The sequence below is a fragment of the Nocardia miyunensis NBRC 108239 genome, assembly GCF_001613065.1.
Lineage (GTDB): Bacteria > Actinomycetota > Actinomycetes > Mycobacteriales > Mycobacteriaceae > Nocardia > Nocardia miyunensis.
The window spans coordinates 1-57446 of record NZ_BDBQ01000084.1 but is presented as its reverse complement, the minus strand read 5'-3'; the positions used below and the strand labels follow the sequence as shown (position 1 = coordinate 57446).

Below are 57446 nucleotides of genomic sequence, written 5' to 3'. Positions count from 1 at the left end.
CGGATCCTGTCGCCGACCTCGGGCGGGCCTTCGACGCGGTGGGCGAGTTGATCGCGCAAATCGAACCGGAGCAGTGGGACGCGCCGACGCCCTGTACCGAGTGGACGGTGCGTGATGTGGTGCGGCATCTGGTTGGGCTGAATCTCTTGTTCGCGGCGTTGGTCGACGGCGGTCCGATGCCGGATCAGCGGGAAGATCATCTGGGGACCGATCCGCTCGGGGCCTACCGGGCCTCCGCCGCGGCGGTGACGGCCGCCTTCGGCGCTCCCGGGGTGCTGGACAAGACGTTCTCGGGGCCGCTGGGCGATGCCACCGGTTTGGGGCGGTTGCGGATCAGGATGGCCGATCTGCTCACCCACGGCTGGGACCTGGCCCGCGCCACGGGAATCCGTGCCGATCTGCCGGAGGATCTGGTCGAGGAGTCGCTCGCGTACATCAGGGTGCAGATGGCCGAGCATTCCCGCGCCGGACGTTTCGACGACGAGCAACCCATCGCCCAGGACACTCCCGTTCTCGACAAACTCGCCGCATTCACCGGCCGCGTCGTCTGACGTTCTGCGGCGCGCCGGGCGCGTCTTCCCGCATGCCGAGTGAAGAACCTGTACCTCTAGATGAGGTTTGCCCAGGGGTGCTTTCTGCGAGGAGTGCTGGTGCCGATGCCGACACGGTGGTTTCGCTGGCTCGTTTCGATGATGGGGATCGTGCTCGTGGCCGGACTCGTCGCGGGTCCGGCCCAGGCGCAGGATCCGCTGGACCGGTTCTACCGGCAGCGGCTCGACTGGCAGCCCTGTCACGACGCCGCACTCGACGCGGCGGGTGCGCGGTGTGCGGGAGTTGTCGTCCCGCTGGATTACACCCACCCCGACGGCCGGACGCTCACCATCGCGATCTCGCGGATCGCCGCGACCGATCCGGCGCGGCGGCGTGGGGTGCTGCTGTCCAATCCGGGCGGGCCCGGCGGGCCGGGATTGCGCACGATGACCGGTGTGCAGAAGTCGATGACCGCGGACGTGCGTGCGCAATACGACCTGATCGGCATGGACCCGCGCGGTGTCGGCCGCTCGGATCCGGTGGCTTGCGCGATACCGCTGCCGACGATGCTGTTCTCGGCCGGATTCGACCTGTTCGGTTATGCCCGCGACACCGGCCTGGCCGCCGTGCTGGCCGCGTCCTGTCTGGCCGGGGACGTCGGCAAACTCCGCAACATCACCACCCGGAACACCGCCCGCGACATGGACGTCGTGCGGGGGACGCTCGGTGTCGACAAGATCAACTATTACGGCGCTTCGTACGGCACCTACCTGGGTGCGGTGTACACGCAGATGTTCCCGTCGAAAACCGACCGGATGGTTCTGGACAGTCCCGTGGATCCCGATCGCTACTGGGTCGGGATGTACCAGGACATGGGCCCGATCAACGAGTACGCCCTGGACGACTGGGCGGCGTGGGCCGCCCGGCACGACGATAGGTACCACTTCGGCACGACCGCGCCGCAGGTGCGCGCCTTCGTGGAGGACCTGATCCGCCGTGCGGCAGCGCATCCGGTGATCAGTCTCGGCTCCGGATATCTGGTCGACGAACACACCGTGCCGATAATGCTGCTCGCCCTGCTGTCGAACCCCAAGATGAACGCCAATCTGGCCGACGTCGTGCGCTTGTTGTCCGACGGCGTCGACGGGAAACCGCTGGACGTGTCGAAACTCAAATCCAAGGTCAGCGCCTCGGCCCCGCCGGAGACGTCCGGGATGGCCGCGGTGATGTGCGGGGATGTGGCCGCACCTCGGAATCCGGCCTGGTACTACCGCAATATCGAGGCCGCCCGGCCGACTCAGCCGGTATTCGGCGCGTTCGCCAACAACATCACCGCCTGCGCCTATTGGCCCGATCCGATCGAACCCCCGACCAAGGTGCGCAACGCGACGTCCGCACTGATTCTGGCCGTGACCCACGACACCCGCACCGCCTATTCGGAAGGTCTCGCGCTACACCGCGATCTGTCGGGCTCCCGCCTGGTGACATTGGCCCACACCAGAATTCACGGCTCCTTCCGTCCCGGCCTGAGCCCGTGCCTGAACGACTACGTCAACACCTACCTCGGCACCGGCGCCCTCCCCGCCGCCGACGTCACCTGCGAACCCGACCCGGAGTTCTTCCCCGAATAACCACCGAGGGGCGACTCGCACGGGATGTCGGCTCGGCCGTCTCGGAGCGCGGGAGATCCCGAGCCGACGAGTACCACTGCCTGTCTCCCCGCTGATCTGTGATCGCCGACGTCGGGCAGGCCGATTGCGGGCCGGAGGTCTCCGTTTCGGCCATCAGGGGGTTGCGGCTGATCGGAGTTACAGACCCAGCCCCTGGGCCAGGGTGGGCCAGGACTGTTTCAGCGCGTCCTGCCAGTAGCCCCAGGAGTGTGTGCCGGTGGCGGTGTAGTCGACGGTGACCGGGATGCCGAGCTGGTTCAGGCGATTCTGCAAGTTGTGCGTGCAGGCATTGGTTCCCGCCTCGAGCAGACCACCCACCAAGAGCTGATTCGCCAGCGACACCGGACCGGGATGCAGCAGGAAACGGCTGTTCAACGTGTCGTACCGGCCCGGCAGGCCACTGCCCGAGGACAGGAACAGGTTGATACCGCGCAATCGATCGGCGTGTACGAACGGATCGTTCGCCGCCCAGAGCGGGCTCGAATCCGAGCCCCACATATTGACGGGATTGCCGTCGCCCCAAACCGATATCGCGGTCTTGACCACCTGGCGCCCGAGCGGATCGCTGGTCTGGGCGCACCCGCTGTAGGAGGCGACGCTGCGGTAGAGACCCGGTTCGGCGATGGCCAGGGCCAGCACCGAGGTGCCCGCCATCGACAGACCGGCGATGGCGTGGACGCCGTTGGTACCCAGTGCCGCATCGATCAGCGGGGGCAGCTCCCGGGTGAAGAAGGTTCTCCACTTGTTGCGGCCCAGCACCGGATCGTCCTTCAGCCAATCCGTGTAATAACTCCACGCGCCGCCGATCGGCTCGATGACGTTGGCGTTCTTGTCGGCGAGATACGGCAGCGCATCGGTATTGCGCTGCCAGGTCGCCGCATCCTCCCCGCCGCCCGCACCGTTGAGCAGATACAGCACGGGCCGGGGGGCCGAGGCGTCCGGTGGACGCTGCACCTCGACGGTGATGTCCTGATTCATCGCGGCCGAATGCACGCGCAGCGTGAGGTGGCGAGCGTCGCGGATGTAGTACGCGCCGATCTTCGACCCGTCGGGTGCGGTGGGGGAGGCCAGCAGATGTTCGGTGGTGATGATCGGATCGGCCGAGCCGGCTCCCGCACCCGTGCCGACCGACATCGCGGCCAGGGCGACGGTGGCCGCGGCCGCAACGACGGTGCGAATCCTCGATCGGCGACGCAACGTGAAACTCCCAGGTGTTCTACGTGATTCGGGTGATGCCGTAGAACATATCGCTCGGTGCGGTGTGCGGCTACTTACCGGATCGTCGCCGGACATCCGGATGCGGAACGTCGGCGGTGCGGGTGCGTCGTTGCGAAAACGACTGAGCCCCGGCGATATTCGCCGGGGCTCAGCTGCGAGAACTCGGATCAGAACAGGCCCGCGAGCGAGGAGTCGCGAGACTGCAGGTCGGAGTTGCCGGTGTGCACGAGCTGAGCCGCACCCTGCAGGGTGGTGTTCAGCTGCATGATGTTCTGGTTCCACTGCGACTGCAGTTGCGAGAACGCCTCGTTCGCGTCACCCTGCCAGTGGTTGGTGACGAAGTCGGTGACCTGCTTGTGGAAATCCTCCAGGTCGGACATCAGGTTGCGGGCGCGGCTGATGAACGCGTCGGCACCTGCGGCGACATCGCCGAAGTTGGCGGAAATCCGCGAGGGATCGTTGGCGGCCATGAAATGCTCCTTTGAACGTGGTGATCTTCGAAGCCCGAACGTGTGTGAGCCGGGCAGGATCAGATGGCGGGCAGATCCAGGCTGGAGTTCTGCTTGGCGATCTGCTGCTGGAATTCCTCGTCCTGCTTGGAGTAGCTGTCGGCGGTCTTCATCAGGCTGTCGACCGTGTTGGACAGCTTGTTGTTCATCGCCTGCGCCTGCTCGTAGTAGCGCTCCATGAACTGGTCGAAGGCGGAACGCGCCTGACCGCTCCAGCTGGCGGTGGTCTGCTCCTGATCCGCCTTGGTGGACTGGATGTGCGTGATCAGCTTCTGGTGCTGGTCCTCCATGTTCTTGGAGAACGTGTTCATCTGATCGACATTGGCTTCGAGCTTGCCAGCCACAGTGTGCTCCTCTCGGGTCAACGATCCACGACGGTCGTCTGTCGTGTCGGTATGTCTGGTTGGACGCGTACGACGTCCGTTCGGTTCCATCTACTTCTGCCCAAGTATGAAGGGCACCCCCCAGGCGATGAAGCCGATCTGGTGTGCTCACGTGACGCGAGATGTCATGAAGTGGACGTCATCCCGCCCGTGCTGTCGGAGCAACCGGCTCTGGTACCAGGGGCAGTCGAGACCGCCGCGGCCTCGAATCCGGACCCTCCTTCCCCTACACCTCAATGGCTAAATGTAGCCCGGTCCGGAGACCGGAAGTGCGAACCCCGCCGTGTCGACGGGACTCGAACGCCTACAGGTATTTGGACGCAGCATGCCTCGATTCGGTTCCCTGCCTACCTGCAATGGAGTCCGGCCGGAACGGCCCGAAGCGCGGCTCCGCGCGAAGGATTCGGCCGCTCGATCACCCCTGCGGCGAGCATCGCGCGTTGTGACAGCGTATGTTCTCCTTCCCCCGAGGTGCCGCTGTACCCACATGACGGGCATGACTGCCGCTTTACCCTACCAATCGCGCGGCGCGGGAGCCACAGGAGTTTGTCCGCCGCACCCACTTCGCCGTTCGTGGGACGGATGAGCGGGCCGCCGTAGGGTAGCGTTCGGCACGTCGTCACGGGAGAGTTGGTCGGGTAGCTGAAGTGTCCACGATGCGTTTCCACGTCGTCAATCTGCCGCATACGCAGACCACTCGGTCGTATTCGCCATGTGCTTATACCCAGAAAGTGCGCCGGTTCTGCGACATGATGTCCGGACTGGGCCACGAGGTGTTCCTGTACGCCTCGCAGGAGAACGAGGCGGCCTGCACCGAACTGATCACCATCGTGACCAAGGACGAACAGCGGGAATGGTTCGACAACAACGATTTCTTCGAAGGCCCGATCAACATCACCTGGGGTAAGAACGACAAACACTGGGTCATCACGAACGGCCGGGCCGTCGCGGCGATCGCCGAACGGGCGAAGCCGCGGGATTTCCTGTGCATCATCGGCGGTACCTGCCAGGAGGCGATCGGCGCCGCGCTGCCGGAGATGATGACGGTGGAATTCGGCATCGGTTACAGCGGCGTGTTCGCGAAATACCGTGTGTTCGAAAGTTATGCGTGGATGCACGCGGTGCACGGCGCGCACACCACACTGCCCGGAATCATGAGCGATCGCGGCCGATTCTTCGACGCGGTGATCCCCAATTACTTCGACGTGCCGGACTTTCCGTTCTCCGCGGAGAAGGACGACTACTACTTGTTCATCGGCCGGCTGATCGAGGCCAAGGGCTATCAGATCGCCGTGGACACCTGTCGCGCCCTCGGCCGCGAACTCGTGATCGCCGGTGCCGGAACGCCGCCGGAGTTCGGTGAGTACGTCGGCGTCGTGGACACGCGCGGCGCGGTGAGCTGATGAGCCGGGCCCGAGCGGTTTTCGTGCCCTCGCTGTATCTGGAACCTTTCGGCGGGGTGCACGTGGAGGCGATGCTGTGCGGAACGCCGGTCATCACCACCGACTGGGGTGCGTTCAGCGAGACTGTGCAACAGGGCGTCACCGGATTCCGATGCCGTTCGCTGCGTCAATTCTGCGATGCCGCGGACGCGGTCGACGAGCTGGATTATCAGGCGATCCGCGATTACGCCGTCGGGCGTTTCTCCACGGATGTCGTCGCGGCGCAATACGAGGACTACTTCCGTCGCCTGGAAACCCTGTGGGGCGAGGGGTTCTACGCGCTGTGATCCGGGCGTGTCACTGAATGTGGTTGTGCAACACCGGAACCAGCTTGCTCAACTCGGTCTTCTCCGAATCGGCTCCCCAGTTCCGCATGGCCGACACCGCGGTCGGATCGTCCAGCGGGATCACGGTCGCCTTGGACGTGCTGATCTCGTACGGCAGCCCGAGCAGACCGCCGCCGCCGGCGGCCTTGTCGCTGCGCACGGCGAGGATGTAGCTGCCGTCGGCGGCATTGAGGCTGTCGTAGTCGCTCATCGGCTTCGGGGAGGTCTGGTTGCCCTGCTTCGGGTAGCTGAGGTTGTAGACGAAGCCGAGCCCCTGCAGGAATTCGGTCTGCGGGGTGCCGCCGAGATAGATCGCGACCTTGTCGTCGTCGGTGACATCCACCATGGTGATCGTCTTCCCGGCGAAGGCCGGGTTCTGCTGTTCGGCCTCGGCCACCGAATTCGGCGCTGCCACTGCGCTGGTCGTGGGCGCGGGGGTGACCGGTTGGTCGCCTCTGTTCGCCCAGATCCCGATCCCCGCGGCGACGGCCACCACGACCACGCCGACGACCGTCGGGATCAGCCATCGGCGGCGACCGGGCGGCTTGGCCAGCAGCGCGGACAGATCCCGTTCTCCCGGATCGGAATTCGTCATCCTGGGAGCGGAATTGCCCTGTGCGGTATAGGAACCCGAGATATTCGCGCGCGGGTCGGTGAAGGGCTGACCGGGCACCTGGATCGGATACGTCGGCGAGGTGGAGGTGCGCACCGGGCGGTAGCCGGGCACCAGGGCGCCGGTGGCCGCGTCGGTGAATTCGCGGCAGGTGTTGAACCGATCGGCCGGATTCTTCGCCAGCACCCGGGCGAAGACGTGATCGACGGCCTCGGGAAGGCCGGGGTTCAGGGCGGTCGCCCGCGGCGGCGGCTCGTACAGATGGCCCATCATGACCATCGCCGGTTGCATTGCCGGATAAGGGTTCTGGCCGGTCAGCAGCTTGTAGAAGGCGCAGCCGAGACTGTAGATGTCGGCGCGGTGATCCACCGGATCGCCCTGCAACTGCTCCGGCGGGGCATACGCGATGGTGGCCACGAAACTGCCGGTCTCGGTCAGCTCACCCGGGTCCTCGGTGGATTTGGCGACACCGAAATCGGTGAGCAGCACCCGTTCCTCGTCGTCGCCGTCAGTGGCGGACAGCAGGAAATTGGCCGGTTTGACGTCGCGGTGCAGCAGGCCGCGCCGGTGCGCGTAGTCCAGGCCCCGGCCGACCTCGGTGACGATGCGCAGCGCCCGCAGCGGCGTCATGGCGTGCCGGTCCCGGGACAACTCGGCCGAGGCGTCGGTGCCCTGGACGTACTGCATCGCGATCCAGAGCCGCCCGTCCTCCTCGCCGCGGTTGTAGACCGACACGATGTTCGGATGATCCAGTCCCGCAGCCAGATTGGCCTCGCGCTCGAATCGTCCGCGGAATTCGGCATTGGCCGACAGCTCGGTGCCGAGCACCTTGATCGCGTCCATGCGCGGCAGGCTCGGATGTTTGCCCAGATATACCGTGCCCATACCGCCCGCGCCGAGCACTCGCTCGATCCGATACCCGCCGACGATGGTGCCGGGACTCATCGCCATCTGTCACAAACTCCTGGTCGATCGTGGTCGGGAGGGTGCCGGTACCGGTCGGATCGTGCTTTCGCGGAGCATACCGGCCCCGCGTGAGCACGGTCGAGCTACGGCTCCCATTGGCTGTTGGCCAGCAGCGCGTATTGCGCGGCCGCACGCTGATGCGCATCGATCAATTGATCGGAGTCGACATAGGCGAGGTAATTGCGGTACGCGACGATGCAGGTGTAGCGCTTGGGCGTGATGTACGAGTCGGTGTCCGTATTGTTTTCCACGCACGCCGAACCGGGTAGTTTCGGCACCGCGGCGGCGGCCTTCTCGAATGGCTGCGGGGTGAGCCGATCTCGCACGACTTCATGTGCGGCGGCCGCATCGGCGGTGCGGACCAGAAGGGCGTCATCGGTTTTGGCGAACTTCACGCCTTCGATCGCGGTGAAGGTCTTCTTCGCCTGCGCCCGATCGGGCATGTAGTGCATGATGCCGCGCGGGCCGAAGGCCGCATTCGTATCTCCGTAACCGATATTGCCGATCTTGTCCGAATTCAACGTGCGGCTGATCAGATATTCGGGATCCCAGTCCAGTCGGACGGTGTCCTCGTCCGAGATCGGCCGAAGCTGGTCCAGCAGGGGGAATTCCGCGTCGTAGGACTTCTGAACCAGGGTGGTGAGATTCGCCGGATCGGCGCTGGGTGCGAGCGCGAGCACCGCCACGACATAGGAACCGTGCGCGATGAACGATCGGACGGTGGCGGTCCCGGGACGCCAATGAGCGTGCGCGGCAGGGTATTTGCTCACCGTCAGCGGTTGATTCTTGTTGAGTCCGATATCGGCGTTGTAGAAATCACCGGCAGCGCGTGTGGCGGTGTCGGCATCGGGAAACTGCATCACCATCAGATCGATGCTGGTGGTATTCGATCGCACCACGGCCGGCCAGTCGGCGGTGCTGAGGTAGGTGGGCCGATCCGATCCCACCGATTCGAAGCCGAAATACATGTTGTCGCGCTTGGCGACCGCGGTCATGGCGGTGTCGTTACCGATCCCGCGGGCGATGACGCCGCTGGTGAACGACCCGGAGCGCAGACCGACGGTCATATGCGGATCGATGTCGTAGGCGTCCACCACGTAATCGCTCAGCCGCAGGCCGCCGACCTGCAGACCGTAGATCAGGCCCGGCGGATCGTCCTCGTGGATGTCGATCGGATCGACCGGATACGGGCCGACATCGAGAGTGCGCACGTCGAGTTCGGCCGGAGCGGCGATCCCGGAAACCGATGTGCCGCAGGAGGTCAGCATGACGGCGGCGGTGATCCCGCCGACGGCCGCGGCGATCCCGCGGGCGAGCGAGGGGCGCGTCATTTCGCCCTCACCAGGATCGCGTATTGCGCCGAGATGCGTTGCTGCGCATCGAGAAGCTGTTCACCCCAGGACTGCGACGCATATCGCCCGTAGGCGACCGAGCAGTAGAAATGCACCGCGATCGTCACCGGACCGTGGTACTGACGGCATTTGGCGACCGGGAGATTCCGCGGGGGCGCGGCGGATTTGAAATGTTTCGACGGATCGCCCAGCTGATCGCGGATGTCCTGCGCGCCGGCCGCGTCCCGGGCCCGGTACAGGGTGTTGCCGTATTCGGCGTACAGATCCACGCCGTCCTTCCGGAAGTTCCGCTGATCCGCGATCGGGTCGGTGGTCCAGCCCAAGGCCGCGTGCGCGTGGAAGACGACGGGCGGATTCAGCCATTCTCCCGTCGCCGCCTGCGGCCGGATCATCGTGCGGCCGAGCATGCCATCGATATCCATCGGTTTGTCGGAGAGCTGGTTCGCCGGGGTGGGGGTGAATTTCGCGACCGCCGGGACGATCGTGTCCAGGCTCTTGGTCACCATGGTGACCAGGGCCGGTAGATCGGTGTGATGGAACCAGATCTTCGTGTGGTCGTAGTCGGAGGTGAACACGAGAATTTTCCCGGTGGCGTACCAGCTGTCGATCGACTGGTTGCCGGGCTCCCAATGTGCGTGTGCGGCGGGATATTTGGGGATCGGTACCGGTTGATTATCCGGTTTGGCCGTGAAATCGCGGTGTTCGAGCGCGGCGGCGGCGTCGGCGGCCTGCTTCTCGTCGGGGAACAGCATGACCGCGTTGAGCAGTTCGATACCGTCGTTCTTCCGGCTGTCCATCCCATAACTGATGTAGCCGCCGATGAAATTCGGGGCATCCTGCGCGAAATTGTCGAAGTCGCCGAAATTGTGCAACATCGTGTTCTTGGGATCCTCGAAGACGAGCGATCCGGAATTACCGCCGAAGGTCAGGCTCGGGTCGATATCCATGGCCAGCGGAACGGTGTCGCCGAGACGTTCGGCCTCGAAAACGCGGGCCTGATAGCTGTTCTTGGGCTTGCCCATATCGTGCGGGGCGGCCTGGTAGGGGCCGAAGTCCAGGGCGGCGAGATCGATGACCGGGGCCGGGGGCGATCCGCCGTGACCGCAACCCGCGGCGCAGGCCGTGACCAGCAGTATCGCCGCCACGAACACCTTGGACCTGCGCATGACTTCCCCTCCCGTGGGACCGGCCGCAACACAACCCGCTCGGCCGCGGCCCGTCGGTAGTCTACACACGGGGTCGGGCGCTGATGCCAGTGATTTGCCGCCGCGCGGGCCTTGCTCACATACTGTTCGCCAGGAGGGCGTATGCCGCCGATGCCTTCTTCTTCATATCGGATTGATCATTGCTGATGACCACCTCGACATATCGGCCGTGCGGAATGTAGCAGCGGAATTTCGCCGCATTCGAGTGCACGCTTGAACTGCCGAGTTGCAGGCATTTCGCACCCGGGATTCCGTCCGGCGCGTCGGTCGGGCTGTAGCCGGATCCCGACGCCGAGACCAGGCCATTGACGAGCCGCCCGCCGGCCGCCGCATCGCGCACCCGCAGCACCGTGCTCGTATCGGCGATGCCGACCGCGTCCAGGCCCGTATCGTCGACGAGTCGCTGCCGGGTGGTCTCGTCCTCGGCGATGTTCACGAAATCGTTGGGGCCGTAGCTGGCGAAGCGGTCCCGGTCGGGGGTGTGCACGTCCCGGTCGCGCACCACCGCGCGGGCGAGCAGTCCGTCGGGATCGATTGGGAGGCTGGAGAACTGGTCCTTCGGGGTGGCCTGGAATCTGTCCAGTGCCGGGACCTGCGCGTCGAGTGATTTCTGCACCCACGCCTCCAGATCGTCCTGATCGGGCTCGGGACGCTGGATGAACAGCGAGATCACGAAGTTCTTGTGCGCCAGGAAGGCGCCGACATTGGAGATGCCGGGACGCCAGTGCACCAGCGCGTCAGGGTATTTCGACAGCGTGAGCTTCTTGTTCAGATCCGGCGCGACGCCGAAGTCGGCGTCCTCGAGTTCCTGGGCGGTTCGCTTAGCGGTATCCGCGTCCGCGAAACGCATCACGAAATCGGTGACCGAGGTGGTGTCGGAGGTGGAGATGGAAGTGCCCGGCTCGTCGGGCTTGTCGGCCCCGGCGGCGGTGTAGCCGGTGAGCAGGCCCTCCCGGTCCAGGATGGGCTTGGACACCGCGGCGAGCAGGCGGGTGGTGGCCTCGGTGTTGTCCAGGACGATGTGGCCACCCTGACCGACCTTCAGCGACGGATCGATCCGCACCGCGGGCACCACCGCCCGGGACATCCGCATACCCTCCACGACCGCGCCCGCGTCGTCGGCGGTCTGGTGGTAGGCGTGCTGATCGACCGCGTAATTGCCGACATCGAGTGTGCGCACGTCGATCTCGCCCGCGACCGGGGTGCCCTGCACCCCGCACCCGGCCAGCACCGCGACCGCGGTTGCCGTAGCGAATACGATCCCTGCGCGACGTGTCGTGCGAACCATCGGCCAGCCCCCGTATCTCCAGCAATCAGCACACAAATTACCGGACCGGGGCCTTGCGCGGGAACAGTCCGCGCGGCGCGATGTGGCGCGTGGCGAGACGAGGCGGGCCGGTCCGGGGGCCCATGCGGATCCGTTGCTCTAATCTGGTGCGTGTGGTGACGACCGCCGATATGGCCCGCGAAGGCCGATTCCATTGAGGGATCGGCAGGTCGAGGTTGTCCCGGGCAATCATGTCGTGGTCCGAGTGGCGGGTGCGCTCGTGCTGGTCGCCCATCGCGGTCCCGGGCCGGTACGGGAGTCCTCGGTCGCCATGCGCGTGGCAGAAGCGCTCTCGCAGTTGGTTTTCGAGGCGACCGAGCAGGCTCCCGCCGGGCCCGGCCGGTTGGTCGCACGGGAGGCGACGAACTGGTTGATGCGCGACGCCGAGCAGATCAGCCCCGGCGAGCCGGTCGATCTGGGCATCCTGACGCAGGCCGAGACCGGCGGGGTGGCGATCTTCCTGCACGGCGCGGTCACCGCGATGCTGGTCGGCGAGGACGGCGTCGAGTACCACCGTGGCGTGGAGGCCGGATTCACCGTGGATCGGGTGGCGCACACGCCGGCGCGGGCGGCCGCGATCTTCGCCGACGAGGAATCGGCGGGCGATCCGGAGCTGCCCGAGCGCGGTATCGGCGCGCTGGGCGAGGGTGTGGCGCAGGCGTCCGGGGCGGTCGTCTGGTTCGAGGGGCGACGTTCGCGGGCACGTGATCGGGACGAGGACTCGGGTGCGCGGCACCGCCCGGCGACAACGGGATCGGTGCCGTTCGCCGATGAGCCGCAAGCGTTTTCGAATCCTTCGGGCGATCTGTACCGCGCGCAGATGTCCTCGGATTCGACTCCGCCGCCGAGTGATGACTCCGTTCCGCAACCTCCGCCCCTGCCGGGTGGCGACCTCGCGCCGCGGGTGCCGGGCACGGGGGTACGGAATGATGCCGTCCCGCCGCCGCTGCCGAGCGCGGGGCCGGGCGGCGACGCCGTCTCGCCGCCGCTGCCGTCGACTCCGACTCCACCGCCCCTGCCCACGGTTCCGCCGCCGCTGCCCACGGTTCCGCCGCCGCTGCCGAATACCGGGCCGGATATGGCTGCGCGACTTGCGCAGACGGAACTCGGGCGGCCGAGTTCGGTTCCGTCGCTGCACGGTCCGGAGCCGACTCCCGAGCGCGGTGCGCCCGGCGTCCGGGTGTTGGGATTCAAGTGCGCGCGAGCACATCCCAGCGATCCGCGATCGGCGTTCTGCACCGTCTGCGGTATGCCGGTGGATCAGACCCAGCCGCCGTCCGAGGTGCCGCGCCCGCCCCTGGGCGTGCTGGTTCTCGACGACGGCACCGCGTTCACGCTGGCCGCCGACGCGGTCCTGGGCCGCGATCCGCAGAACTCCGATGCCGCCCAGCGGGGTATGACCCCGTTCAAGATCGAGGACAACTCCGGCGGCATGTCCCGCGCCCACGCCGAGATCCGCCTGGTCAACTGGGATGCCACCATCGTGGATCGAGGTTCCACCAACGGCACCCGCGCCCGCCTCCCCGGCTACCAGGACTGGATCAACCTGGTTCCCAACCAGCCCATGGCCCTGATTCACGGCACCGAACTGATGCTCGGCAACCGCGTCCTCCGCTTCGACCCGGCCGCCGCCCCGCCCTTCTGAGCTGTATCTTCGGCCTCCGCTGCTGTATTTTCTGCCTCCGCTTCGCTCCGGCGGGTTTGCGGCGCACTGAGGCTCACCGCCCGGCCCCGTGTCGGACACTCGTTCCTCGCACCCGCCACGCGTCCGGGCGGCGAGCCGCGCCGCAAACCACATCGCGGTCACCAGCGCACCGGCCGCGCCCTTGCCCTCCTCCGACAGCGGGTACAAGGTGTCTTTCGAGGTCACGAACGCCGCGGCGTCGAACGCCAGGTGGGCGTTGTCCCGGGGTTGATGGAACGAGGTGCGAGAGGTCGTGTCTCGGTGGGAACCGGAAAGATGTTGTCTCGGGCTGGATCTCGTTGGTTCCCGGCTTACGCGTAACGGGATTCGCAGGTGTGCCGGCTGCCCAGGACTCCGGCGCGGAAGGCGTCCACGCGCGAAAAACCGCTGGGGACAGTATTTCCCGCGATATCACTGGCGGCGAGGCCGTCGTTCAGCAGGCCGGAGACGGCCTTGTCCAGATCGCCGGGGGACAGGGCCAGATCGCCGTTGGCTACGGTGCGGGTGGGGCTGGCGAGTTTCGCGGTGATCACGCCCGACAGGCAGGACGCGCGCAGGCCCGTCTGCGCGCCCGAGAGCCGCTGGTGCAGATTGTTCTGCACCGCAAGGGTGTACCGGGAGATGAAGACGATGTAGGCGTTGTAATCGCCGCCGATATGGGTCGGGAAGTTGTCCTGATCGCCGGTGTTCGCAGCCGCGCGGGCGGCGAGGGCTGGTACGTCGGTGCCGATCGTGTTGGTGGCCGGGCAGTAGGTGACCGGTTCGGTGTCCGTGGCGTCGGGGCAGCCCAGTTTCGCGCCGCGATAGTCGTAGGCGGGTTCGGTGGGCACCGGCATGATCGAGCTCATCGCCTTGCCCAATTCGACGAGATTGTGCTGGGTGACGGGCAATTCGCCGTGATCGGCATCGTTGCCGTAGGACTGCGGGAGGTTCTTGCGGCGGCGGGTGACGTCGTTCATATCGATGGCCGCGCAGCTCTTCGGGCCGTCGGTGAAGCCGATCTGCACGGCGGTCACCCGTTCGAAGGCCGAACCGTGCACCGAATCGGGATCGCTCGGATCCGCGTCCCGGATCGCCACCGTCGCGGCCAGCACCTTGTTCAGGCCGTCGGCGGTGTTGATCGTGAAATGCTTTGCGCGGCCCTCGGCGACGTGCCGCATGAACGCCCCGGCGAAGCAGTCGGCCTGCTGCTCCTTGACTATCACCGGGGTCCGGCCGGTGACGAGTTCGGCCTCGGTCTGCACCGCGTGGCCGTACTCGTGCGCCAGCACCATCACCACCGACATCTTGCCGAACGCGTTCGTCATCGTCGGCAGCAGAACGCCTCGGTCCCAGCCGATGGAATTGTCCAGGCGGCAGTACGCCGCATTCACCAGATGCAGTGTGGTCTGCTGGCAGAACCGACTGTCCTGGGTCTGCTTGGCATCCCAGGAGTAGAACTTCGGGACCGGGGCGAAGGTCCCGGAGAAGTCCTTGGAAAACTCACTGCGCCAATAACTTTGGATGTCGTCGATGGCGTTGAGCGCCAGCTTGTCGTACTCGCCCCCGGTCGCGCCGTCAGCGGTCAGGGCGCTGTCCGCGACGCCCGCGCGGGGTCCGCTGGGGCCGCTGGTGGTGGGCAGTCCGGCCACCTGGAACGGGTCCTCGTAGACCGAGACGGCCCGGCCGCCGACGGTCGAGGTGCAGCCCGTCAGCGTGAGGACTGTCAGAATCAATGCGGAGACCGCGGTTGTCACCTGGTGTTTCGCCACACGTGCTCCCTCCCCTGGGGGTCGCGGTTCAGTTACGGGCCCGCACACCCCGGGCTCGCACACCCTATGCCCGTGGGAAATTGTGGTGCCCTGATACCCGGCCTTTCGCATAGTATCCGGCACATGTCATCACCGGGGGCGCAGAAGATCACCGTGCGTCATGAGGGAATCGATCGGGGCTTCGAGGCGGGGCAGCAGATCACCATCGGCCGCGCGCCCGAGGTGACGTTGTTCGTCGACAGCCCTTTGGTTTCCCGTGTGCACGCGATACTCAGCTGGCAGGGCGGTACCTGGGTGCTGTCCGACAACGGCAGTACCAATGGCGTATTCGTGGACGCGCAACGGGTCACGGGTCCACTGCCGATCGGCCGGCCGATGCAGGTGCGGCTGGGCGACGCGGTCACCGGGCCGCTGCTGCAACTGACGCCGCAGGTGGGGCAGCGTCCGCAGCAGCGGCCGGGACCCGGGCCGCAGGATCGGCAGTCCGGGGCGCGTCCCATTGCGCCGATGCCGCCGCAGGGGGTGCCGCCGGTGCCGGGGCAGATGGCGTCGCCGCAGGTGGGGCAGGCGATTCCGCCGCAACGTCCGCCGATGCCGCCGCAGCCGCCCGCGCAGCAGCGTCAGCCGGTGCCGCCGCAACGTCCACCGGCTCCGCCGCCGCAGGGACAGGCGGTTGCGCCGCAGCGTCCGCCCACCCCGCCGCAGGCTCCCGCCGTTCCGCCACAGGCTCGAGGGGTTTCGCCGCAGGGCCGGTCCGGTCCGTTGCAGCAGCAACCGGCCCCGCCACAACGTCCGATGACGCCGCCGCAGCAGAATCCGCAGCCACCCCAGGGTGCGCCGCAGCGTCCGTTGGTCGACCGGTCGAATCTGCCTCCACAGCAACAGATTTCGCCGAAGCAGCCGGTCTCTCCGCAGCAGCCGGTTTCACCGCAGCAGCCGGTTGCGCCGCCGCAGCAGAATCCGCAGCCACCCCCGGCTGCGCCGCAGCGTCCGCCGGTCGATCGGTCGAATCTGCCTCCGCAGCAACAGGTTTCGCCGCAGCAGCAGGTCTCTCCGCAGCGTTCGGTTCCCCCGCAGCAGCCGGTTCCTCCGCAGCAGCAGGTTCCATCGCAGCAAGCGGTTCCGTCGCAACAACAATCGGTCTCGCCGCAGCAGCCGGTTCCGTTGCAGCAATCGGCTCCGCCACAGCAATCGGCTCCCGCGCGGCAAGCCGCGGCGGCCAATACCAGTATGACCGCGAAGGCCGACGCGTCGATGCGGCCGCCGCCGGTGCGCACCTCGGTATCCAGCGCGCCCTTCGCCCGCGCGGACCGAATTCCCGCGGGCGGCTTGAACATCGGCCGCACCAGCGACAACGAGATCGTGGTGAACGATCCGCTGGCCTCGCGCCGGCACGCGCGCCTGGTGCAGGGGCCCGAGGGGCTGGTCATCGAGGACGTCGGCTCGGCCAACGGCACCTTCGTCAACGGCCGCCGCGAACAGCGGGTCGCCCTGCGCGAGCGGGACATCGTCACGATCGGCAACATCGACTTCCTGGTGCAGGAGGGCACGCTCGTCGTGCGCCAGAAGCCGGTCACCGAGCAGGGCCTGGACGTGCACGGGGTCGGCTTCACCGTCGAGGGCAACAAGCAGTTGCTGGTCGATGTGAACATGCAGGCCGGGCGCGGCACCCTGACCGCGCTGATCGGCCCCTCCGGTGCGGGCAAGTCCACGCTGTCCAAACTCATTGCCGGAGCGACGCATCCGTCCGCGGGCGTGGTCACCTTCGAGGGCCGCGACCTGCACGCGGAATACGAGGCCATGCGCAGTCGTATCGGCATGGTCCCGCAGGACGACGTGCTGCACCGTCAGCTCACCGTGCGGCAGGCCCTCGGCTACGCCGCCGAGCTGCGACTGCCGCCGGACACCTCCAAGGCGGACCGTCGCGAGGTCATCGACGGTGTGCTGCAAGAACTTTCGCTCACCGAACACGCCGACACGCGCGTCGACAAACTCTCCGGCGGTCAGCGCAAACGCGCCTCGGTGGCGCTGGAACTGCTCACCGGCCCGGCCCTGCTGCTGCTCGACGAGCCGACCTCGGGCCTGGATCCGGCGCTGGACCGCCAGGTCATGACCATGCTGCGGGAACTGGCCGACGCCGGTCGCACCGTCATCGTGGTCACCCACTCGGTGGCCTGCCTGGACATGTGCGATCAGGTGCTGCTGCTCGCGCCCGGCGGTAAGACCGCGTACTTCGGTCATCCGGGCGGGGTAGGCGCGTTCCTGGGCACCAGCGACTGGGCGGAGATCTTCGCGCAGGTCGCCGCGGATCCCGATCGCGCCTTCGCGAACTACCGCGCCAAACAGGCCGCGGTACCGCCCCCGCCGCCGCCCGCACCGCGCGGCGATCAGGGCAAGCCGCCGAAATCCAGTGCGCGCAAACAGTTCTCGACGTTGTCGCGGCGGCAGTTCCGGCTGATCCTGGCCGACCGCGGGTATCTGATATTCCTGGTGCTGCTGCCGTTCGTACTGGGTGGGCTCTCACTGGTGGTGCCCGGCACCAACGGCCTGGCCATCGGCCCGCTGTCCCAGGTGAGCGATGGGAAGGGCAGCATCATGTTCGTCCCCGACGGCGGCCGGGAGAGCGAACAGCTGCTGGTGGTCCTGATCCTGGGCGCGTGCTTCATGGGATCCACGCTCACCGTGCGCGACCTGGTCGCCGAACGGGCGATCTTCCATCGGGAACGCGCGGTCGGGCTGCGGCCGTGGTCGTATCTGATGGCCAAGGTCGCCATCTTCGGTTTCGCGGCGCTGCTGCAATCCGCGGTGATGGTGGGGATCGTGCTGATCGGCAAGAAGCAGCCCGGCCACGGCACGCTGATCCCATCGGGCAACGTGGAGCTGTACGTGGACATCGCGGCCACCGCGATCGCCTGTGTGCTGATCGGTCTGGCGCTCTCGTCCGTCGCGAGATCGAACGAGCAGGTGATGCCGCTGCTGGTGGTGGTGATCATGGTCCAGCTGGTGATGGCCGGCGGCGTGATCCCGGTGACCAATCGCGTCGTACTTCAGCAGGTCGCCTGGCTGTTCCCCGCGCGATGGGGATTCGCCGCGGGATCCTCGACGGTGAACATGCCCGCGTTGAATCCGCTCGACAGTAGTGCGGCCACCGATACGCTGTGGAAGCACACCTCGCACGTCTGGTGGCTCGACATCGGCATGCTGGCCGCGCTCACCCTGGTCCTCACGATCCTCACGTGGTGGCGGCTGCGGCTGAAGAAGTCCTCGGCGTGAACGGTATGAACGTCAGTTGTTGTTGTCCGCATCCCGCGAAACTGCGGCGACCAGGCAATAAACCCGCCCGGTCGCGCGTGTCGCCGAAGAAGAAGGCACACTTGTGCGTGTGACGGCTCGAGTTGGGGCGGTACATCTCGGATGGGATGTGGTGTCCGTGGCCGGCGGCGGCGGTGGTACGCCGATCCGCCCGGTCCAGGTGGAAGGCACATACACGCCGCCCGCGTATCTGCTGGCGGACGCGTCCGGTCGCCTGCATACCGCGGGCGCCGACCGGGGGCGTTCGGATCTGGGTATCGCCGTGGCCGACGTGCGGGACATCATCGGCCACAAGCAGATCCGCATCGCGGGCGCGACCTGGCCCTCGGAACTGGTGTTCCGGGCACGGCTGTACAACCCGCTGGCCGCCATCGGTAAATACGTGCGCGGCAAGCCGGACGTCATCGCGCTGCCGTATCCGGACGACTGGCCCGACGAGAAGATCGACGAATACGCCCGGCTGGTCGAGGAATTGGACGTGACGAGCGAGCCGCTGCCCGAATCGGTGGCGTTATCGGGCTACGTGCGCGCCATCGGCCTGGTCCGCCCGCCCGATGCCGGCGGCCGGGCCACCAGCGCGACCGGCGTCTACTCCGACGGCCGGATGTGCCTGGTCGTCTCGGTGAACGGCGACGACGAGCGGCCCACCGAGTCGGTCGGCGTGCCGATCGCACCCGATGCCATGCGCGACGCGCATCACGCCGACAACGTGGTGATCGAGGTGATGGCCGCGGCCCGTTCGATCGGCGCGGACACCTCGAGGGTGCTGCTGTCCGGCAACGTCTGCTTCAACGACGCGTTACGGCTGGCGTTCCAGAATCATCTCGGTCATCGCTTACACGTGGCCGACCATCCGATGCACGCGCTGGTGCTGGGCGCGGCGCACCTGCTGGTCACCGACAGCGAATACGCCGACGAGGAGCCCGATCAGGGCTATGGGCCCGAACCCGCACGCCCCGGGGGTCCGGGCCCGGTACCGCAGGGGCCCGGACAGGCGGCGACCCCGCCGCGTCCGGACCAGGGTCGTGCGGTCAATCCCGGTCAGCAGGGTGGCGGACCCGCCCCGGGCAATCCGGCGGGCGGATATTCCGGCTCGACGGGCGGGCACGGCGTGGTGAATTCGGCCCAGGCCGAGGAGGAGTCCGCCGCATCCGAGGGCGGGCGGCACGGCTGGCGTGGTCCGGAGCGGGCGGGGCAACTCACGAGTGCGCGTCCGGGTCAGCAGGGCCCGCGGCACGCGGCGCCCGAGGAGGGCGAGCAGACCACCGTCGTCGTGCGCGATCAGGTGTCGAACGTGCATCCGGGCGTTCCCGCGATGGGCGGCCGGATGACGAGGCCGCCGGGTTCCCCGGCCGACACGATGCAGACGACGAAAATGAGTTCCGACGGCGAACCGGCCGGTCCGCGGGCGCGTCATCCCGAGCCGTCGGCCGAGCCGCAGGGTACGGCCGAGCAGTCCGGCCGGGTGTGGAACAAGGTGAAGGACAACCTGTTCGGCGCTCCGACGATCGTGGGCGCGGTGGCGCTGGCGGCGCTGGCGGTACACGTCGGCGTGGATCCGGGCGGTGCGAGCCGGTCGGGCGGCGCGAGCGCGGCCGGGGGGCGGTCGGCGACGGATCTGGTGATCGCGTCCGTCGAACCGGCCGGGGCGCCGCAGGACTGTCCGGGGATTCCGAATGCCAGCACGGAACCGGGCCCGGGTGTTGAGCAGGTCGAGGGCTGCGCCCGGTTCGGCATCGACAACCTGCACTATCTCGTGCCGACCGTGCCGGATGATCTCGATCAGGGTCCGCCACTGCACGTCTGAGCCCGGGCCTTTTCGTGCGGGTGGGCGTTCGCGCAGGTGGACGCCACAGGTCCGATTTCGGGCGCACGATGTCCGACTGGTATCGTTGCCCGCTGGCGTGCGATACGTCGCGATTTGTTCGCGTCGTGCCACGAGTCCCGGGTCTCCGCTGGCCGCCGGGGTCACTCGATCGTTCGCCGGGCCGGTAGAACACCACGACAGACAGGGAAGAACTGTGCCTACGTACAGCCCGAAGGCGGGTGACGTCACCCGCCAGTGGTACGTCATCGACGCCACTGACGTAGTGCTCGGACGCCTTGCCGTGCAGGCAGCGAATCTGCTGCGCGGCAAGAACAAGCCGACCTACGCCCCCAACGTGGATGGTGGCGATTTCGTCATCATCATCAACGCCGACAAGGTTGCCGTCTCCGGTAACAAGCGGCAGGACAAGAACCTGTACACCCACTCCGGGTTCCCGGGCGGCCTGAAGTCCCGGTCTGTCGGGCAGCTGCTCGACACTCGTCCCGAGCGGGTCGTGGAGCGCGCCGTGAAGGGCATGATCCCGAAGAACAAGCTCGGCAACAAGATCGCCGGCAAGCTCAAGGTCTACGGCGGCCCGTCGCATCCGCACGCGGCCCAGCAGCCCATTCCGTTCGAGATCAAGCAGGTGGCCCAGTGACCGCTCCTGAGGAATTCAACGAGGACTACGTGGCCGAGGACGCCGCGGTCGAGGAGACCCCGGCCGAGGACGCCGCGGTCGAGATCGTCGACGAGGGCGCGGGCTACGAGGAGTCCTACGAGGAGTCCGTCTCGGTCGCCCCGATCGTGATCGACCGTCCCGTGCAGACCGTCGGCCGCCGCAAGGAGGCCGTGGTCCGGGTGCGTCTGCTGCCCGGTACCGGCCAGTTCGTGCTCAACGGCCGTCCCATCGAGGACTACTTCCCGAACAAGGTGCACCAGCAGCTGGTCAAGTCCCCGCTGGTCACCGTCGAGCGGACCGAGGCGTTCGACGTGCACGCACGCCTGGTCGGCGGCGGCCCGTCGGGTCAGGCCGGTGCGCTGCGCCTGGCGATCGCCCGGGCACTGATCGAGGTCACCCCCGAGGATCGTCCCGCCCTGAAGCGGGCCGGATTCCTCACGCGTGACCCGCGTGCGACCGAGCGTAAGAAGTACGGTCTCAAGAAGGCCCGCAAGGCTCCGCAGTACTCGAAGCGCTGAGGCTCTATTTTTGGCCTCCGCTCCGCTCCGGCGTGTTCGCGGCCCCCTGAGTCTCGCCGTTCGGCCCCGTGTCGGGCACTCGTTCCTCGCACCCGCCACGCGTCCGAACGGCGAGACGGGCCGCGAACCTTCGGGTTGGCGTTTATCCGGGTGGGCGGGCCTGGGTGAGCGTTCGGGGTGCTTGTCGGCCTTCGTAGCCACGCGTCCGAACGGCGAGACGGGCCGCGAACTGGCTTGTTGCCGTGATGGTTCGTGGCCACGGCAAGACGGGCCGTGAGTTCGCGGTGTGCGCGGAGGCCCGGGTCCGGCTCCCCGGGTGGGGAGAATCGGGAGTACGGTCGACTCGGCACCCGCACGAGAGCAGGCACCCGATCCGATTGTCCGCGATCGGATCGGGTGCCTGCTCTCGTGCTGTATCGACAACGGTTCCGCTGAATCCCCACGCGGGTGCACCGGATGCCGTAATCAGACATTGAGGGGCATTGGAAATGGGACGTTTGTTCGGCACCGACGGAGTTCGGGGGCTGGCCAACGGTTCGCTGGGTCCGGAACTGGCACTGCATGTTTCGGCCGCGGCGGCCCAGGTGCTCAGCCGCGGCAAGTCGCGTCCGACGGCGGTGGTGGGCCGTGACCCGCGGGCCAGCGGCGAGATGCTCGAGGCCGCGGTGATCGCGGGCCTGACCTCCGCCGGGGTGGACGTGGTGTCGGTCGGCGTGCTGCCCACGCCCGCGGTGGCCTATCTGACCGCGACCTACGACGCGTGCCTGGGCGTGATGATCTCCGCCTCGCACAATCCCATGCCCGACAACGGAATCAAGATCTTCGCCGCGGGCGGCCACAAACTCGACGACGCGATCGAGGACCGCATCGCGGAGTTGGTGGCCGAGCGTGATTTCCTGCGGCCCACCGGCGCCGGGATCGGCCGGGTGCTGAGCCTGTCCGGGATCGACGGCCGGGTCGAGGAGCACTACAGCCAGGCCGGGATGCACGAACGCTATGTCGAGCATCTGGTGGAGGCGACCGGCCGCGACCTGAACGGCCTGACCGTCGTGGTGGACTGCGCGCACGGCGCCGCCTCCGACGTCGGCCCGGCGGCCTATCGGGAGGCGGGCGCGCGGGTGATCGCCATCAACGCCGAGCCCAACGGCCTGAACATCAACGACCGTTGCGGCTCCACCCATCTGGACGCGATCCGCGACGCGGTGCGCGAACACGGCGCGGATCTCGGCCTGGCGCACGACGGCGACGCGGACCGCTGCCTGGCCGTGGACGCCGCGGGCGCGGTGGTCGACGGCGACGCGATCATGGCGGTGCTGGCGATGGGTATGCGCGAGGCGGGCGAACTCGCGCGCGACACGCTCGTCACCACGGTGATGAGCAATCTGGGCCTGCACATCGCGATGCGGGAGGCGGGAATCACGATGCGCACCACCGCGGTCGGCGACCGCTACGTCCTCGAGGAGCTGCGTCGCGGCGGGTACACGCTGGGCGGCGAGCAGTCCGGGCACGTGGTCTTCCCGAAGTTCGGCACCACCGGCGACGGCCTGCTGACCGGTTTGCGCCTGCTGGCGCGCATGGCCGAAACCGGCCGGAGCATGGCCGATCTCGCGTCCGTGGTCGAGACGGTGCCGCAGGTTCTGGTGAACGTCCCGGTCGCGGACAAGGTCGCGGTCGCCGAGTCCGGCGAGGTTCGCGACGCGGTGCTCGAGGCCGAGCGTGTCCTCGGCGAGTCGGGCCGGGTGCTGCTGCGCCCCAGCGGAACCGAGCAACTGGTGCGAGTGATGGTCGAGGCGACCGATCCCGATCGGGCCCGTCAGTTGGCCGATGACCTGGCCAAACGCGTCGCCGCGGTGTGATCGCGTACCGAATCGACCAGGTTGTCCGGTGCGTGATCGGGTGATCGGAGAGCGTTTCGGGTCGGGGCCAAGTATGGTGGACTCGACTCATGATGCGACAGCGAGAGCTTGATTTCCGTGAGGGGGAACAGTGGACGCGCTGAAGCTGGATCCGGCGGCGATGGCCGCCTACAAGACCGTTGCCGACAACGTCTCGCAGCAGTTGGCCTCCGCGGCCGTCGCCGCGGGCGGCGCGGTGAATCCTGACCGGCTCTCGGCCGATCTGGGTTTGGTGGGAGCGGAGTTCGCGGCGCAGTTCACGGCCGCGGTCTCGCAGCATGTGCAGGCGCTGTCCACGGCGGGCCAGCTGGTCCACGCCTACGGGCAGGTACTGCGCGATTACACCTCCGATATGCAGGATTCCGATGCCGGCACCGCGTCCGCCATCGCCAAGACCGGGGAGACACTGGTATGAGGCGAGCTCCGGGGCTGAAGCGGCGGCCGATCCCCTCCCGCGTGACGAATCCGGCGACGACGACCAGCTCCGACGGCGTGGATCCGCCGATCATCGCGCGTCTGGTGCAGCCGATGCTTGCGTTGCGCAAGTCGCTGGGCACCGGGGTGAGCGTCCCCGACGCGAGTATCGTGCGGGCGCTGACGAGTTCGTCCACCCAGGCCGCCGACACCGAGGCTCCGCATCGCGACGGTATGCATGTGCTGGAGTCGACCTGGTCGGGTCCCGGCGCGGATGCGGCCGTTCCGGCGTTGCGCACCACCCAGACCCAGATCGGTGACATCTCCGATCGCGGCCCGCAGTATCTGGCGGTGCTGGGCGATGCGCAGTCCACCAGTTACCGGGCCGCGCAGAAGGTGGACGCGATCATCGCCGATTTCCGTCGCGACGCGCGCACCATCCTGAACAACGCCAAGGCCGCGCCCGACACCGATGCGGTGATCAACCGGGCCAGCCAGGCATTGCGCGCGGCCATCACCGCGGTCGACACCGCGAAGACCGAAATGGCCTCGCACACATCGAAATTGAGGGCGATGGGCCCGCTGACGGTCACCACGCCGGTCGATCTGGTCACGGACCAGTTCTCCGGGGACAGCACCCCGAGCTATTCGAACGACCACTCGACCTCTTCGAGCGACTACACGCCGAACAATTTCTCGAACGACTCCAACCTGCTCGGTAACTCGTACAACGGCACCTCGTTCAACGGCGGTTCGTTCAACGGCACCACGCCCGCGTTCTCCATGAACGGCACCGGCACCGGTCCCCAGCTCGATCCCGCCGCGGCCGCGCAGTTGCAGTTGCAGGAGCAGCTCATCGCGGCGGGTGTGGATCTGGGGTCCTCGGCCATCAGCGCCGGGGTCAATATCGGCACCGAGCTGATCGATAAGATCGCCGAGGTCGGCACGCACACCGTGGATACCGCGGCGCAGGTGGCCGAGCAGGCCATTCCGCAGCTGATCAATCCGAAGGCGAAAACCGACGGGACCAATGGCACCGGCGGCACGGACGGGACCGGCGGCACCGATTCGAGCCTGTTCGATTTCGGCGGGTCGCAGTCCACCACGGCCCAGCCGGCGCAGAACTCGCATTCGATCATCCCGCCGGACCAGGGCGGTTCGGACTCGAGTGCGTCCGATCCCGGCACCGCCGCGCCGAGCGGCGACACCGCGTCACCCGGCACGAGCGTACCGGCGCCCACGGCGAAACCGGTTCCGCAACCGGCGACCCCCGCCCCGGCCACCTCGGAGCCCGCACCCAGTCAGTCCGGTCCCGCCGCGGGGCTGGCGCTGCCGCCGTCGGCGGGTACGGGCGGCGGTGATTCGAAACCGCGGGACGGTCAGCTCGGTGTGACGGCTCCGGCCGCGGCGCAGATGGTCCCGACCGCCGTCATCGGCGATCTGGGCGATGACGAGATCTGATTCCGAAGAGCCGGATCAGCCGGATCCCGGGCAGGACAATCCGTTCGACCTGGGTCTGCCGATGCTGCGGCCGCCCGCGCGGCAGGCTCAACGGCGTCGGCCCGGCCGTCGTGGCACGACACGTCGTCGGCGGCCGCCGTCGCGTCCCGCGCCGATGCCGATTCCGGGGACCGCCGATCGGTCCGGCGACTGGGAGGAATGGCTGAATCAGGGTGCGCGGCAACCCGATCCGCCTCCCGTGACGCCGACCAGCCGGATGCCGGTCAGGGAATACGACTACAGCGACGAGAGCCCCGCGCGGGCGCCGCAGATCGTCGATCGCTCCGGTGGGAGTGCGGGTTCCCGGCTGCGCCGGTCCCGTTCGCGCCGCCCCGACGACCGGGTTCGCCGCGACAAGGTGTTGAGCCTGCTGATCCTGGTCGGCGTCGGCATCGTGATCATCTCGGTGGTGCTGACGGTGCTGCACACCGGCAAACGCACGCGCAACACCACCACGGCGGCGAGTGTGCCCGCGGTGGTGGAGGATTCGGCCCCCGCCGTGACGCCGCCGGTCACCGCCGCGGCATCCCCGGCGCCGATCGCGACCGCCGACTGTGAGCACCGCCGCGACGCGGACGAGGTCTCCGGCACCGATCCGGGCGGCACGAGTTCGGGCCCCGACGCGATCCTGGCCTTCGAACGCGCCTACTACGTGCAGCGTTCCGGTTCTGCGGCGCGTGCGGTCGTCACCGACGACGCGACGGTGACTTCGTCCTTGGGGTCCTCGGCCTTTCCCCCCGCCGAGAATATTCAACGCGGGATCAATCAGATCCCGGTCGGCACTCGCTACTGCGTGCAGGTCACCCGCGGCAGCACCGACGGCAGCCAGTGGGAGGTCCGCCTCACCCAGCAGAAGCCCGGCGAGCAACCGCACACCTTCACCCAGATCGTCACCACCCGAACCATTTCCGACCGCACCCTGATCGCCGCGATCAAGGAGGGCTGAGCGCGCGGTCAATCCTGGGCGAGTTGCCCGTCGGTCATCCGCCAGCGTCGCGTCGCGCGGACGGTGTTCAGCATGCGGCGGTCGTGAGTGATGAGAATCAGTGTGCCGGTGAAGGATTCGATGGCCTGCTCGAGTTGTTCGATGGCGGGCAGGTCCAAGTGGTTGGTGGGCTCGTCGAGGATCAGCAGGTTCACCCCTCGGGCCTGGAGTAGCGCCAGGGCGGCACGGGTGCGTTCGCCAGGGGACAGGGTGTCGTTGGCGCGCAGCACATGTGGCCCGCGCAGCCCGAATTTGGCAAGCAGCGTGCGGACCTCGGCCTCGGGCCAGTCGGGCACCTCCGCGCCGAACGTATCGGCGAGCGAGGCGTTTCCGCGGAACAGTCCGCGCGCCTGATCGACCTCGCCCACGGCCACCGCGGAACCGAGCGTCGCGGTTCCGGTGTCGGGCGCGATCTTGCCGAGCAACACCGCCAGCAGGGTGGATTTGCCGGATCCGTTGGCGCCGGTCAGCACGATGCGATCGCCCCAATCCACCTGGGCGGTAACCGGTCCCAGCGTGAAATCGCCGCGCGTGAGGCTCGCGCCGGTGACGGTGGCGACCACCGAACCGCTACGCGGGGCCGCGGCGATCTCCATGCGCAGCTCCCACTCCTTGCGCGGCTCCTCCACGACGTCGAGGCGTTCGATGCGACGCTGGGTCTGGCGCATCTTCGAGGCCTGTTTCTCGGTGGATTCCGCGCGCATCTTGCGGCCCGCCTTGTCCGAATCGTTCTTGGCCTTGCGGCGGGCGTTGCGGACGCCGTGTTCGAGCCAGTTGCGCTGCATCGTCGCGCGTGCCTGCAGACCGGCCTTGGTGTCCGCGTAATCCTCGTAGGACTCGCGGGCGTGGCGTCGGGCGATCTCGCGCTCGGCCAGATAGGACTCGTAGCCACCGTCGTACACCCCGACCTGCTGCTGTGCCAGATCCAGCTCGACGATGCGATTCACGGTGCGCGCCAAGAACTCCCGATCATGGCTGATCACCATCAACGGCACCCGCACCCTGGCCACGAAGTGCTCGAGCCGGGCCAGCCCGTCCAGATCCAGATCGTTGGTCGGCTCGTCCAGCAGCAGAATGTCGAAGCGGGACAACAACACCGAGGCAAGTCCCGCCCGCGCGGCCTGCCCACCGGAAAGGCCTGTCATCGGGGTGTCCAGGCCCTGCGGCAGGTTCTCGATCAGGCCCAGTTCCGCGGCGACCTCCTGCGCCCGCTGGTCCAGATCGGCCCCGCCCAGGGCCAGCCAGCGTTCCAGGGCCGCGGAGTAGTCGTCCGCGTCGTCGGGAGCTTCGGCCAGGCGTTCGGCGGCGATATCCATGATGCGTTGTGCCGCAGCGACTCCCGTGCGCCGGGACAGGAATTCAAGCACGCTCTCCCCAGGCACGCGCTCGGGTTCCTGGGCGAGATAGCCGACCGTCGCGTCGGGCGGGCTCAACGCGATCTGCCCCTCGGACGCGTCGCCGTCGGACAGCATCCGCAACAGCGTCGACTTCCCGGCCCCGTTCACCCCGACCAGCCCGATCACATCGCCGGGCGCCAGAATCAGATCCAGATCGCTGAACAGGACGCGTTCACCGTGTCCGGCGGACAGGCCGCGGGCATGCAGCGTCGCGCTCACGAGTGCGGTCCTCGACCGAGAAGCTTGCTCACGTCCATGAGTCTGCCGTGTTCGGGGTTGTACCCCGAGATCGGGCCCGTGGAAATCAGGGTGCGCATCGGTCCTGGTCCCGATGTGCGTTCGGGTGCGAGGGTTGCACAGTGGAGATATGACATCCAGTGATATGCGCCGCCTGACCCGTTCCCGCACCGACCGGTGGATCGCAGGCGTCTGCGGCGGCCTGGCCGAATACTTCGGCTGGAACGCCACCCTCATCCGCCTGCTGTTCATCCTGTCGTGCCTGCTGCCCGGACCGCAGTTCCTGATCTACCTGGTGCTGTGGGTGGTCATTCCGAAGGAGTGAGACCCGCGTATTTCGCGAGTTATCCACAGGACTTGGGAAGGAGGATGCGCGTCGGGCGGGTCGGATGACAGGATGGAACCACTTCCCTGCCGGACCCCATCCGAGGAGCTGTACATGGTCAATTCGGGCGACCTGCCGGGCCTGGACATGCCGGACGTCGACGCGCATTCCGATCTCGGCGGCCTCGGCGCCATCGAGCTCCACCACCCCACCCAGGATCTCAACGCCGACCACATCCCCGATGCGGAGACCGTTCAGGGCCCGCACTCCGTGGACGTGTGGAGCGATCTGGACCACGACGGCTTCGCCGACCACGTGACCGCCGTCGACAACGACGGGGACTATTCGGCGTGGGAGTTCCATCACAATGCCGACGGCACGACCGAATGGGTGCGCACGGATCAGGGGCATCTGGGCGATCACAAGCACTGAGCCCGGCGAGCAGCTTCGTGTGACGGGGTGGGACATGCTGTGGTGCGGTGACATTCGGTTGGCGTGGACGGATTGCCGGACCTGTTCGTATCGCCGACTCCTATGATCGGACGGGAACCGTTCGTACGCCGTGTACGTCCAACTGGATAGGGCGCTCGCGGGCCGAAGGATCGGCGGGCCTTTTTGCCAGGACCGGTCGGGGAGTGGAGGGATACAGCGATGGCGAACGCGCCGTTGGACGTCAGTACGGACGATCTGGCCAAACTTGCTGGACACATGAAGGATTCGGCGACGACCGTCGCCAATCAATCCAAGGCGGTGAGCAGTCCGGACCATCTGTTCGGCACGGGACGCAACGGCGCGGAGTGTGAGGCGGGGCGCGCCTATGTTGCGCAGGGCACCGCGATCCACGATGGGCTCCAGCACATCGCCGATTGGCTGAAGCACTGGAGTGACGCCACTACCGCAACCGCCAATTCGCTCGGAGCATCGGCGATCGCATACGGCTGGACCGATGGCTATAACGCTGATCAGATATCCGATGTCGATAAATAATAGGGTCTACGGACGGGGAGTGTAGGCGGGATAATGGGAGCGAGCGACGCCGAGCGTACGGCCAATGCGGGGAAGTCCGTAGACGATATTCTGAACTGGGGTGCCGATGGGGGAATCGAGTACTTCGTGCAGTTCTATCCGTTGTATGCGCAGATGTACACCGGGCCTTATAAATCCAAGGGAGAGCTCGAGGCTCGTTACGACGAACAGCGTGGCATGAATCTGGTAAAACTCGAGGGGACTCGCGATGCGTTGTCGACCGCTCTGAAAGAGGCGCAGACTCAGTTGCAGACGCAGCAGAACTGCACGACTCGTCTTCAGCAGGTGTGGAGCGGTGGTTCGACATCGTCGACCGCGCACGCGATGGTCGCTGATCAGGTCAAATACGCGGGGAACGATATCGAGGCGGCACAGAAGGCCGTCGAGGCTATCAGTGCCATGATCACCCAGGTACATGATGCCGTTGTCGACAAGGCGTCCGTCGTCTACCACATTCCGGAGCTGGACGGCGGGAAGCCGAAGTTCGAGATCGATAAGAGAAGCCCCAGCGATATTCAGATGCTGATCGATATCTGTAAAGCCAGAGAATGGGTCAGCAAGGAGCAGGTCGAGGCTCTGGACGGCTGGTTTGCTGATCGCGCAATTCTTCCGTATGAACATCGTGGTGGCGACAATTTCGCGAAGAAACAGGCTGACGACGAGAATGATATTTCTGAGGACCCCGGCAAAATAACTCAGATATCGGCGCAGTACTGGATGGACAAGATATTCAAGCCCGAGCTGGATGCCAAGCTGGGAATTTTCGATGGTGCGTGCACCGCTGCCGATAATACGATCAATCAAAGTTACAAACTCGTCACCGATGCGATGAACGCGGTGCACGACACCAGGTATCCGCGCCCGGCGACCACGTCGGCGCCCGCACCATCCCCCTCGCCGTCACCGTCACCGTCGCCTTCCCCCTCTCCTTCCAAGTCGACGACCACCGCATCGACGACGGATTCGGGCGACAAGACGACAACCACGTCGCCCACGAATACCAACACCAACAACTCGAACAGCAACAACTCCAACCTCAGCACCACGCTCTCGAGCCTGGCGAGTCAGGCGAGTTCGCTGACCAGCACCGCCTCCTCGGCATTGAACGGCCTGGGGAGCACGATGAATTCGGTTGTGACACAGGGCGAGAGTGCGATCAGCGCGCTGTCCGGTCAGATCGAGAAGGGGATCGATGGCGTCCTGAAGTCGGCGAGCGGAGCGTCGGGCGCCTCGGGGAAGTCGCTTGCCGAATTCGATGTAGCCGGAAAGCATCTGAAGGTCGGGCTGGGCTTGCAGGGTGGTCTGGCGTTGAACCTGTCCGACTCCGCCGGAGACGACAAGACCTACACGCTCGAACTCGACGAGCACGGAATGCCGGTCATCTCCACGCAGGAGCATGGGGCGTCGGGCCCCCACAGCGCGTCGGATGCCCAGGGGGCGTCGGGGTCGCACAGCACGTCGGATTCCCACAGCACGTCGGATTCCCACAGCTCGTCGAGTTCCCACAGCTCGTCGAGCTCGGACAGCACGTCGGAATCCCCAGGCGCATCCGGCGGTTCGTCGTCGACGTCCCCGGACTCCGGCAACCAGACGAGCAATCAGCCGTCGAGCGACCAGCACTCCACCACCGAGCAAACCGAACACAAGACACCGAGCGCCGACACCGGAACAACCGTCAACCCCGGAATCGCCACGCAGAAGAACCAGTCCGAGGACGATCGAGCCAAGCCTCAGACCACCCCCTCGCCCGCGAAGCCATTCGACAGCGGCGCAGAGCTTTCCGAGGCGGGCCCGCTGTGATCTACGCCGGCACCGACTGAACACGGAGCGTTGAAATCGTGGACTACGCCGCTGAAATCGAGCGCATCGGAGCGGAGAACCGACGCCGCATGTCGATGCTGATGGATGAGCTGAACGAGGCCAAACTCCAGACCGAGCGCAATGCCCAGGCGTGCGCCGAGTGGTTCGCCGCGGAGGCGAGCCGCGAGCGAAGCGAGCGCGAGCAGGCCGCCCGGTCGGCGGCCGACGAGGAACGCGAACGCCGAGCAGCCGAGGCCCGCGAACAGCAGGAGGCAGCGGCGGCCCGTCGCGAAGCGCAAGCGCGGCAACAGCACGCGGCCCCGCGAACGACCCCCGTGCGAAGGGCCAACGACCCGGCGATCCAACAGCACTACGAGCAGCCTCGCGAAAGCCCGGAGCCGACCGGACCACTCACCGAAGCCGAACGCCGCGAGGCCGAACTTCGCGAACAACGCGCCGCCATCGCCCGCGCCGCCGCCTTCCGCAAGGCCAACGACGTGGTCCGCCCGGTGGACGACGAAGACGAGGACGACGAGTACTACCGCCGCAAGAGCTGGCTGGTCTGAAGAATCCGGACAAATGCCCGGAGTATTACGCCATTCTTCCGCGAAACATGTTCGGTACCAGGTGAACTGGCCCTTCGAAGGTGGTGTGCGGTGGGGTAACGTGAGTGAGTTCGAGCGATAATTGAAGGGGGTCGCGTGGCCACTGATGTGAAAGTGCCACCCAGCGAGGACTTCTCGGGATTCTGCGGCTTGGTTGCCAAGCAGGGGGAGCATTTCGGGCCGATGGTGGCCTGGACCGGGAAGCAGTGTTCGGACGTGGACGGGCTGGATGGGCTGTTGACGTTGCTGAAGCCGACCGTCAAGGGGGTGGCCGAGCAAACCGGCGATCTGCTGAAGCAGTGTCAGACCGGTATGGGGACCATCAAGGACAAGGTCAGCACCGTCGACCGGGAATTGCGGACCGAGGACGAGAAGAATGCCGCCGCGCTGAAGCAGGCGTTTCCGGACATGGTCTCCGGTGTTCCTGATATCTCGACTTTGGGCACGCCTGCGGGTGAGCAGTTGAACTTCAATGATGAAGCGGTGGAGCTGAAGGAGCCGTCGGAGACCAGCAGTACGAAGTCGTCGCTGCTCACGGGCGTTGCTGCGGGGTTTATCCCCGGTGCCAAGGACAAGAGTAAGCCTTCAGTTCTCGATAATTTGAAGGATAATCTCAAGGAAAAAGGCCTGGATAATAAGTGGGAAGGTGTCAAAGGCACTGGTATTACTCAGGCGAGAGAGGTTCTGAAAAAGCAGGTAACAGGTGAAGGTAATTCCATATGGATTGCTGACAAGGTGTTCAAATTCGTCACTGGACACAGCTTTATCGATTTGATTTTCAAACCGTTGCTCGGTGATTGGGATCGCCTGATCTATCTGCATGATGCATATGACACACTCGGTGACGCATGTTATACGGTGGCCGGAACTCTCCGCAAGGGATCCTGGAAACTCGGCAGCGAATGGCAGGGTGATACGGCTAGTGCATTCGATTCGTACATGTTCCGCTGGACGAACGGAATCGGTGGAATCGGAGACCGAGCCAAGGTCATCGCGGGCGAATACAAAAAAGGACACACGATCATTCTCTCCATCGTGCAGTTGGTCGTCTCTTATGCAAGTCAGGCGCTGGACAAGGAAATAAAACAATTGGCCTTGGATGCCGAGAAGACTGCTGCGGTCGACGGAGCTATAGAGGTAATCGGTGGCGGTCCGGAAGATCCGCTTGCGGATATCGTCGCCGGTGTCTTCACTGCCGCGCGGGCAGTGCAGCTCTATAAGGATGTCAGAATGGTGGTAAACGTTATCGAGCAGATCGATAACTACTACAACACGATCAAAGAGACGGTGGAAGAGATGAAGTCGGTGATCGAGAAGATGCAGCATCCGGATTTCTCGGGGAACCAGAGCGTCGGTAGCCTGATTCAGGATGTCGAGCAGCACGGTTTCGACTTCGAGAAGCAGAGCGGCTGGGCAGCCAAGGATGGCGTCAACCGCACCGGCTACCTTGCGGCGCTCTGAGATCGACGGGGAATCGGATGTTCGAGAGCGCAACGGAATTCAGCGTCAAGTCCAGGTTTCTCGGTAGACGCCGCTGTGACATCTTCGTTCCCGGCGTGCGGGAGCCGGTTGCCCGAATGGAACGAAAGAATCGTGACGAGCATGGAAAAAAGATTGCGAAGAATTACCTTCGTATCTCTATAGGCTCGAAATTCGAGCACACGATCGGTTACATCGGGCCTAATCGGACAGCGTTCGATGCCACAGATCGGAAGATCGGGGCCGTATTGTTCGATGGTGGATTCCCGAATGGACTGCTTACTGCCGAATTCGAGCAGATCGGTTCTGGAACGCTCAATCGTGAGTATATTCGAAAGAAGGGTAAAGGGATCACTCGTCGATCCGGGAAGCCCCGTCGTCTCGCGATGATCAGAGAGGAATTCGGAAAGCATACGGCGCGATACGCGAGTAACGATTGTGCAGGATTCACCGTATCGATCCCGCGACGGGGCGCACCGGCCGAATTCTCGGTACACGATAACCGGGTGAGCAGACTGTTGATGCTTGCTACCTTCGAGGAGGAGACGAAGCGTGGGCTCTATGCCGTTATCGGCTGGTCCTTGTTGATTGTCGTGCTCTACCCATTCTCGCGGTGACTGTCAGACCGACACGTACCGCCGGTTTGACGCCATAGGCTTGCGGGGGATCACACCAACCACGACTGCCGAGGCTGCCCGTAGCCGTCGTCTTCGTCCCAGTCGGACGGTCCGACGATCTGGTCGCGGTTGGGTTTGCGGGTGCCGGGAACGACCCGGTTCACCGGGGGAGGGGGAACCGGTGCCGGGCCAGGCGCGGGCGGTTGCGGAGATGTGGCCGGTGCCGGAGGGCTCTGCTGGTCCGCCACCTCGTGGAGGGGAAAGAACTCGTCCATGTTCGGAATATCGGCCAGGTCGACTTCCGATTCCACTGCGCCGATACGGGTTTCGTACATCTGGCGCGCCGCGCGTTCGGCGGCCTCGGTGATCGCCCCTGCGAGTTTTCCGACCGTGCCGCCGCGGTAGGCATCGGGGGAGATATGCACGACCGCAACGATTCCCAGGGCATCGACGCCGACTCGGGCGGTGCGATCGGTCGACGCGGCTTCGACGCCGGACTGGCCGAGCCGCGCAGACGCGTTGGCGGAGTGCGTGACTCGTGGTTCATCGACGGCCTCGCTCAGCTCCCGGCCGATCTCCGCGAGCGGCGCCGCGGCCGACTTCGCACTCTGCCGGACCTGGCGAGTCGCCTGCTGAGCCGCCTCGACCACCGATCTGCCGAGGTACTGCGGAGTACTGCGACGGAATGTCTCGGGCGCCAGTGTCACTCCGGTGATCGCACCCGTGGGACTCACAGTCACTTCGACCAGGCCGTCCGTGGACCGAGCCTTCGCGCTGAGAGTTGCGAGCTGCCGTTGAGCAGCCTTCAGATCGGCTTCCTTCCGATCGATATCGGCGAGGATCGCATCGAAATCGATCGCCTCGAAGTCGGCTTCTTCACCCATCGGAACTCCCACACCCTCGGCTACTTCGCTCGATGATAGCGTCGGCGACGGGATGCCGAGCACCAAGCCGCGGTGATCGGAAACACCCTGTGCAACATCGGAAATCGAGGGAACCGAAGAAGGTTTCCATGCGTCCGAGTAGGCATGCGGGCTGTAGCGACGGCCCGGCAACCTACCGACCGATACGCCGGGCATCCATGTGAGACATAGTCTTAGCAATCATTGCATCGCGGATTACTCGCGGCTCGAAGCGTCGTCGGCCACGCGCGGCGGACGATAGCAAGTAAATTTGGGGGAGATACGGCGTAATGCTTGGAGAATCGGTGGGTTGGATCGTGGCCGAGCTGGTCACGGATCGTGTCGACGGTCACCTCGACAGGAAAGAAGACCGTGAAGGGAAGCTCGGCGTACCGGTTGTCACCGTGGTGCCGACGGTGGCCGGTACCTTCGCCGCGGTCGGATTGCTGCTGGAACGAAAATACAATCCTTCGGGCGGTGTACCGACCTGGCCGGGCGCCTTGCAGGGGTGCGTTTGGTGCTCGTACTGCTGATTGCCTACAACCTGCGTGCCAGTGGGAATGCCCGGCGCTGTGGATGGATGTCCGTTGGTTTCACGCTGGCCATGATCTTCAATCTGTTTCTGATACTTGTCGATGGGCTTGCCCTGGTAGCTGCCTGGCTCGGACACACCATCAACGCGCTCATTTCGATGGGCGGAGGTCAGACCACGCCTGCCGGGTTCGTCTGGGGCCTGAGCGCGCTCGGTGCTGTCGGGTTCTGGCCGACCTGGTCATCGCGATCGCACTGCCGATCCGCGGCGGAGGCTGAACTGAGTTACCAGCCTTCCTTGAACTCGTCCTCGTGCATCCGTTGCATGGCGCGCTCGATCCAGGCGCTGAACCGGCTGGTCAGGTCCTGGGGTGTGGCGGGGCGGACGTTGATGTGCTCGTCTTGCAGTAGTTTCAGGTAGCGGCCGTCCGACAGGTCGTACCACTGAACGGTATTCGTCGGTTGGGGGCTGGCGTTGAAAGAGCCTACCTGGAGGCGGGCCCAGCCGCTGCCGTCACCCTGACCGGCGAGCATTCGCCGGTATCGTTCGGCGGGGCTGTTGCCGCGGTTCGTCGGTCGAGCATCGCGAATGTCGGCGCGGTGCACCATGATCGGCGGTTGGGTACCGGCCTTTCGCGCGGGGATGGTGGCGACCAACCGGGCCGGAAGGTTTTCCGGGCGGCACAGGCGCAGCTGAATTTTACCCTCCACCTTTCCCCGGGTGAACTGGCGCAGGATTGCCGCGTGGTAGATGTTCCGGGCGCCGATGATGCGATATTCGTACTGGATGCCGCAGCTACCCGGGTATTTCGTTGTGCTACCGAGGATCGAGATCCGCATATCCGAATTGGTCAGAGTGTCTATCGCTAGTTGGATCCGCTCGAGCTCGCCCTCGTCGTACTGTTGGCGTACTGCTGCTTTATTCGCGTTGAACTCGTCCCAGTAGGGGAGGTGGGGCGTGTAGCGCAGGATGTTCGGGATGCGATCGTTCGCGTCGCTGTACCACAGACTGGCGAAATCCTCGGGGCTCCATGCCCACTCAGCCATTCAGCGTTCCCATCAAGTTGTTCTGTCTATGCGTCGGCGTATCGGCCGCGGATTCCGTTTATTCGCAACCGCTTTGCGCACGAACCGGAGACTGGCGGATGTCGGCTGCCAGCCTCCGGTGAATCGGTTTGTGCCGTAACGGTATTCGGTACGGTTGTGTGGTTACTGGTGGTGCGGTTCGTCGTTGTATTCGGGATCGGCGCCGATGACGCCACCGGGGAGGTTCACCCGTAGTTCACCGATCCACTCTTCGAGGTGGTCGGCATTGACCAAGTAATCGGCGGTTTTGTGCTCGCGGTCCTCGCCCTTGCCATGGCCGCCAGTCATACCGCCCATGCTCGCCAGGCCGGATGTGCCGGTATCGGTGCGATATGCCGCCGGGGCTGTATTCCGCGCGGCGCTTTTCGTTCCGGTGGAAGGGACGCCCTGACCAGTGCCGCCCGATGTCTTGCCCGGTTCGCTGCCGCCACCGAAACCACCGGCGCCACCGGTGCCACTGCTGTAACTGCTCGGCTCGGTCGACGCCGCCGACTCGAGTCCGGTCGGATGAGTGGATGCAGTGGAGTCGGCCGGATTACCAGTGCCGGTGCCGGAATTGGTGCCAGCACCGGAATTGGTGTTCGCCGGTACGGTGGAGTCCTTATCGGTGGACTGGTTCTGATTGTTGGCGCTGTTCTGCTGTGAGTCGTTCTCGGTCTTGTTGTTGGTGGTGGTGTTGTCGACGGCCGTGAAGGGATTCATATCGACGCCGGGGGTGACGTTCTTACCGGGTGCGATATCCAGCGAATGGCTCGCGGCGGTGGGCTTGGGCAGGATGGGGATGGTGGTGTCGATCCTGTTGAGCGGCTTCACGTAGAGGTTCTGGTATGCCTCCCACGCCTGCTGACGGTCGGCGCCCTGCTTATCCTCCAGGCTGAATCGGTGCGGCGGCCAGAGCCACGAGGTTGCGTCGATGTGGATGCCCTGGGGCATCGCCTTCTTGGCATTCACTACCGCCTCCGCGGCGGACACGATGTGGTTGGCGAGGGTCTCGATCGGTCCGGTCAGCTGGTTCGCGTCCGTGACGTAGGTCTGGATCGTGGTCTTGGCGGCCTCGGCCGATGCGCCCTCCCAAGCCTCGGAGAAAGAGCGGACGATCGAGCGGGAGAAGGTATTCAGGCCCTGCTGCCACAGGTTTGCCGCGGTCTCGAGATTGCGAGCCATACTGTACGCGTCGTCCACCGTCAGAGAGTTGAATGCGTCGTATAGCTCGCCGTCCCGCCAATTCGCGCTCGTCGGGCCGCCTGCTGGGATCTTTCCGGGTGACTCGTAGCCGAGTGGTGCATCACCGGTCACTGGTCAGCTCACTTATTCTTCGCGGGGAGATGTGTGGCGTGGAAGGTGTTAGATCGAACAGGGCTCTGCTGCGGCAGCGATGATACGAGCTGGTTGTATTTCGCGGCCTGCTCGGAGTCGTGATCCGTGATTTGTTTGCGTATTTCCTGATAAGTTTGCTTTATATCTTCCACTATCTTCTTGTGGGTGGTCATGATCGCGTATAGATTGTTGCCGATTGGATCGCTGTCGTTACGGGATTTCTGCCGATACCATTCGACGACTTTCTGTCCGGATATCAGTTCCCTGTCGCCTTCGTGAAAGCTTTCGCCCAGCCCCCAGTGCTCCTGGCGGGAGATTCTGTCAGCTAGTGTTCGGATCTGGTCGATGACGTCGAGGAATGCCTGGCAATCGCGGTCCAGATAGACGAACTGCTCGAGATCCATCCGCACCCTGATGTTCCCGGCTTCGGCTTCACTGATCATATTTGCCAGCGGGTGTGATGCGGATGGTGCGTTATCGTCTGCCATGGGTTCCCTCCCGGTGAAATGAGTTTCCGATCGCATTTCTGATGTTCAAATGGATGATGGAAGAGGGGGGACGACTCGGTTGGCTATTTCACGCGCCATGTCGCATGAATTTTTGTTGCCCCCCACGGAATCGTCCGCAGGGTTCGTCAGGAAGAATTCGAGGGTTCCGCCTTTTATCTCGACATTGACCGTGCACTGCTGCATGGGATGGTCGGGTGCTTGACGGCTCGAGATCGCCCTGCGATTCCCTATCGTGAATTCCTGTGTGTCCTGATAATGCTGATCGCGGATCATATCAATGGTCGCATTGGTGACCTGAATTGCAATCCCGTACCAGTTCGACCGGACCCACTGGCAGCCCTCCCATTTAGTGCCGTTCGCGCTGTTCTCGGACGGAATAGACGAATGGAGCTGAAAGTCGTTCAATACGTTCTGCGGGATTTGTGTGCACGGGTCGTATCCCGTGGGCACGTCGGGCGCGATCGCGGCGGACGAACTACTCGACCTCTCGCTGGCCGGTTGTGAACCGCTCGGCCCGCACCCCGCCACCAGCAGAGCCGCACTGCCGATCACAGCCCACACCCGGGCCGCATTCCCCCAACTGCTCATCTCGTCCCTTCACCACCCGGCATTTGGGCTGTCCAGATCCCGGTGTGACTCCGGCTCCCGTCCCCGTTCAACTCGCGCTCACGGTACCGCTCCAGAACGAAGCATGCAATCCGGGGATTCCATACTGGAAGGTTTGTGCCAGGGCGATTCCCGGCTTCAGCGACGCTGGCGTGGATGGTAACGGCTCCGATCCGGGCGGGATCAGAGCCGTTGCCGTAGAAGGCAAGTCGTGGTTACCGGTGATTGAAGTCCCCGTCCGGTGCGGCCACGCAGCGGGTCGAGCGTGCGGACAGCTGATCGCGGAGTGTGCGGCGGCGTCGCGGCAGAGGCTGTCCGTCGGCGCACAGCTGATCCGGTGGGGGTCGCTGCCGCAGTCGGCCGAGAAAATAGTTGCCTGGTATCGGGTCTCGCTCTTTACCAGGTATCGGGTTCGTCTTCGCGGAAGCGGTTGAGGGACTGGTCTATCCAGGTGGTGAAGGTGGTGGTGAGGTCCTGGGCGCCGGCGGGGCGGATGGTGATGTGTTCGCGGGACTGCTGCTGGGTGTAGCGGCCGTCGCCGGGGACCTCGAACCAGCCGATCGTGTACCAGGGGTTCGGGCGCTGGTAGAGCGGGCCGGTGAGCAGGCCCGCGACACCGCTGCCCGCGAGCCGGGCGGTGAGTCGTTCGAAGCGTTCGCGCGGGCTGCGGCCGTGGCCGCCGTGCCCGTGCTGTGCGCTGAGATCGGTGGTGTGGAATATCTCGGGTTTGGTGTTGCCCGCGGGTGCGGCGGGGATGACGGTCGCCACGCGGGTGGGTAGTTGTTCGCTGCGGAACAGCCGACAGCGAATCGGGCTGTCGATGCCGTCGGCGGCGGTCTGGGTGAGCATGACCGAGTGCTGCGGGGTGCGGGCCCCCAGGATTCGGTATTCACGCGGTGTGCCGTTGCCGAGAGCCGTTGAATGACCGATGATTTCGATGCGCAACTGGCACGTGGACAGGGTATGCAGGGCGAGCTCGATCTGCTCGGTCTCTTCGGCGTCGTAGCGGGCCCGGACCGCGGTGCGATGGGCGGCGACCTCGTTGTTGGTGGCCAGAGTGCTGGTGTAGCTGAACGGGTCCGGGATGCGATCGTTCGCGTCGCTGTACCACAGCACCGCGAAATCGTCGGGGTCCCAGCGCCATTCGGGCATCGAGGTCATCCAATCTCATCGTGCGCCGGCCGTTGTCATCGCGCGTGATTCGTGCGGCGAAATCGGTTGTGCGGCCGGGTAATCGGTCGTGCGTCGGGCAGAGGTTGTGTTGCCGTGCGGCGTTCGCGCTTCGGGAGATGACTCGCGTTGCGAGTGCTGGGTGCGCGGTGGTTGCCGCGTCCGGCGGCGGTTCGTGGCGTGGGGCCGATGGTCGTGGCGGTGCGGGGCTCGCCTGGCCTGTGACGATCGCCTCGGGGGGTCTCCTATTCGCCGGGGTTCTTGCCGATCACGCCGTCGGGCAGGTGTTTGATCTCCGGTCCCAAGAGCTCCTCGGTGTTCTCCATATTCTTCAGCCACTCGGGCGTCTGATGGTCCTTGTCCTCGTCTTTCTTACCTGCGCCACCGCCCATTCCGCCCATGCCGCCCAGACCCGAGGCGGTGGACGAAGCGCGCGCGGCGTTGGCCGCGGCGGCATTCGTGCCCGTGCCCGCGGAGGTGCCGGGCACACTGCGTCCCTGCCCGCCGCCCGAGTCGGTGGTGCCGCCCAGACCGCCCAGACCACTGCCGCCCAGCCCGCTGCCACCGGAGTAGGAGCTGGGGGTGGTGGCGGAGGTGGGGTCGATGCCGGTGCTGGCCGGTGTGGTCGACGTCGGACTGGTGGCGCTCGAGCTCGAGGGCGTCGCGGAGGCGTCGGTATTCGACGGGGTGGTCGACTGCTGCTGCGAGTTGTCCGTGGGATTGCTGCTGTCGTGGTTGGTGTCCGCGCTGGTGGAGGTGCTCGGAGTACTCGAGTTCGGTCCGCCGCTGCCCGGCTGGACGACGCTCGAGGGCTCTTTCGGCGCGGTGTACAGCGGATCGGTCGGGCTGTTGGGGACCGGCAGGACGGGAATCTGCATGTCGGTCTCCGTGAACGGCGTCACGTAGTGGTTCTTCATGGCTTCCCGAGCCGCGTTCTGGCAGTCGTTGCGCACCGCGGCCGAATTCGGGCCATGCCAGAAACCCAGGTTCCAGCTGAGTGGGTTGTAGGCATGACCACCGTCCGGCGGCTTCTGCACGGCATTGCGAGTGTCGTTGATTCCGTTGACCGTTGTGGTCACCCGGTCGGCGAGTTCCTTCAGTGGGGCGGACAGATCCAGGGCCTGCTGGGCGTATTTGCTGATCGCCTCGCGTGCGCTGTTCGCGGCATTGCCGTCCCAGGCGGCCGAGCTGGACTGGTGGATCCGGTTGGCGAAGATTTCGACCGCGGCTTCCCACTTCGTCGCGATCTCTTGGTACTGCTCGGAACCGTTGTGGGCTTCGCCCGTATTCAATGGATTGAAGGAATTATATATTTTCCAGTGATCCCAGCTGTCGGGGTGTTCGCCGCCGTCTGTGATTCTCGGGGATTCGTGCGCGGTCATTATGATTGACCTACTCCAGGATTCGGGGCGAGGCCGAGCTGATATTCTTTGCCGATGGAGCTTGGGGGGAGATTCGCCTTCAGTCTATTGTATTCGGCAGCGAATTCTTGGTCCTGCTGGACGTATTGTTGAGCTATTGTGTGGTGTAGAGTCTGCAGGTCGTCGACTATTTTATAGTGTTTATCCAGGATGTCGTATACATTATTGTCGGTATCTTTGTTGCCTACGGCTTTGGCTTTTCCTCGGAACCAGCCCACGACAGTGTTTGCCGAATTCAAGCCGTCTGTGGTCTCGCCGAGACCCCAGTGTTGGCGGCGAGAGATGTTCTCAGCGATCCGCCGAAGCGTCTGGATCTCATTTTTGAAGGCTTGGCAATCGCGTTCTATATATACAAACTCATCGGCATTTACGCGGACGTCGGAGCTGAATTTAGTTGTGAGTGCACCGCTTTTTGCGTCCGCGATCAGAGCGGCCAGAGGGCCTGATTGAGATGCCGCCGAATCGTCAGCCATGGTGGCTCCTCCCCAAATCGCCTGCGATCGAGATGTATAGCAATATTTTTTTCTAACTACCTGCTGGCAAATTTGTAACAATTTCACCGGCCAGCCGTTTAGCGATATCGCAAGAGTTTTGTGTTCCGGTCAGTGGTGCGGATGGCGGGTTATCAATGCTGATCTCAAGGGTCCCGCCCTTCATTTCAACGTTGACAGCGCAGTCTGCACGAGGATCCTGGTCTGCAACGTGCGACGTGAGTGCAGCCCGCCCTCCGACGGTAAGCTCTTCGATAACATTGAAATCGTGGTTGGTGCGGACCATCGAGAGTGTGATGTTGGTCGAATCGATCGTGGCGCTGTATCCATTTTCCTGAATAAATCCGCAGCCGCGCCATTTGATGCCGCCATCGCCGTCCTGCTTGTCGGCATCCGGATTAATCAGTTTTTCCTTGTCCAAAACTGACTGAGGTATGTCCTTACAAGGATCGAACGCGGGAACATCCGCCGCGACCGTCGGCGTCGCCGAGGCGCTCTTGCTGGCGTCCGACCCGCTCCCGCCGGAGTTGCAACTTGCGACGAGCAGGACCGCGCCGATGCCGAGCGCGCCGCTCTGGATTACCTTCCCCCAGTTGGTCATCTCGTCCTCTCGTGCCGGTGCGCAGGCCCAAGGGGCCTCGGACCGGAACTTCCACCCCTATCAGGTAGGCCGAGCCTACTGGCAAGGTTGGACTGTCGCAAAGGGGGTAGAGCTTTTGGCGGCGAGGACATCTGGTCGGAGCGTTCAAGGACATCCGCTTCTGGCAAGCCCTGATTTGGATCGAAGCCGACTGGACGTTCGTCGCGATGGATGTCATCGCCGAGGCGGCGTCGTTCGTATCCGTCTCGTTTCCGCTGGAGTTGCGGGTTCGAGGGGAAGGCAGTGTGCTGGTTCCGGATACTGCGGTCAGGACCGCGTCTACGGGCGGTCGTCTCACACGTGCTCATGCTCCGGTGATGACTCGGCACTTTTGGGGTGGCAATCAGTTTGCCGCACTGGGAAAGTCGAGAGCCCGCGCGGTAGCGGAACCTACGGCCCTCGATAGTTGGCGGAGACAGTTGATCAGCTCTGTTCGAATCTTTCCGCCGGAACACCTGCGGTGAAGACGTCGGCCGGGGAGAAGATCAGGGCCGGGCCGGTCGGATTCTCGGAGTCACGTGCTTGAACCAGATTGCTGTCGAGGAAGGCGGCTTCTACGCAGTCTCGGTCGGCACCGCTATAGCTGCTCATGAATGGCAACGGCTCTGATCCTGGGTGGGACCAGAGCCGTTGCCGTAGAGGGCAAGTCGTGGTTACGGGCGGTTGAAGTCGCCGTCCTGCGCGGCCACGACGAAGGCATCCCACTCGCCGGGCGTGAAGGTCAGCGCTGGGCCGTTCGGGTTCTTCGAGTCCCGGACGCCGACTGTGCCCCTCTCGAGCCACGCCACCTCGACACAATTCGCGCTGGTTGCGCTGCGCGAACTCTTGAACCACTTCGCTCCGGATCGGTCATCGTTCATTGCGCTCGTGCTCCTTCGCCACCTGCCGCAACAGGTTTCTGCTCTGTACCTCATCCAGGCAGGTATCCCGGATGGCCGCGACAAGTTCACGATACCGTCGGACCTCGCTCGGCTTCTCGAGATACACATCCGGTGCCGCACCGCCATCGATGAAAACTACTGGGGGCTCGACGGTTTCCCCCTTCGCGTTGCGCTCGAAGTCCATGATGGTGAACGAGCCGTGCGGGATTCCCCAGGTCTGACCAGCACTGTATGGCTGGATCCGGATGGTGATGTTAGGTCGTTTCAACAGCTCGGCAAGTTGACGTAGTGCCACGGCCATTGTCCTTGTCCCGCCGATTATGCGGAAGAGCGCTGAGATGTGCAGTACAGCATCCAATTCGATGGGGCGCGTCTTGCGTGTGACCAGTGCTTGACGTTTCATTCGAAGCTCCACACGCCGCTCGATGTCCTCTCGGCTGCTGAACCGAGGGGACGCGCTGATGATCGCTCGCGCGTATTCCGCAGTTTGCAGTAGCCCCGGTATGCACTGGTCATCACAAGTGGTCAGCCGCTGTGCCGCCGACTCGAGCCCGATGAACATATTGAACGCACTGCTGAACATCCCACCGTAGATGTGGTGCCAGCTCTGCGCCCTCGCCTGCGTCGCCAGATCGACTGCCGCATTCGTCTCTTCCTCGCTCACGTCGTACAGCTCGCACAACGCTTGCACGACCGGCTGACTGACTTTCTGAATCTGTCCAGTCTCGATACGTTGCAGAACAGCTTTGGACAGATCGACCTGTTTCGCCGCCCGAGCAATGGTGAATCCGTTGGCGTCGCGACTCTCCCGCAGGAATCTTCCGAGCTGGCGGCGCGGCAGGGTCGACGAGGGCCCGCCGTCTTCGGCGAAGTCGTCGCTACTGGTCGTGTTTTCGGTGCTGGTCACGGAATCCTCCCGGAAAATCGGGTCACGCCGGATGGGGAATGGAGCCGGATGTGTCCTCGAAAGCGAGTCCCGCTCTGGGACTTCGAGGCAATCATCGGTTGGTTCTCACTTCTGCCGGTCCCGATCAGGGACCGATGGTGTGCTGTCGACGGCGCCCGATCGTGCTGCGGGTGGTGGATCACCTTGCAGCACATGAGACTCGGCGAATCAACTCGCTGTGTCGCCCGGGCGCACTCATCACCAACAGCAATTCGAGTCGAGGTGCGATGGATCAGACGATATGTGCCGCTTGCCTGATATCGCGGTGCGCGCCCTACCGGCGCATCTGCGGCCCGCCTGCCGCCGCGGTACCCGAGCATAGCCGGATTATGTTGCGGGTGGGGATAATTGACTCAGTCAATTACGAAAAGTGAAGCGCCGCAGGCTTACCGAGAATGGATACCGTGCTGGACCGCCTAGCACGATTCACCGCGGAGACGTATGCCGCGCCGGCCGGAGCGATGGCCGGTGACCGGGAGCTGTGAGGCGCGTGGGAGCAGCTCGCCGAACTCGAACCCGCGCAAGTCGCCGCACTCGATGACCTGGATATGGATCGGGATCGGCGGGGGTAGCGTGCACCCATGTCCGATGCGCCCCCGTTCAGTCCCACGATCATGCTGCTCACGGTGAGTCGGGTGTGGGAGGCGGCTTTCGCGGATGCCCTGAAACCGCTCGGGCTGACGACACGTCAGTACGGGCTGCTGGGGCATGTTCGTGGGACGCCGGGGATCTCGTTCAGTGAGTTGGCGCGGCGTTCGCGGATCACCGTGCAGAGTGCGCATGCCGCGGTCGCCCGGTTCGTCGCGGCCGGTCTCGTCGATGACAGTACCGCGCATGCCGGGGCGGCATCGACCCTCAGCGTTACGGCCGAAGGGGCGGCCGTGCTGGATCGGGCCGCGGCCGTTGTGGCCGAACTCGATGCGGAGTTCGCCGCTCAGAACCCGGATCTGACCGATGCTCTGCGGGTGCACATGATGCGGATGCTGACATCCGAATAACCTTCAGTTAAACTGAAGGTTATGGAACACGGTAGGGCGCGGAGCGCATGAGCATCCGGCATTATCTGCGTCGGCCCCCGGCCGTCAGTGCCGCCGAGGCGGTTCGGCTCGTCGAGAGCGGCGCGCTCGTGGTGGATGTACGCCGCCAGTTCGAGTGGAATCGGGTGCACATCCCGAATGCCGTTCACGCCCCCCTCGAGGTGCTGTTGGATCGCTGCGTGGACTTCCCCGACGATCGTCTTCTCATCACCTTCTGCACCGGTGGCATTCGGTCGGCGGGTGCGGCGAACCTGTTGGTGGAGAACGGATTCGACGCGGTCAACATGAGCGGCGGCCTGATTCAGTGGCGTGCGGCGGGCGGACCGCTCAGTGACTCCTGAGGCGGGCCGGACGGTGCTTGCCCGCGTCGGTCTCGCCACCGCACGGCGGTCGGGAAGTAATCCTCGGGCCGGTCGGGCCCGACGGAGCCGTTGCCGAAGATGTCGGCGGCGATGGCGACTGGCAGATAGAGGTCCATCAACCATATTGCGAGCAATCGGCCGAACGAGGGGTATCGGCCTGTATCCGGCCGGAGTGCGACCAGGCCGAACACGGCTTTGCCGATCGTGGTGTGGACGATCGCCTGGATGATCACGCGATCGACGAAGGATGCCGCCAGGAAGAACAGCACGGTGAATACTGCCAGAGGTACCGAGTTCTTCCAATCACGGTGCAGCAGAGCATTTGTCACCGGTTCGGGCACTTTCGCGAAGGCGATTGCCGCGCCGACTGCGAGATGTATGAGCACATCCAGGCCGAATCCGAGTGCGCGCCGTAGCTTCCGCGGCGATGGGTAGTCCGTATCATTCAGTGCACCATGCCTTTTCGGCTTCGGCTCGGCTTCGTCGCCGCCGGGCCGCTTCATCATGACCCGCCCGTTCTCCCGCTGCATTTCATGTCCGCCCGCACCGGGACCATCGGATGACCGCGGCTGATCGACGCCCGGATCGCGATAGGCGAACGCGGGAGGCTGCCTCGCAGCGGAGTAGTACGCATACCGCAGTGGCCCGCCACCCTCGTTCACCGAGATGATGCCGTACTTGCGTGGATCGCCGGCGAACCAGATCTCAGCGGTCCTGTGATTCACCAGCTTGCCGATCTGACTCGACCAGGTGTTCAGGATCAGCGCCGATACCGGCCGCCGATTCGCATCGAGCAGCTCCACCCATTCGTGCCCGCCGGTGGAGATGTAGTTGATCGGCCACCGTATCCATGGATTCCGCTTCAGCGCCTTGCGTCGGCGTCCATGTATCCACAGGAAGATCAGCGCGAACATCAGCCCGAAAATGAACACTATGAAAAGCGTCCCGGCGAGGAATCTGCCCGCCTTCGCCGCAGCATGTATCCCAGGTTCGTCGAATTTGTTCACCAGCACCACGGTCAACGGACCGCAAGCTGCGCTGACGACCACTCCCAGCCACAACCACAATCGCCGATATCCGAGCGCCGCCTTGGTGGCAGGCCAGTCCATCGCCCGTGGTGTGGCGTCGAATTCGGTGGCGTTATCGGATTTGCTCACGTCCCTGCCCGGTTTCCGTCGTGTGTATGGCCTCTGCCGGAATCGTCGAAGTTGTCGGCATGATCGAATCGATCACAGGTTCAAGGATGAGGGGCGGGTCGACGGCAGGTCGCTGGGGCGAAACCTGATCGATCGAGCCATGTCGAATATCGTCTCCTGAAATCCGGGGCCGTGTTCGATGCCGGGAACGGACAGCTCGACGGCAGCGATCGCGGTCCCGTCGTCCGCGGGTACCGTCGCCTCCAGCTGGTAGGTTTCGACCGTGTCGCCCGCCGACGGCAATCCGTCGATCCGCGGTGCCGGCAGGTGTGCTGTTCGCTCGGAGAACATCATTGGGCGTCCATCGACATCGATGGGCTCGCTGATCCACAGGTCGTCATCGAATTCGTTCCTGGAATCGACCAGGTTCTTCAGCATCACTCGTGGATTCGGCTTGTCGCCGTCCATCTCGTAGACACATACCGTCAGGCAGGAGGTGATTACTTCACCATCGGGCGACTGGTGCCGTCCGATTCCGCAGTAACGAGTGTCGCGATCGGCCAGCAGATTCAGAAAGAATGCCGCGACCGGGATCAGGGAATCGGAAATGGTCCGCAGCGCGGGTGTGGCCACCTCGTCCAGCAGTTCTTGTGTGAGCTTCAAGTGCTCATCGATGCCCTTCAGCGGCATCTCCAGGTAGCCTTCCGGAATCCAGATATCGACTGTTTTCTCGGTCACTTCTTGTCTCCGAACAGGCTGTTGCCGATTTTGTCGAGCCCGAGTGCGCCCTTGGCGGACCGTGAGGCCAGTTCGAGTCCGGACAGCGCGGTCCCGGCCCCCGGCGCCCATCTGTTCGCCTCGCTGAAGTCTTGCAGCCACACCGTGGCGCTACCGGGGCGTGGAATCCGGTTCAATGCCTTGGTCATTATGCCCGGCGACTGCGCGCCTTCCGCGAATGCCTTGACGGCGGTATCGAGTTCGCCGACCTTCGACAGCGCTCGCAGACCCTTGAAGGTCCCGCCGGCACCCGGCAGGATGGCCAGGCTGTCCGCACCGACCGTGGTGCCGATCTTCTTCAGTGCGTCGCCGTTGAACTTGCCGTCCGATGCATCGGAAACGAAGTCGCCGAAGGCTTTTCGCACACTCGGGTCAGCGAAATCGGTGCCCAGCGCTCCGAGACCGCTGACCAGCGCGATGGCGCCGAATATCGCATCGGCCGGAGGGGGAGTGAGAAGGGCGAGCAGGCCCGTCACCGCAGAGATTCCGGCCAGGATGTCGTGGATCTGTTTACGGTGATCGCTGATCCACTTCCCGACTGCCTGCACCGCATCGGTGATGCTGTCCCACCAGTGATGATTCGGCGCGCTGGGTGCGAAATCCTTTGCGGCGGCGTCGAGTTCGGCGGCTACCTTGCGGGCCAGTTTGCCGTGCTCGGACTCCAGGTCCTTGGCGCGTTTGAGGATGGAGTCGATCTCGCCCTGGTAGTTGTCGACCGAGGCGCCGGCGGTGCGCACCGCGGCTTCGGCGGTGTTGAGGCGGGATTGGGCTGCGGCCAGGGCGTTTTGGTCGGTGAAGGTCTGGTTGGCCAGGCCGAGATCGGGATTGGATTTGGCTTCTCGGAGGGCGGTGACGGCCTTGGCGTGTTTGCCACGGGCCTCGGCTGCTTCGGTTTCGAGGGTTTTGGCGGTGTCCTGATAGCCGACCAGGCCGGTGTGCCACTCGTCCAGGACCGTGACGGCGCGTTCGAGGGAGTTCTGCGCGTAGCCGAGGTCCTGGGCGAGGGTGTTGTCGAAGTGGGAGCGGAACGCGTCGCCCGCGTCGCCCTTCCAGATGTCGTCGTTGCTGTTGCGGAGACGTTTGAGCAGATCGTTGGTCTCCTTGACGGCCGTGCCCGCCGAATTGATCTGTGTGCGTAGGCCGCTGACGTCGTCGGGCATGCCGGGGACCGGGTTGAAGCCGATATTCGGGTACGGGTTGGCCTGGCTCATATCCTGGCCTGCGTGCCGGAGGCGCCGTCGATGACGGACTTGGCCTGTGCGAGGGCCTGGGCGAATGCGGTGTCGGCCTCCTGATAGGCGTCGTGACATTGCGAGATGCCGTCCGCGGTGGACTCGGCGGACTTGCCGATCTGCTCGATCCCGTACTTCCAACGGCGCTGGAAGCTTTCGGCGGCATCGTTGAGCACCTTCGGCCCGATATCGCCGTGACCACCCTGGGCCATCGCCTTCATCGCATCGGTCAGCACCTGCTCGGAGTCGCGCAGTGATTGCACGGCCTTGCCCAGCGCCTCGATGTCCACCGAGAGAAAACCAGCCATTCTCCAGCCACCTTTTCGTTCCGTCACGCCGCATCTGACGTCTGTAGTTCCTGCTTGGACGTCGGGGAGGCCGCTTCGGTTCCACAGCGGGCGGATATTTTCGCCAGATCTTCGGGCGCTCGTGCGCGGCCGATCGCGCATCGGCCGACTCGCCGACCGTGGCGCAATCGGCGACCGGCCGCGCCGGGCTCAGTGGAATATCGGACGAAAGGGGCGAATCATGCAGTCCGGCAGTAGATTTCGCCTACTTGCGCAACAGCTGGACAACCTGAAGCAACTGCATCTTCGACGGCGGCTCGGGCTCCTCGGTCGCATGCGGATCGATGATCGCGGTGCGCGAGATCACCTCTTCCGGTTCGGCGAACGCCTTGTACTTCTTGTCACCCAGCAACTGATAGGTGAGGTATCCGACCAGCAGGCCGCGGGTGATGCGTTCGGTCTTGGGCTCGAATTTGGTCGCGCCGACGGCGGCCAGGGCGCGGCGGCCGCGGACCATGCCGTTGCGGGAAGCGCCGTCGACCGAGCGCAGCACCGCGGGCCCACCCCAGGCGGCGGCCAGCGCGACGGCGTCGGAACCGACCGCATCGATGTCCGCGCCACCGCCCAGGATCAGGGCGGGGGATTCGATATCGGGGGCCAGGGATTCGGCCGAGGGAGCGGTGACGGCGGGGAAGAGCGCGGCGACGGCCGCGACCTCGCGTTGTGAGGCCGCGATGACCGCGGCTCCCGCACCCATGCCGTGACCGGCCAGGGCCAGCTTGTCGGGGTGCACGCTGATCTTGCCCTCGCCCAGCCGCACTCCGGTGCAGATGTCCAGGGTGGTGAGCAGATCGGTGGCCAGGTTCAGGTGCGAGGGGATCGGTCCGCGCTCGGTATCGGGTGCGGCCGCGACGAAACCCCAGGAGGCGAGATGTTCGAGCAGCTTGCGATAGTTGCCCACGCCGGTGAGCCAGCCGTGTCCGAACGCGACGGCGGGCAGGTTCAGACCCGTCTCCGGGGTCAATACCAACCCGGGCTGCCCGGCGATGCCGAGATTGCCGCGCAGGACCCGATGCGGGCCGGGACTGGCCAGGTTGCTCAGGAGGGATTTCACAGACGCCGACACGACGTCGAATTTATCCGATCGCCGCCCACGGACGGCGTTTCGCCGGATCCCGGGATCGTCGCCGAGCCTATCGACCCGGGCGGCAACGCATCTGCCAGCGGTTTCGCGGTTCGAAAAGATGTTCGCGCTTGCCGCCGACTTCTCGGACGCGCCCGGCTCCCGGATACGATTCGACCGCTCGCTCGAGCGAATGTGCCCCTTTGCCGGGCCGAACGAGCGCAGCCGGGCACGCCCGCGAGCGCATGTCGCGGCCCTGTCGCTGTCCGGGTCGGGTCCCAGTACGCTGGGTCCCCATGTGCGGAATCGTGGGCTACGTGGGATACCGGGACGCGCTCGGCGTCGTCGTGGACGCGCTACGCCGTATGGAGTACCGGGGATACGACTCCGCGGGCGTGGCCATCCTGGACGGCGCGAGTGAGATCGCCGTGGAACGCAAGGCCGGTCGCCTGGCCAATCTGGAGGCCGAACTGGCCGAGGCCGGGGTGGCGAACTTCGCCGGAACCACCGGCATGGGACACACGCGATGGGCAACGCACGGTGCGCCCACCGATCGCAACGCGCACCCGCACCGCGACACGACCGGTGCGGTGGCCGTGGTGCACAACGGGATCATCGAGAACTTCGCTCCGCTGCGCCATGAGCTCGAGTCCGCCGGGGTGGAGTTGCGCAGCGACACCGATACCGAGGTCGCGGTGCACCTGGTCTCGCGCGCCTACACCTCGGGGCCGACCGCGGGTGATTTCGTCGCCAGTGCGCTGTCCGTGCTGCGCCGGCTGGAGGGTGCGTTCACGCTGGTGTTCACCCATGCCGAGCATCCGGGCACGATCGTGGCCGCGCGCCGGTCGACTCCGCTGGTGGTGGGTGTGGGCAAGGGGGAGATGTTCATCGCCTCGGATGTGACCGCGTTCATCGAATACACCAGGGACGCAGTGGAACTCGGCCAGGACCAGGTCGTGGTGATCACCGCGGACGGGTACGCCGTCACCGATTTCGACGGCAACTCCGGTGTGCCGACCCGCCCGTTCACCATCGATTGGGATCTGGCGGCCGCCGAGAAGGGCGGTCACGACTACTTCATGCTCAAGGAGATCGAGGAGCAGCCCGCCGGTGTCGCCGAGACGCTGATCGGGCATTTCGACAACGGTCGCATCGTGCTCGACGAGCAGCGCCTGGCCGATCAGGAGCTGCGCGAATTCGACAAGGTCTTCGTCGTCGCCTGCGGCAGTTCGTATCACGCGGGTCTGCTGGCCAAATACGCGATCGAGCATTGGACGCGGCTGCCCGTCGAGGTGGAGCTGGCCAGCGAATTCCGTTACCGCGACCCGGTTCTGGACCGGTCCACGCTGGTCGTCGCGATCTCGCAGTCGGGGGAGACCGCCGATACGCTCGAGGCCGTGCGGCACGCCAAGGAGCAGAAGGCGCGCGTGCTGGCCATCTGCAATACCAACGGCGCACAGATCCCCCGCGAATCCGACGCGGTGCTGTACACCCGCACGGGCCCGGAGATCGGGGTCGCCTCCACCAAGGCGTTCCTGACCCAGATCACCGCGAATTACCTTGTCGGCCTTGCGCTTGCGCAGGCTCGCGGGACCAAGTATCCGGACGAGGTGGCGGGCGAATTCGCTCAGCTGGAGGCGATGCCGGAGCTGGTCGCGCGTGTGCTGGAGACCGCGCCGCAGGTTCGCGAGATCGCCCGCCGGTTCGCCCGGGCCTCGACGGTTCTGTTCCTGGGCCGTCATGTGGGGTATCCGGTGGCCCTCGAGGGTGCGCTCAAGCTCAAGGAACTGGCGTACATGCACGCCGAGGGTTTCGCCGGGGGTGAGCTCAAGCACGGCCCGATCGCGCTGATCGAGGACGGGCTGCCGGTCATCGTGGTGATGCCCTCGCCGAAGGGACGCGCGGTACTGCATTCCAAACTGCTCAGCAATATCCGGGAGATCCAGGCCCGCGGCGCGCGCACCATCGTGATCGCCGAGGAGGGCGACGACACGGTGCGCCCGTTCGCCGACCATCTCATCGAAATCCCCGCCGCCCCAACCCTTTTCCAGCCACTGCTGTCGACCGTCCCGCTGCAGATCTTCGCCGCCGAGGTGGCCCAGACCCGCGGCTACGACATCGACAAGCCGCGCAACCTGGCCAAGTCGGTCACCGTCGAGTAGGCGTTCTCGGCGGTGCTCGCGATCGGGTAGCCGAATCCGGGACGGCCCTGCGCCGCATGCGGGCAGCGGGAAAAGTTGTCCGGCAATGGATTCGATACGAAGTGTGGGCGCGCCGGACCAGTGTGGTCCGGCGACCCGATTTCGTCTCGCCGGGGTTGAGTGAGATGTTCTGGGCCCCAGGCGATGCGACTACCGAGAGAGTTGATCGGCCACTGCGGCAAGGGATTCGCGCTCCGGTAAGGCCTGTCCGGCGGAGCGTCGTTCGAGAGCGCCCGAGAGTACGGCGAGGCCCAGGGCGCTGCCGGACAGGACGACGCCGACCCAGTTGGGTGCGGTGTAGCCGAATCCGGCGGCGATGACGAGGCCGCCGAGCCATGCCGCGAGGGCGTTGCCGAGGTTGAAAGCTCCGATGTTCAGGGCCGAGGCGAGGGTGGGGGCGCTGGCGGCCTGATCGAGGACGCGTTTCTGTAGGGGTGGGACGGTGGCGAAACCCAATGCGCCGATCAGGACGACGGTGACCGCCGCCGCGATCTCGTCGTGTGCGGTGATCGTGAACACGCCCAGTACGACGGTCAGGGCGCCCAGCGTGACATACAGCATGGGCATCAGGTGGCGATCGGCGTAGCGGCCGCCGATCAGATTGCCGATGAGGAAGCCCAGTCCGAACAGCACCATGATCCAGGTGACCGAACTCTCGGCGTACCCGGTGACCTCGGTCATCATCGGGGCGAGGTAGGTGATCGCGGCGAAGACGCCCCCGAAGCCGAGCACGGTCATGGCCATGGCCAGCAGCACCTGGGGATTGGCGAGGACGGCCAGTTCGCCGCGCAGCCTGGCCTCGCGCGGGGCGGGCCGATCGGGTACCAGGGCGGCGACGCCGACGGTGGCGAGCAGGCCGACCGCCGCGATCAGCCAGAAGGTGATCCGCCACCCGAAATGCTGACCGAGCAGCGTGCCGAGCGGTACGCCCAGGACGGTGGCGACGGTGAGCCCGGTGAACATCAGCGAGATCGCCCCGGCGCGGCGGTCCGGGCGCACCAGCGTTCCGGCGACGATCGACCCGATGCCGAAGAATGCGCCGTGGGCCAGCGAGGCGACGATGCGTCCGGTCAGCATCAGGCCGAAAACCGGTGCGAGAGCGGACAATACGTTACCGGCGACGAGTAGCAGCATGCTGATCAGCAGCATCCGCTTGCGAGAGACCCGGGTGCCGAGTCCGGTCATGATCGGCGCGCCGATCAGCACGCCGAGGGCGTATCCGCTGACCAGCAGGCCCGCGGTGGGGATCGGTACGTGATAGCCGCCCGCGATGTCGGGCAGCAGGCCGACGACGGCGAATTCGGTGGTGCCGATGGCGAACGCCCCGAGTGCCAGGGCCAGGAGTGCGAGGGGCATGGGTGAAGCCTCCACGAGCGTTGCGGGTGAGCATTACAGGCGTCGACAATAGTTGCAGACGCGTTCTAGTTGCAAGCGCGGTATATTTCGAAAGCGGGGTATTGTGGAGGAACAACGCCGCACGCAGGAGGAATCGATGACCGCGGACGCCGCCCTGACCGGTCTCGCCGACGGCTGGTACGCACTGTCGGTGCTGCACGATCGGATCGAGGCGCATATCGAACGCGCCCTGCAGGCCGGGCACGGATTGAGCGTTCGCGAGTATTCGCTGCTGGTGGTGCTCAGTCGTCAGCACGACGGGCCGGGTGGGCATCTGCGGATGAATCAGGTCGCCGATGCGGTCGCGTTGAGTCAGAGCGCGACGACTCGGCTGGTCACCCGGCTCGAGGATCGCGGTCTGCTGCAACGTTATCTGTGCCCCGACGATCGGCGCGGCATCTACACCGATGTCACCCCGTCCGGATTGGAGCTGCTCGACCGGGCTCGGCCCACTCACGACGAATCGCTGTCGGGTGCGCTCCGGCAGGCGGCGGCCGATCCTGGGCTTTCTCCTCTGGTCGCTGCGGTCGAGGCGTTGAACGCGTCCTCGGCTCACGGTGTGCGTACTCGCGAATATCGCCCCGCGTGATCGGCTCGGTTGTGTTGCCGGATCGATGCCGAACGATCCGGAAGGTCACCGTCGCATAACTCGGTCGGTTCGGATGCTGTGGGCCGGTTGCGGGGCTGTTTTTTCGCGATCTTGCTGGTCACGAGGGTGTGATCTGATGTCCGTAGTGGTGTGAGAGTTAGATATGTCACTTTGCAAAAGGTGTTTAGTTGGCTTTCTGTTCACCCTGAGTTTACTTGTCGCGACCATTCTGTGATTTGCCGGGATGAGCTTCTGGCCCATCTCAAATGTGTGGACACGACCGCTTCAGCGACATCTCGTCGCCACGGCCGCGTCGGCTGTACCGGTTCCTGATCGGTGTGAGACCGCGCGTTCTCGTCATGTCTTCGGATAACTGAATCCTCAAATCCCGCAACACAACCGACAAAACGAACAGGTAGCGGCGAATGTCTCGGCCGAGAGGTCGAGCCGAGCGCTCGCGATACTGTCGCGCCGTCAGGAAAGCAGTGAAGATGCAAATCCGGAAACTGATCCCCCTAGCCCTACTCGCCGCCGTCGCGATCGCGCCCGTGGCCGCGAACGCCGACACCGTCATCCCCGGTGTGCCGCCGCAGCTGCAGCAGCCGGCCCAGCAACTGCAGAATCAACTGCCGGCGGCGCAGCAGGCTCAGCTGGCGCAGTTCCTGCGGCCGTTGCCGCAACTGCCGCAGGCCTACTCGAACAACCTGGACGGTTGGATCCGCAACGCGCAGTTCGTCATGTCGCAGCACGGCATTCCCGGCAGCTACGACGGAATCCACCGCAACATCATGCGGGAATCGGGCGGCAACCCGCGCGCGATCAACCTGAATGACTCGAACGCGGCCCGCGGCATTCCCTCCAAGGGGCTGATGCAGGTCATCGACCCGACCTTCCGCGCCTATCACGTGGACGGCACGTCGTGGGACATCTACGACCCGGTCGCCAACATCAGCGCCGCCTGCAACTACGCGGCTCACCGGTACGGCACGATCGACCGCGTGTTCTCGGCGTACTGATCGGCGAGGCCGGATCCGTTCCGTCATCGGTGCGGCGCCCGGGGTCTGACCGACGTGTATCGGGACATCGTGGTCCCGGTGCACGTCGGTCCGCGTAGCGGCTACTGCACCGTGACGGTGCCGTGCATATCCGGGTGCAGCGGGCACAGATAGCGGTAGGTGCCCGGGACGGTGAAGGTGTGACTCCACTTGCCCGTGTTGAAGATCGGGCTGTTGATACCCATCGCGCTGTCGCCGATGCCCTGCACCGCGTGCGGGAAACGGTCGGCGAAATTCCACGTCACGGTTCCGCCGACCTTGATGGTGATCGCGTCGGGGGAGAACCGCATATTCTTTACATCGACCGTCACCGCCCCCGCGGGCGCGGCCGCCGTGGTCGAGGACTCCGGCGCGGCCGAATTCGACGTCGGGGCGGATGTCGTTGTCCCGGAACCGCATCCGCTCATCAGCAGCGTTCCCGCGAGTGCGGCGACGCCGAATCCGGCGCGCAGCAGGGTCCGGCGGCTCCAGTCCATCGGCATGCCGCACAGCCTAGCCCCGGCCGATAACCGCCGGTTCTCCGCCGCACGGTTGCTCGGTTCGTCCGGGTGACGTGCTATCAGGCGCAGCTCGTGAACGGCCGTCACACGATTCGCTCGGTGCCGGATCGCTACGCCATGTTTCTCTGCCGCCCAGAGGTAACCGCCCCCTGCTCCAGCGCAGCCGGTGCTCGTGTAGGCCCCGAGTTCGGGTGACGGATGTGTGAGCCGCAGCGCGCGATGCGTCGTTGTCGGCGCATTTCTGCTGGTGAGTGGGTGTTATCGGGTGTGGGACCATCCCCGCGTTCTGTTGTGCGCCCGTCTCCCGGGAGATGTGTGGACATGTCCGGGTCCATCTGGCTGTGTGGTCCGGTCGAGCAGGGGGACGGCCGCGCGGTCGGGCGGGACTTCGGCACGTGCGGCGTAATCTGCTGTCGTCGGGTGTGCCGGGGTCGGTGGGTAGGAGGCGAGCGATGGCGGTGCGCGGGTTCTATACGGCCGATGAGGTTCGGGCGGCGGAGGCGGAGCTGTTCGGGCGGGTCGCGGCCGGGGTGCCGATGCAACGCGCGGCGTACGGGCTGGCGAATGTCGTGGCGGGGGAATTGCGGGAGCGGACCGGCGGGGTGGCCGGACGTTCGGTGACGTTGCTGGTCGGATCGGGGGACAACGGCGGCGATGCGCTGTGGGCGGGGTCGATGCTGCGGCGGCGCGGTGTCGCGGTGTCGGCGGTACTGCTCGCGCCCGAACGGGCGCATGCGCGGGGGCTGGCGGCGCTGCGGCGTGCGGGCGGGCGGATTCGGGAGGATGTCGGCTCGCCCGATCTCGTGGTGGACGGGATCGTCGGCATCTCCGGACACGGTTCGCTGCGGCCGCGAGCGGCGGAACTCGTTGCGGCCGTGGATGTTCCGATCATCTCGGCGGATCTGCCCAGTGGCGTCGACCCGGAGACCGGCGCGGTGGACGGCCCCGCCGTGCGAGCGGATGTGACGGTCGCGTTCGGCGCCTACAAGCCGGTGCATGCGCTGGCCGCGCCCCGGTGTGGGCGAATCGAGTTGGTGCCCATCGGATTACGCCTGCCCGAGGCCGAACTCGCCGCACTGGAACCGGGTTCGATCGGCGCGGATTGGCCGGTCCCGGGCCCGTACGACGACAAGTATTCCCAGGGCGTGACCGGTATCTGCGCCGGGAGCGCGACGTATCCGGGTGCGGCGGTGCTGTGTACGGGTGCGGCGGTGGCGGCCACCTCGGGAATGGTGCGTTATGCCGGGACCGGTGCGGCGGAGGTGCTCGCGAACTTTCCGGAAGTCATTGCCGCCGAGACGATCTCGTCCACCGGACGAGTGCAGGCATGGGTGACCGGGCCCGGCGCCGGTACCGACGAGCTTGCCCGCGAACGTCTTTCGGAGATCCTCGCCACGGACCTGCCGGTGGTCGTCGACGCGGACGCGCTGACCCTGGTGGCCGCCGAGCCCGCCCTGATCGCCGGCCGTACCGCGCCGACCGTACTGACCCCGCACGCCGGTGAGTTCGCCCTGCTCACCGGCGCGGATCCGAGCCCGGACCGCGTGGCCGCCGTGCGCGATCTCGCCGAGAAATGGCAGGTCACGGTCCTTTTGAAGGGGCGAGCCACCCTGATCGCCGCACCCGGCCGCCCGACCCTGGTCAACGAGGCGGGCGGTTCCTGGGCCGCCACCGCGGGC

55 protein-coding genes and 1 pseudogene (1 of these 56 running past the window's edge) are annotated in these 57446 nt (G+C 65.5%); 28 read left to right on the top strand and 28 right to left on the bottom strand.

The features are described from left to right. Both NM2_RS33820 and NM2_RS33815 read left to right on the top strand, forming a co-directional pair. Positions 1–551, top strand: the 3' portion of a protein-coding gene (locus NM2_RS33820) for a TIGR03086 family metal-binding protein (protein WP_067677441.1). Its footprint begins 7 nt before the window's first position; only the last 551 of its 558 coding nucleotides appear in the window; its start codon lies beyond the left edge, outside the window; the stop codon is at positions 549–551. A gap of 105 nt (positions 552–656) precedes the next feature. Then, positions 657–2162: an alpha/beta fold hydrolase gene (locus tag NM2_RS33815; RefSeq protein WP_067677489.1), complete on the top strand. Its 1506-nt coding sequence runs from the start codon at positions 657–659 to the stop codon at positions 2160–2162. Between the two features lie 177 nt (positions 2163–2339). Here NM2_RS33815 and NM2_RS33810 read toward each other — a convergent pair whose 3' ends face one another. From NM2_RS33810 to NM2_RS33800, 3 genes are all read right to left on the bottom strand, one after another. Continuing rightward, the gene (locus tag NM2_RS33810; protein ID WP_067677487.1) at positions 2340–3335 is read right to left on the bottom strand and encodes an alpha/beta hydrolase; all 996 of its coding nucleotides are present in this window, start codon (positions 3333–3335) and stop codon (positions 2340–2342) included. A 251-nt stretch (positions 3336–3586) separates the two neighbouring features. After that, positions 3587–3889, bottom strand: a complete 303-nt coding sequence (locus NM2_RS33805; RefSeq protein WP_067677439.1) for a WXG100 family type VII secretion target — start codon at positions 3887–3889, stop codon at positions 3587–3589. A gap of 59 nt (positions 3890–3948) precedes the next feature. Continuing rightward, on the bottom strand, positions 3949–4272 hold the full coding sequence (locus NM2_RS33800) for a WXG100 family type VII secretion target (protein ID WP_067677437.1): 324 nt from the start codon (positions 4270–4272) through the stop codon (positions 3949–3951). Between the two features lie 686 nt (positions 4273–4958). Between NM2_RS33800 and NM2_RS33795 the strand changes: the two genes are divergently transcribed. Continuing rightward, entirely contained in the window at positions 4959–5714 is a 756-nt protein-coding gene (locus NM2_RS33795) for a glycosyltransferase family protein (RefSeq protein WP_157121476.1), read from the top strand. Continuing rightward, complete coding sequence (locus NM2_RS33790) at positions 5714–6040, top strand: glycosyltransferase (RefSeq protein ID WP_067677433.1); 327 nt, start codon at positions 5714–5716, stop codon at positions 6038–6040. Before NM2_RS33795 ends, NM2_RS33790 begins: the two co-directional genes overlap by 1 nt. Positions 6041–6050: 10 nt before the next feature. On the opposite strand, the gene NM2_RS33785 is transcribed toward NM2_RS33790, so the two are convergent. The 4 genes from NM2_RS33785 to NM2_RS33770 form a co-directional block, all read right to left on the bottom strand. After that, on the bottom strand, positions 6051–7643 hold the full coding sequence (locus tag NM2_RS33785; RefSeq protein WP_067677431.1) for a serine/threonine-protein kinase: 1593 nt from the start codon (positions 7641–7643) through the stop codon (positions 6051–6053). Between the two features lie 98 nt (positions 7644–7741). Then, the gene (locus tag NM2_RS33780; RefSeq protein WP_067677429.1) at positions 7742–8989 is read right to left on the bottom strand and encodes a DUF7373 family lipoprotein; all 1248 of its coding nucleotides are present in this window, start codon (positions 8987–8989) and stop codon (positions 7742–7744) included. Beyond that, positions 8986–10176, bottom strand: coding sequence for a DUF7373 family lipoprotein (locus NM2_RS33775; RefSeq protein WP_067677427.1), 1191 nt, complete (start codon positions 10174–10176; stop codon positions 8986–8988). The genes NM2_RS33780 and NM2_RS33775 overlap by 4 nt, the downstream gene beginning before the upstream one ends. A gap of 115 nt (positions 10177–10291) precedes the next feature. Further along, positions 10292–11503: a DUF7373 family lipoprotein gene (locus tag NM2_RS33770; protein WP_067677425.1), complete on the bottom strand. Its 1212-nt coding sequence runs from the start codon at positions 11501–11503 to the stop codon at positions 10292–10294. Between the two features lie 193 nt (positions 11504–11696). Here NM2_RS33770 and NM2_RS33765 point away from each other — a divergent pair, with 193 nt between their 5' ends. Then, the gene (locus tag NM2_RS33765) at positions 11697–13187 is read left to right on the top strand and encodes an FHA domain-containing protein (RefSeq protein WP_067677423.1); all 1491 of its coding nucleotides are present in this window, start codon (positions 11697–11699) and stop codon (positions 13185–13187) included. A gap of 350 nt (positions 13188–13537) precedes the next feature. Here the strand turns inward: NM2_RS33765 and NM2_RS33760 are convergent, their stop codons facing one another. After that, positions 13538–14977, bottom strand: coding sequence for a neutral zinc metallopeptidase (locus tag NM2_RS33760; RefSeq protein ID WP_067677421.1), 1440 nt, complete (start codon positions 14975–14977; stop codon positions 13538–13540). A gap of 66 nt (positions 14978–15043) precedes the next feature. Here NM2_RS33760 and NM2_RS52025 point away from each other — a divergent pair. The 9 genes and pseudogenes from NM2_RS52025 to NM2_RS33720 form a co-directional block, all read left to right on the top strand. Then, positions 15044–15355: pseudogene (locus NM2_RS52025) on the top strand (FHA domain-containing protein); the annotation flags it as partial. A 417-nt stretch (positions 15356–15772) separates the two neighbouring features. Continuing rightward, complete coding sequence (locus tag NM2_RS48120; RefSeq protein WP_157121478.1) at positions 15773–18250, top strand: ATP-binding cassette domain-containing protein; 2478 nt, start codon at positions 15773–15775, stop codon at positions 18248–18250. Between the two features lie 109 nt (positions 18251–18359). Continuing rightward, positions 18360–20096 (top strand): hypothetical protein, encoded by a 1737-nt coding sequence (locus NM2_RS52020; protein WP_245718337.1) that lies wholly within the window; start codon positions 18360–18362, stop codon positions 20094–20096. A gap of 214 nt (positions 20097–20310) precedes the next feature. Beyond that, the gene (gene rplM / locus NM2_RS33745) at positions 20311–20754 is read left to right on the top strand and encodes a 50S ribosomal protein L13 (protein ID WP_067677419.1); all 444 of its coding nucleotides are present in this window, start codon (positions 20311–20313) and stop codon (positions 20752–20754) included. After that, the gene (gene rpsI, locus NM2_RS33740; protein WP_157121475.1) at positions 20751–21293 is read left to right on the top strand and encodes a 30S ribosomal protein S9; all 543 of its coding nucleotides are present in this window, start codon (positions 20751–20753) and stop codon (positions 21291–21293) included. The genes rplM and rpsI overlap by 4 nt, the downstream gene beginning before the upstream one ends. A gap of 488 nt (positions 21294–21781) precedes the next feature. Beyond that, positions 21782–23149, top strand: coding sequence for a phosphoglucosamine mutase (gene glmM / locus NM2_RS33735; protein WP_067677417.1), 1368 nt, complete (start codon positions 21782–21784; stop codon positions 23147–23149). Between the two features lie 130 nt (positions 23150–23279). Beyond that, a complete protein-coding gene (locus tag NM2_RS33730) occupies positions 23280–23603 on the top strand; it encodes a hypothetical protein (RefSeq protein WP_067677415.1) in 324 nt (107 codons plus the stop codon). Next, the gene (locus tag NM2_RS33725; RefSeq protein WP_067677413.1) at positions 23600–25063 is read left to right on the top strand and encodes a hypothetical protein; all 1464 of its coding nucleotides are present in this window, start codon (positions 23600–23602) and stop codon (positions 25061–25063) included. Before NM2_RS33730 ends, NM2_RS33725 begins: the two co-directional genes overlap by 4 nt. Continuing rightward, positions 25050–26048 carry a DUF8176 domain-containing protein gene (locus tag NM2_RS33720; RefSeq protein WP_067677411.1) on the top strand — a complete coding sequence of 333 codons (999 nt, stop codon included), beginning with the start codon at positions 25050–25052 and terminating at the stop codon, positions 26046–26048. Before NM2_RS33725 ends, NM2_RS33720 begins: the two co-directional genes overlap by 14 nt. An 8-nt stretch (positions 26049–26056) precedes the next feature. Here the strand turns inward: NM2_RS33720 and NM2_RS33715 are convergent, their stop codons facing one another. Further along, on the bottom strand, positions 26057–27703 hold the full coding sequence (locus NM2_RS33715) for an ABC-F family ATP-binding cassette domain-containing protein (RefSeq protein WP_067677409.1): 1647 nt from the start codon (positions 27701–27703) through the stop codon (positions 26057–26059). A 148-nt stretch (positions 27704–27851) separates the two neighbouring features. On the opposite strand from NM2_RS33715, the gene NM2_RS33710 reads away from it, so the two are divergent. The 7 genes from NM2_RS33710 to NM2_RS49575 all read left to right on the top strand — a co-directional run bounded on the left by NM2_RS33710 (position 27852) and on the right by NM2_RS49575 (position 33573). Next, complete coding sequence (locus tag NM2_RS33710) at positions 27852–28046, top strand: PspC domain-containing protein (protein WP_067677407.1); 195 nt, start codon at positions 27852–27854, stop codon at positions 28044–28046. 114 nt (positions 28047–28160) lie between these two features. After that, on the top strand, positions 28161–28478 hold the full coding sequence (locus tag NM2_RS33705; RefSeq protein ID WP_067677405.1) for a DUF6802 family protein: 318 nt from the start codon (positions 28161–28163) through the stop codon (positions 28476–28478). 219 nt (positions 28479–28697) lie between these two features. Next, positions 28698–29033 carry a hypothetical protein gene (locus NM2_RS33700; protein WP_067677403.1) on the top strand — a complete coding sequence of 112 codons (336 nt, stop codon included), beginning with the start codon at positions 28698–28700 and terminating at the stop codon, positions 29031–29033. A gap of 33 nt (positions 29034–29066) precedes the next feature. After that, positions 29067–30872, top strand: a complete 1806-nt coding sequence (locus NM2_RS33695) for a hypothetical protein (RefSeq protein WP_067677401.1) — start codon at positions 29067–29069, stop codon at positions 30870–30872. A 38-nt stretch (positions 30873–30910) separates the two neighbouring features. Then, complete coding sequence (locus NM2_RS33690; RefSeq protein ID WP_067677399.1) at positions 30911–31438, top strand: hypothetical protein; 528 nt, start codon at positions 30911–30913, stop codon at positions 31436–31438. A gap of 135 nt (positions 31439–31573) precedes the next feature. Further along, positions 31574–32938 (top strand): hypothetical protein, encoded by a 1365-nt coding sequence (locus NM2_RS33685; protein WP_067677397.1) that lies wholly within the window; start codon positions 31574–31576, stop codon positions 32936–32938. A gap of 17 nt (positions 32939–32955) precedes the next feature. Next, positions 32956–33573 carry a hypothetical protein gene (locus NM2_RS49575; protein WP_157121474.1) on the top strand — a complete coding sequence of 206 codons (618 nt, stop codon included), beginning with the start codon at positions 32956–32958 and terminating at the stop codon, positions 33571–33573. A gap of 50 nt (positions 33574–33623) precedes the next feature. On the opposite strand, the gene NM2_RS33680 is transcribed toward NM2_RS49575, so the two are convergent. Further along, entirely contained in the window at positions 33624–34457 is an 834-nt protein-coding gene (locus tag NM2_RS33680) for a YbaB/EbfC family nucleoid-associated protein (RefSeq protein WP_067677395.1), read from the bottom strand. 335 nt (positions 34458–34792) lie between these two features. Between NM2_RS33680 and NM2_RS33675 the strand changes: the two genes are divergently transcribed. Then, positions 34793–35008: a hypothetical protein gene (locus NM2_RS33675; protein ID WP_067677393.1), complete on the top strand. Its 216-nt coding sequence runs from the start codon at positions 34793–34795 to the stop codon at positions 35006–35008. 283 nt (positions 35009–35291) lie between these two features. Here the strand turns inward: NM2_RS33675 and NM2_RS33670 are convergent, their stop codons facing one another. The 11 genes from NM2_RS33670 to NM2_RS33635 form a co-directional block, all read right to left on the bottom strand. Continuing rightward, positions 35292–36053 carry an ESX secretion-associated protein EspG gene (locus NM2_RS33670; RefSeq protein WP_067677391.1) on the bottom strand — a complete coding sequence of 254 codons (762 nt, stop codon included), beginning with the start codon at positions 36051–36053 and terminating at the stop codon, positions 35292–35294. A gap of 162 nt (positions 36054–36215) precedes the next feature. Next, complete coding sequence (locus NM2_RS33665) at positions 36216–37274, bottom strand: hypothetical protein (RefSeq protein ID WP_067677389.1); 1059 nt, start codon at positions 37272–37274, stop codon at positions 36216–36218. 122 nt (positions 37275–37396) lie between these two features. Then, entirely contained in the window at positions 37397–37897 is a 501-nt protein-coding gene (locus NM2_RS33660) for a hypothetical protein (protein WP_157121473.1), read from the bottom strand. Between the two features lie 45 nt (positions 37898–37942). Continuing rightward, the gene (locus NM2_RS48115; protein ID WP_169816287.1) at positions 37943–38470 is read right to left on the bottom strand and encodes a DUF3558 domain-containing protein; all 528 of its coding nucleotides are present in this window, start codon (positions 38468–38470) and stop codon (positions 37943–37945) included. A 450-nt stretch (positions 38471–38920) separates the two neighbouring features. Next, positions 38921–39685 (bottom strand): ESX secretion-associated protein EspG, encoded by a 765-nt coding sequence (locus tag NM2_RS33655; protein ID WP_084531832.1) that lies wholly within the window; start codon positions 39683–39685, stop codon positions 38921–38923. A gap of 254 nt (positions 39686–39939) precedes the next feature. Then, positions 39940–40986: a hypothetical protein gene (locus tag NM2_RS49570; RefSeq protein ID WP_157121472.1), complete on the bottom strand. Its 1047-nt coding sequence runs from the start codon at positions 40984–40986 to the stop codon at positions 39940–39942. Positions 40987–41075: 89 nt separating this feature from the next. Further along, positions 41076–41588, bottom strand: a complete 513-nt coding sequence (locus tag NM2_RS48100; protein WP_084531829.1) for a hypothetical protein — start codon at positions 41586–41588, stop codon at positions 41076–41078. A gap of 52 nt (positions 41589–41640) precedes the next feature. Beyond that, positions 41641–42207 carry a DUF3558 domain-containing protein gene (locus NM2_RS48095; protein ID WP_084531828.1) on the bottom strand — a complete coding sequence of 189 codons (567 nt, stop codon included), beginning with the start codon at positions 42205–42207 and terminating at the stop codon, positions 41641–41643. A 462-nt stretch (positions 42208–42669) separates the two neighbouring features. Then, positions 42670–42837, bottom strand: coding sequence for a DUF397 domain-containing protein (locus tag NM2_RS48090; RefSeq protein WP_084531827.1), 168 nt, complete (start codon positions 42835–42837; stop codon positions 42670–42672). Between the two features lie 62 nt (positions 42838–42899). Beyond that, positions 42900–43106, bottom strand: coding sequence for a DUF397 domain-containing protein (locus tag NM2_RS33640; protein WP_067677383.1), 207 nt, complete (start codon positions 43104–43106; stop codon positions 42900–42902). After that, positions 43096–44034, bottom strand: a complete 939-nt coding sequence (locus tag NM2_RS33635; protein WP_169816286.1) for a helix-turn-helix domain-containing protein — start codon at positions 44032–44034, stop codon at positions 43096–43098. The genes NM2_RS33640 and NM2_RS33635 overlap by 11 nt, the downstream gene beginning before the upstream one ends. Positions 44035–44654: 620 nt before the next feature. On the opposite strand from NM2_RS33635, the gene NM2_RS33630 reads away from it, so the two are divergent. Together NM2_RS33630 and NM2_RS33625 are read left to right on the top strand one after the other, a co-directional pair. Then, a complete protein-coding gene (locus NM2_RS33630; protein ID WP_067677381.1) occupies positions 44655–45071 on the top strand; it encodes a MarR family winged helix-turn-helix transcriptional regulator in 417 nt (138 codons plus the stop codon). Between the two features lie 47 nt (positions 45072–45118). Next, on the top strand, positions 45119–45451 hold the full coding sequence (locus tag NM2_RS33625; protein WP_067677379.1) for a rhodanese-like domain-containing protein: 333 nt from the start codon (positions 45119–45121) through the stop codon (positions 45449–45451). Here NM2_RS33625 and NM2_RS33620 read toward each other — a convergent pair. The 5 genes from NM2_RS33620 to NM2_RS33600 form a co-directional block, all read right to left on the bottom strand. Continuing rightward, positions 45412–46629 (bottom strand): RDD family protein, encoded by a 1218-nt coding sequence (locus tag NM2_RS33620; protein WP_067677377.1) that lies wholly within the window; start codon positions 46627–46629, stop codon positions 45412–45414. The two genes, NM2_RS33625 and NM2_RS33620, sit on opposite strands and share 40 nt — an antisense overlap. Positions 46630–46701: 72 nt before the next feature. After that, a complete protein-coding gene (locus NM2_RS33615) occupies positions 46702–47346 on the bottom strand; it encodes a hypothetical protein (RefSeq protein WP_067677375.1) in 645 nt (214 codons plus the stop codon). Beyond that, positions 47343–48596, bottom strand: coding sequence for a hypothetical protein (locus NM2_RS33610; protein ID WP_067677373.1), 1254 nt, complete (start codon positions 48594–48596; stop codon positions 47343–47345). The genes NM2_RS33615 and NM2_RS33610 overlap by 4 nt, the downstream gene beginning before the upstream one ends. Next, complete coding sequence (locus NM2_RS33605; RefSeq protein ID WP_067677371.1) at positions 48593–48925, bottom strand: hypothetical protein; 333 nt, start codon at positions 48923–48925, stop codon at positions 48593–48595. The genes NM2_RS33610 and NM2_RS33605 overlap by 4 nt, the downstream gene beginning before the upstream one ends. Positions 48926–49169: 244 nt before the next feature. Next, a complete protein-coding gene (locus NM2_RS33600; RefSeq protein WP_067677369.1) occupies positions 49170–50030 on the bottom strand; it encodes a dienelactone hydrolase family protein in 861 nt (286 codons plus the stop codon). A 293-nt stretch (positions 50031–50323) separates the two neighbouring features. Here NM2_RS33600 and glmS point away from each other — a divergent pair, with 293 nt between their 5' ends. Further along, a complete protein-coding gene (glmS, locus tag NM2_RS33595; protein WP_067677367.1) occupies positions 50324–52189 on the top strand; it encodes a glutamine--fructose-6-phosphate transaminase (isomerizing) in 1866 nt (621 codons plus the stop codon). 189 nt (positions 52190–52378) lie between these two features. Here glmS and NM2_RS33590 read toward each other — a convergent pair whose 3' ends face one another. Continuing rightward, positions 52379–53584 carry an MFS transporter gene (locus NM2_RS33590; protein WP_067677364.1) on the bottom strand — a complete coding sequence of 402 codons (1206 nt, stop codon included), beginning with the start codon at positions 53582–53584 and terminating at the stop codon, positions 52379–52381. A gap of 136 nt (positions 53585–53720) precedes the next feature. On the opposite strand from NM2_RS33590, the gene NM2_RS33585 reads away from it, so the two are divergent. Together NM2_RS33585 and NM2_RS52015 are read left to right on the top strand one after the other, a co-directional pair. Next, on the top strand, positions 53721–54212 hold the full coding sequence (locus tag NM2_RS33585; RefSeq protein ID WP_067677477.1) for a MarR family winged helix-turn-helix transcriptional regulator: 492 nt from the start codon (positions 53721–53723) through the stop codon (positions 54210–54212). 491 nt (positions 54213–54703) lie between these two features. Then, the gene (locus tag NM2_RS52015; protein WP_067677475.1) at positions 54704–55228 is read left to right on the top strand and encodes a transglycosylase SLT domain-containing protein; all 525 of its coding nucleotides are present in this window, start codon (positions 54704–54706) and stop codon (positions 55226–55228) included. Between the two features lie 101 nt (positions 55229–55329). Here the strand turns inward: NM2_RS52015 and NM2_RS33575 are convergent, their stop codons facing one another. Next, positions 55330–55749 (bottom strand): plastocyanin/azurin family copper-binding protein, encoded by a 420-nt coding sequence (locus NM2_RS33575; RefSeq protein WP_067677362.1) that lies wholly within the window; start codon positions 55747–55749, stop codon positions 55330–55332. A 476-nt stretch (positions 55750–56225) separates the two neighbouring features. Here NM2_RS33575 and NM2_RS33570 point away from each other — a divergent pair. Next, a partial coding sequence (locus tag NM2_RS33570) for a bifunctional ADP-dependent NAD(P)H-hydrate dehydratase/NAD(P)H-hydrate epimerase (protein WP_067677473.1) occupies positions 56226–57446 on the top strand: 1221 nt, incomplete at its 3' end.

Coding starts and splice junctions, on each gene's coding strand:
- NM2_RS33815 (WP_067677489.1), top strand. CDS start 657: ATGCCGACACGGTGGTTTCGCTGGCTCGTTTCGATGATGGGGATCGTG.
- NM2_RS33810 (WP_067677487.1), bottom strand. CDS start 3,335: ATGTCGGTCGGCACGGGTGCGGGAGCCGGCTCGGCCGATCCGATCATC.
- NM2_RS33805 (WP_067677439.1), bottom strand. CDS start 3,889: ATGGCCGCCAACGATCCCTCGCGGATTTCCGCCAACTTCGGCGATGTC.
- NM2_RS33790 (WP_067677433.1), top strand. CDS start 5,714: ATGAGCCGGGCCCGAGCGGTTTTCGTGCCCTCGCTGTATCTGGAACCT.
- NM2_RS33785 (WP_067677431.1), bottom strand. CDS start 7,643: ATGGCGATGAGTCCCGGCACCATCGTCGGCGGGTATCGGATCGAGCGA.
- NM2_RS33780 (WP_067677429.1), bottom strand. CDS start 8,989: ATGACGCGCCCCTCGCTCGCCCGCGGGATCGCCGCGGCCGTCGGCGGG.
- NM2_RS33775 (WP_067677427.1), bottom strand. CDS start 10,176: ATGCGCAGGTCCAAGGTGTTCGTGGCGGCGATACTGCTGGTCACGGCC.
- NM2_RS33770 (WP_067677425.1), bottom strand. CDS start 11,503: ATGGTTCGCACGACACGTCGCGCAGGGATCGTATTCGCTACGGCAACC.
- NM2_RS48120 (WP_157121478.1), top strand. CDS start 15,773: ATGACGCCGCCGCAGCAGAATCCGCAGCCACCCCAGGGTGCGCCGCAG.
- glmM (WP_067677417.1), top strand. CDS start 21,782: ATGGGACGTTTGTTCGGCACCGACGGAGTTCGGGGGCTGGCCAACGGT.
- NM2_RS33725 (WP_067677413.1), top strand. CDS start 23,600: ATGAGGCGAGCTCCGGGGCTGAAGCGGCGGCCGATCCCCTCCCGCGTG.
- NM2_RS33720 (WP_067677411.1), top strand. CDS start 25,050: ATGACGAGATCTGATTCCGAAGAGCCGGATCAGCCGGATCCCGGGCAG.
- NM2_RS33710 (WP_067677407.1), top strand. CDS start 27,852: ATGACATCCAGTGATATGCGCCGCCTGACCCGTTCCCGCACCGACCGG.
- NM2_RS33705 (WP_067677405.1), top strand. CDS start 28,161: ATGGTCAATTCGGGCGACCTGCCGGGCCTGGACATGCCGGACGTCGAC.
- NM2_RS33700 (WP_067677403.1), top strand. CDS start 28,698: ATGGCGAACGCGCCGTTGGACGTCAGTACGGACGATCTGGCCAAACTT.
- NM2_RS33695 (WP_067677401.1), top strand. CDS start 29,067: ATGGGAGCGAGCGACGCCGAGCGTACGGCCAATGCGGGGAAGTCCGTA.
- NM2_RS49575 (WP_157121474.1), top strand. CDS start 32,956: ATGTTCGAGAGCGCAACGGAATTCAGCGTCAAGTCCAGGTTTCTCGGT.
- NM2_RS33680 (WP_067677395.1), bottom strand. CDS start 34,457: ATGGGTGAAGAAGCCGACTTCGAGGCGATCGATTTCGATGCGATCCTC.
- NM2_RS33670 (WP_067677391.1), bottom strand. CDS start 36,053: ATGGCTGAGTGGGCATGGAGCCCCGAGGATTTCGCCAGTCTGTGGTAC.
- NM2_RS33660 (WP_157121473.1), bottom strand. CDS start 37,897: ATGGCAGACGATAACGCACCATCCGCATCACACCCGCTGGCAAATATG.
- NM2_RS33655 (WP_084531832.1), bottom strand. CDS start 39,685: ATGACCTCGATGCCCGAATGGCGCTGGGACCCCGACGATTTCGCGGTG.
- NM2_RS48100 (WP_084531829.1), bottom strand. CDS start 41,588: ATGGCTGACGATTCGGCGGCATCTCAATCAGGCCCTCTGGCCGCTCTG.
- NM2_RS48095 (WP_084531828.1), bottom strand. CDS start 42,207: ATGACCAACTGGGGGAAGGTAATCCAGAGCGGCGCGCTCGGCATCGGC.
- NM2_RS48090 (WP_084531827.1), bottom strand. CDS start 42,837: ATGAGCAGCTATAGCGGTGCCGACCGAGACTGCGTAGAAGCCGCCTTC.
- NM2_RS33640 (WP_067677383.1), bottom strand. CDS start 43,106: ATGAACGATGACCGATCCGGAGCGAAGTGGTTCAAGAGTTCGCGCAGC.
- NM2_RS33630 (WP_067677381.1), top strand. CDS start 44,655: ATGTCCGATGCGCCCCCGTTCAGTCCCACGATCATGCTGCTCACGGTG.
- NM2_RS33625 (WP_067677379.1), top strand. CDS start 45,119: ATGAGCATCCGGCATTATCTGCGTCGGCCCCCGGCCGTCAGTGCCGCC.
- NM2_RS33610 (WP_067677373.1), bottom strand. CDS start 48,596: ATGAGCCAGGCCAACCCGTACCCGAATATCGGCTTCAACCCGGTCCCC.
- NM2_RS33605 (WP_067677371.1), bottom strand. CDS start 48,925: ATGGCTGGTTTTCTCTCGGTGGACATCGAGGCGCTGGGCAAGGCCGTG.
- glmS (WP_067677367.1), top strand. CDS start 50,324: ATGTGCGGAATCGTGGGCTACGTGGGATACCGGGACGCGCTCGGCGTC.
- NM2_RS33590 (WP_067677364.1), bottom strand. CDS start 53,584: ATGCCCCTCGCACTCCTGGCCCTGGCACTCGGGGCGTTCGCCATCGGC.
- NM2_RS33585 (WP_067677477.1), top strand. CDS start 53,721: ATGACCGCGGACGCCGCCCTGACCGGTCTCGCCGACGGCTGGTACGCA.
- NM2_RS52015 (WP_067677475.1), top strand. CDS start 54,704: ATGCAAATCCGGAAACTGATCCCCCTAGCCCTACTCGCCGCCGTCGCG.
- NM2_RS33575 (WP_067677362.1), bottom strand. CDS start 55,749: ATGCCGATGGACTGGAGCCGCCGGACCCTGCTGCGCGCCGGATTCGGC.